Raw genomic sequence first — 56,051 nt, forward strand, 5'->3', positions numbered from 1 at the left:
GGAGGCGCGCCGCGTCGGCGTGGCGGTCGGCAGGCAGGAACAGCACCGAGAACGCGGCGACGCCGGCGGCGACGAGCAGGCCGAGGTAGCCGAGCCAGCGGACCATGCTCAGCGGCAGGGGTGCGTCCGTGTCCGCGTCCGTGCTGCTGGTCGGCACGTCCACCACGTCGCTGGGGGCGCCGACGGAGAAGCTCAGCGAGCCACCGATCGGGTGCCCGTCGGCAGACACCAGGCGCCAGACGACGACGAGCGTGCCCTCGCCCACCTCCTCGTCCAGGTGGACCACGAGCTCGGCGTCGCGCACCGACGCGGAGGAGGCCACGACGTCCCCAGTCGCGTCGAAGACCTGGATCCCGGCGGGGACGCCGATCACCGGCTCGTTGAAGGTGAAGGTCACCTCCTGGGGCGCGACGTCGAGGACCGCGCCCTCGGCGGGGTCGGTCGCGACGAGGGTCGCGTGGGCCGAGGCCGGAGCGGCCGAGCCCAGCAGCAGGAGGACGGACAGGCAGGCGAGCAGCACCCAGCCTGCGGCGCGCCGGCCCGCGGGGCGATCGGTCATGCGCGTCGGCGGCGCACGACGAGCACGGCACCGGCCGCGAGGCTGCCGGCGGCGAGCGCCCCGACGGCGCCGTAGGTCAAGAGGTGGTTGCCGCCGGGGACGGACGCGGCCGGCGAGGCGCCCGCCGACGTCACGACGACCACGGGCGCGGGCATGTCGAGCTCCTCCCGGCTGGCCGCGTCCTCGGCGACCTCGGTCCAGGCCGCCTCGCCCTGCTGGCAGCGCTGGACGACCGGGAACACGAGCTCGGCCCCCACCTCGTCGGGCAGCCGCACGGAGAAGGCCACCTCGTCGCGCAGCGCGTCGGGCAGCGGGGCGTCCGTGCGATAGGTGATGCCCTCCTCCGTCCGCTCGACGGCCCAGCGGTCGGTGCTCTGCGCCGCCACCTCGCTGACCGCGTCGGGCATCCGCACCGAGACCTCGGTCGTCGCCGAGCCCGCGCACCCGTGCGGCACGACGAGCCGTACGACGGCCGTGGCGCCGGCCGCGGTCGTGGACGGGGTGAGGGTCACGTGGGCGGAGGCCGGAGCCGCCAGGGCGAGCAGACCCACGGCCGCGAGACCGGGCAGCAGCGCACGCCGGAACGTGCGGGTGGGGATCATGGCTGGCTCCTGGACCGACGGGTGACCCCCCTCACACAACCAGCATGATGAACTGTTGTCAAGGATGTGAACTCCCAGTACCGTGATTCAGATCACCGAACCCAGGTCGCACGTGTGAACGGCGGCTCGAGAAGGAAGCAGGGAACATCCATGCCCAACATCACCGTCGAGCTGCTGCGAGGCCGCACCGTGGAGCAGCGTCGTGACTTCGCCCGTGCCGTCGCCGACAGCGCCGTGGAGATCCTCGGCGCCCGCCGCCAGGACGTCCGCATGGTCTTCACCGAGATCACGCCCGACATCGTGGCCAACGGCGGCGTCCTGGCCAGCGAGGACGAGAGCCGGGCCGGCGTGGTCGCCGCGCTGGCCGACTGATCAACGTCGACCGACCAGCGCCGGCTGACATCGCCGACCGGTCGACGCCGGCTTGACCGACACGCAGAGCGGGCCCGGAGGATTGCTCCTCCGGGCCCGCTCTGTGTCTGCGCCTACTTCTTGGCCTACTTCTTGCGGACCTTGATCCGCACCCGGTCGACGACCGGCTCAGCCAGCTCGCTGCCGAGGTAGGTCACGGTCAGCCGGAGCTTCTTCCCCGTGGCCTTGGGCAGCCGGACGACGACCTTGCCGTCCTCCAGCGTGCTGGTGAGCGTCTTACCGCCCTTGATCGCGACCGTCACCTGTCCGGTGACTGCCACGGCGTCGGCGGCCCGCAGGGTCACCGTCACCTTCGCGCGCTTGCCCTTGACCACCGAGTCCGGCGCCTTCACGGTGACCCGCGGGACGACCTTGTCGACAGCCACCTGCACCTGGGAGGACGACGCCTTGTGGGCAGTGTCCCCGAGGTAGCGCAGGGTGAGCCGGTGCGTGCCGGGCTGCAGGCTCTTGGCCGGCAGCGCAAGCGCGGCCTGCCCTGCGGCGAGGGTGCTCGTCGCCAGGACCGTGGTGCCGTCGAGCACCTCGACGGTGCCGGTGGCTGCCGCCGGGGAAACCCCGACCACGACCGTGCCGACCTTGCCGAAGGTGAACGGGGCCGAGGCGCCCGCCACCGCGGAGCTGAGCAGGCCGTCACCGGTGCCGCCACCACCGCCGGTGCCGCCCGCAGGCTTCACCGTGATGGTCACCGTGGCAGGGGCCGACGTGTCGGTCCCGTCGCTCACCTCGTAGGTGAACTGGTCCTTGCCCACGAAGCCCCGCTCGGGCGTGTAGGTGAAGGAGCCGTTGGCAGCCAGGGTGACCGTGCCGTTGACCGGCTGGCTCAGGCGCGTCGCGGTGAGCGTGCCACCGTCTGCGTCCGTGTCATTGCCGATCACGCCCGGTGCCGCCAGGGAGAGGGACTCCCCCGCCACCGTGCTGAACGCGTCGTCCACGGCGACCGGTGCCACGTTCGGCGGGACCACTGCCTCCTCCACGGTCAGGGTGACCGTGGTGGGCGCCGACGACGTGGTGCCGTCGTTGGCCCGGTAGGTGAAGGTGTCGGTGCCGAAGAAGTCCGTGTCGGGCAGGTAGACGAACGAACCGTCCTCCTCGAGCGTCACCACACCGTTGGCGGGCTGGGTGAGCCCGGTGGCGGTGAGGGTGTCGTCCTCGGCGTCCGTGTCGTTGTCCAGGACCCCGGGAGCGTCGACGGTGAGCGTCTCCCCCTCCGGCGTCGTGTAGGCGTCGGCGACACCGGTCGGTGCCGCGTTGCCCTCGTCCTCGAAGAGCTCGACGACGTCGGCGGCGCTGAGCTCGTAGCCGTAGATCCGGAAGTCGTCGACCTGCTCGGTCGGACGCGGGTCGGGGTAGCTGGTGTTGCCGATGAAGTTGGCGGTGGTGCCGCCGTCACCGATGTCTCCGATGTCGATCGGGATGTTGTCCCTGGTCGCACCGGACTGCAGCGCACCGTTGAAGTAGATCTTGCCGGTCGTGCCACCGCCGGTCGGCGACGGCCCCAGCGTCACGACCACGTGGGTCCACTGGTTGAGCGGCAGGTCGGTGTCACCCGGGAGCTGGATCCTCTGGTCCGGGCCGTTGTCCACGCGGAGCGTGGCCGCGAACCCGCGGTCCCCGTTGATCGTCGACGACTGCAGGAGCAGGTACTCCTGGGTCCCCTTGCCGATCTGGACGTGGGTGGTCCAGTTGGGCAGCGCGGTCGGGCGGATCCACGTGGAGATGGTGATCTCCTGGTCCATGCCGGCCGTGATGTTGTTGGGCAGGTTGACGTGTCCCGCACCGGGCAGGTTGACGCCTGCTCCGTACTTCGCGGTCGGCGTCCATCCGGCGTTGCCCTGGAGCGTGGCCGCGCCGATCGACGGGTCGGTGCCCGAGTTCGCCGCCGTCGTGCCGGATCCCTCGTCGAAGCGGTAGTGCACCGGCACGCCCTCACCGACCGGAGGACGGTCGACCGTGTGGGTCACGGTCGTGGCGGAGCTCCGCCAGCCCTCGGCGGCGATGAAGCGGACCTCGATGTCGTGCGTGCGGGGTGCCAGCGTGACCGGCGGGAAGGAGACCGCGCCGTCGACGACGTCGACCGCCGTGCCCTCGCGTGCTCCGTCGATCCACAGCTCGGCGACACCCGTCGGGTTCGCGTTGGCGGAGTCCTTGACCGTGGCCGACACCGTGAGGGGTGCCTCGAACTCCGAGGGCGACTCCGGGGAGACGGAGATCGTCGTGGTCGTGGCAAGCGCGCTGCCGTCGGCGTACATCGCTGCGACGTCGTCGCCGGTGAGCGACGAGGTGTAGAGACGTACGTCGTCCATCAGGCCGTCGAACGAGGGGTCCGGGAAGCCGTTGCGACCCAACCAGTTGTTGGTCGTGGGACCGATGTCGGTCATGGTGAGCGTCAGGTTGGTGCGCTGGGCGATCTGCACGCCGTTGAGGTAGAGCGTCCCGGTGGCACCGGCTCGCGTGAACACGATGTGGTTCCACTGGTTGGCCACGACGTCCTTCGTCGGCGTCGCGTAGATCCGCTCCTGGAGCGCGTTGCCCTTCTTCTTGAAGGTGGCAGCCAGACCGGTGTTGCCGGCGGCCTGCGTCTGCATCTGGATCTGGAAGAAGCTGCCCGTGTCGCCGAGGCCGTCACCGATGTGGAACAGGTTGATCCAGTTCGCCTTCGTGTCCGGGCGGACCCAGAACGACGTGGTGAAGTCGGCCTCGTTCTGGAGCAGGTTGTCGGGCAGGTCGACCGTGTTGGCGTTGGAGCCGCCGACGAGGTCGAGCGCCTTGCCGGAGATCCCGTTCGGGCTCCAGCCAGTGGTGCCGACGAGCGTGGCCTCACCGACCGTCGTGTCCGACCCGGTGTTGGCAGCGACCGTGCCGGTGCCCTCCTCGAACTGGTACTGGATCGGGACGTCGGCGACACCGAGCCCGGTTCCCACGACCACCAGGTCGTCGAGCACCACGCCCGCACCGGAACCGGTGCCGGAGATCGTCAGGTCCTGCTGCCGCGCGGTGGCGACGAAGGTCCCGACAAAGGTGTCGAAGGAGCTGTTGGAGGATTTCGCAGTCTCGGCCGACAACGTGGTGGAGAGGTTGGCGACCGAGAGCTCAGCCGTGCCCGGCGTGGTGCCGGAGGTGCGGCTGTCACGGGCGTAGCGCACCGACAGGCGGTACTCCTTGCCCACGTCGAGTCCCTTGAGCGTGCGGGTCAGGTCACCGGTCGTGCCCACGGCGAGGTGGTAGCCGGTCAGGCCCAACGCACCCATCCCGGCCGCGCTCGCGCGGATCAGCTGCACCTGGCCGTCGACGGCCCACGGCGACATCCGGCCGTTGCCGGCAGCCACCTGGACGCTCTCCGGGTAGGTGCCCGACTGCCACGTGGCGGGCAGGCGGGGGTACTCGAACTGGTCGACGACCTTGGGGGCCGGCGACTGCATCTTCACCGTGGGGTCGATCTGCACGATGTTGGCCACGGACGGAGTGCCGTTGCTCCACACGAACACCATGTACGCACCGGGCGGGGCGTAGTTGGCGTCCTGCGGGGACGTCACCGTGATCGAGCTGCCGTTCTGGGTGAAGGCCAGGTCCTGGAAGTTCTGGTCGTTGTTGAAGCCGTGCGTGACCGAGCCGTTGCGGACCAGGGTGACCCGGTCGACCGGGCTGGCCGACGTCACGCCGAGGTTGAACGTGCCGGTGTAGCCGATCTTCTTCGGGGCGTTGGCCACGACCGGACGCGTCGCCGGCTGGTTGCCGTCGAAGAGGTACGCCGGGGAGTAGTACTCCACGTCGGTGTAGTCGTGCGGGCCGGGAGCACCGCCGCCACCGATCATGATCCGGCCGTCGGGCAGGAGCAGGGCGATCGAGTGGTAGAGGCGCGCGTGCTCGTAGGGCACCTTGACCTCGGTCCACTGCGAGCCGCTCGGCGCGTCCGGGTTCCAGATCTCCGGGTTGGTGACGTAGCCGCCCTGACCGTTGTTGTCACTCGATCCACCGGTCACCAGGACCTTGCCGTCGGGCATGACGGTCGAGGTCGCCCAGTGGCGGCCGTACTTCATCGGGTCGGTCGCGGCGACCACCGGGTTGGCCGTGCCGCCGGAGATGTCGACGGTGAAGCCGGCGCGGGCGCCGGCGGGGCCGCCGCCGTTGGCCCACCAGCCGCCACCGACCTGCAGGATCTTGCCGGGGCGGTACATCGTCGCGGTGGACGTGGCGCCGACCGGGTTGCCGAGGTTGCCCTGGTTGCCCGTGCCGTTGCCCAGGGTCCCGCGCATCGTGACCGCGCCGTCACCGGACGGGTCGAGCTCGAACATCTGGGTGCCGGTGATGTTGAAGACGTTGCCGTTGGTCGGTGCCACGAAGGCGCGCGGGTACCACCACCGGTTCTCGTCGGGCTGGCCGTTCTGGCCGTCGCCGTACGCCGCCGAGCTGGTGGCGCCGTTGAGCAGCTTCCACGAGTTGCCCTGCGCGGGGTCGTAGACCTCGGGCGTGAGGACTCCGGGTCCACCGGGGCCGCCGCGGAGCGAACCACCCTGGACGACGATGGAGCCGTTGGGCAGCGTGGTGCCCGTCGGGTACCAGCGCGGGAAGTTCATCGGGGCCTCGTCCTTGAGGCCGGCGCTGGTGGAGTAGCTCGTGACGCCGATGGCGGCGTCGTTGGGCGCGTTGCCACCGAGGCTGTCGTCACCGCCGACGGTGAAGGTCGAGCGCCGGTGCGGCATCTGCACCTGCATCGAGCAGAAGAGGTCGGTGTAGGTCGCGTTGGGGATCACACCGGAGACCAGGTTGGCCACGGTGCGCACCACCTTCGGGTCCCAGACGTCGATCTCGGTCTGGCCGCCCTGCGTGACGCAGTCGTTGCCGCTGTAGTCGTAGCGCGTGTTGTCGGTGCAGCCCGAGCCGACCGAGCCGAAGGACTGGACCTTGCCGTCGGTGGTCAGGGCGGCGTTGATCGGCATCACCGGCCACGGCGTCACGTCGCCCCACGAGCCCTCGGCGTCCTTGGCCGGCGGGGAGCAGTCCGCGGCGAGCAGCCCTGCCGAGTAGGCCATGCCGTTGCGCAGCTGCGCACGGACGAAGTCGTCAGCCTGGTTGTCGTTTGCGTTGCCGCCGTCGTCGGCCGCGGTCCAGGCCGAGGGGTGGTGACCCAGCGAGGAGTACCACGAGCGACCCTGGTCGATCGTCTGGCACCACGTGACCGGGTGGGAGGTGCCTTCCTCGCCGATGCGGGCGCCGGCGGCGTAGGTGGACTCGTCCACCGACACCAGCGTGCGCACGTTCTGGGTCGGGTTGACGTCCCACTCGTACCACTCGTCGGTGTAGGCGAGCGGCGACTGGAGGCCGGCGGTGAGCGGGCTCGGAGCGCCGCTGACGCTGATGGTGCCGCGCTGGCCTCCCGCAGGCTCGGGGTGGCCGGTGGCGGCCGCGCCCACGAGGCGACGGTAGAAGGGGTTCACGTCGTGCTCGGTCTGGTCGGGGGACCAGGCCGCGTAGTGGATGCCGACGAAGCCGCCGCCACCACGGATGTAGGCCTCGAGCGCGGCGCGCTGCTCGGTGTTGAACAGCACGCCCGCGGTGTGGGCGAAGACGAGGAGGTCCTTGGTGGCCAGGTTCTCCGGGGTGAACGCAGCGGCGCTGGTCGTCTCCTGGATGTCGGCGACGGCCTGCGTCGCGTCGTCGGTGTTGTTGTCCAGTCCGTACTGGGCAGCGAGGGAGTTGGACTGCTCCCGGACGGCGGCTCGCGTGTTGGCCACCGAGCCGTGCACCTGGTCGCCGCTGGAGAACAGCAGGACGCGCAGCACGTCGTCGTCTGCGGCGGCCGCGGCCGCGGGGGCGGAGGCGGCCCGGACGGTGGGGCCGGCCGCCTGGGCGGTGCCGGCGAGTGGGAGTGCGACGGCCATCGCCGCCGTCATGGCCACGAGGTGGGCGGAGGCGCGGCGCAGGCGCCGGACCTTGTGCCGATGGGCGGATCTGCGGAGCACGTTCATCTTGTTCCCTTGGCTCGACTGAGAGGAGCTCGGCGGCGGCGGGTGCGGTCAGCGCTCACGAGACGCCTGACCGTATGACGGGCATCACAACAGAGTCAAGAACTCTGTCCATAATTGTGAACGACGATCTAAAACTGTTCATGTACATGAAAACAGGCCTGGGTGGCCGATCCCCCGCACGGGGCCGACCACCCAGACCTGGCTCTGGGTGCCGCTGACGCGTCGTGGCGATCAGGTCAGCGGCGGACGCGCGCGCTGCCTCCACCGGCGAGCGCGCGCACCTCCTCGCGGGTCGCCATCGAGGTGTCGCCCGGGGTCGTCATCGCCAGCGCCCCGTGGGCGGCGCCGAGCTCGAGGCACTGCTGCAGCGGCTCGCCCTCGAGCAGGCCGTAGACCAGCCCGGACGCGAAGCCGTCTCCCCCGCCGACCCGGTCGAAGATGCCGAGGTGGTCGCGGGGCTTCGACGCGAGCACGCCGGTCTCCGGCGACCACGCGATCGCCTGCCAGTCGTTGTCGCTGGCCGAGTGGACCGTGCGCAGGGTCGTCGCGATCACCTTGAACCACGGCATCTTCTCCGCGACCGTGCCGACCATCGCCTCGAAGCTGTCCATCGGGAGGGCGCTGAGGTGCTCGTCGACGTGGGCGACCTCGAAGCCGAGGGCGGCGGTGAAGTCCTCCTCGTTGCCGATCATCACGTCGACGTGGCCGGCGAGCCGGGTGTTGACGTCGCGGGCGAACTCGGTGCCGCCGATCCCGGCCCAGAGGCTGGGACGGTAGTTGAGGTCGAAGGACACGACCGTCCCGTGCTTCTGGGCGGCCGCCATGGCCTCCTCGGCGACGGCGGCGGCGTGCTCCGACAGGGCGGCGTAGATGCCGCCGGTGTGGAGCCAGCGCACCCCGCGGCGGCCGAAGAGGTCGTCCCAGTCCACCGTCCCGGGACGCATCTGTGCGATGGCGGTGTTGGCCCGGTCGGAGACCCCGACCGCACCGCGTACGCCGTAGCCGCGCTCGGTGAAGTTGAGGCCGTTGCGCACGCTGCGCCCGATGCCGTCGTACGACTCCCACCGGATCAGCGAGGTGTCGACGCCTCCCTGCATGACGAGGTTCTCGACCAGGTGGCCGATCTCGTTGTCGGCGAGGGCGGTGACGACGCCGGCCCTCAGGCCGAAGACCTTGCGCATGCCGCGGGCGACGTTGTACTCACCGCCGCCCTCCCACGCCTCGAAGCGTCGCGCGGTGCGGATGCGGCCCTCCCCCGGGTCGAGGCGCAGCATCACCTCCCCCAGCGCGACGATGTCGAGCTCGCACTCGGCGGCCGGACGGGTCTCGATCATGCGGGTGCTCCTTCGCGACGGGGGGCGGACAGTGCGGACGTGGCGGCGCACCGGGCGGCCACCTCGTCCCACCGGCCTGCGGCCAGCAGGTCGGCGGCCACCATCCAGCTGCCGCCGACGGCGGCGACGGACGGGTGGGCCAGATAGGCCGGAGCGCTCTCGACGGTGATCCCGCCGGTGGGCATGAAGCGCACCTGCGGGAAGGCCGCGGCCAGCGCCTTGATCGTCGGCAGTCCCCCGTTGGCCTCGGCCGGGAAGAACTTCACGGTGTCGAGGCCCAGGTCGAGCGCCTGCATGATCTCGCTGGGGGTGCTGATGCCCGGGATGACCGGCACGTTGGCCTCCTGGCAGCGCCGTACGACGACCGCGCTGAGGCCGGGCGACACGACGAACCTGGCGCCCGCGTCGAGCGCCTCGTCGACCTGGCGCGCGGTCAGGACGGTGCCGGCGCCGACGACGAGGTCGTGGCGCGCGGCGAGACGGCGCAGCACGGCCGCGGCCTCCGGGGTCCGGAAGGTCGCCTCGGCCACGGGCAGCCCACCCTCGACGAGGGCGGCGCCCAGCGCGTCAGCCTTGCGGGGGTCGTCCAGGACGACGACCGGCACGACCCGGTGGTCGCCGAGGACGTCCGTGGCGCTCGGCCGGGGGCCCAGGGGCGCGATCACCGGAGCTCGGCGATCACGGTCTTGAGCTCGGTGTAGTCGTCGAGGCCGAACGACCCGAGCTCGCGGCCCCACCCGGACTGCTTGAAGCCACCGCGCGGCAGCGTGACGTCGTCGGCGTGCCAGGTGTTCAGCCAGACCGTGCCGGCCCGCAGCTTGCTGCCGACGCGGTGGGCGGTGCTGAGGTCACGCGACCAGACACCGGCGGCGAGGCCGTAGACGGTGTTGTTGGCGGCGGCGACGACCTCGTCCTCGGTGTCGAACGGGATCGCGGTGATGACCGGGCCGAAGATCTCGTCGGTCTGGACGGCCATCTGCTCGGTGACGCCGGTGATGAGCGTCGGGGCGAAGAAGTAGCCGTTGTCTGCGGCCGGGTCGGCGCTGCCCGCCGCGAGCGTGGCGCCGTCGGCGACCGCGCCCCGGACGTAGCCCATGACCTTCTCGTGCTGCTCCTGCGAGACCAGCGGACCCATCGTGGTCGCCGGGTCGAAGGCGTCGCCGACCCGGATCGCCTTCGCGGCCTTGGCCACGCCCTCGACCACCTGGTCGAAGACCTCGCGCTGGACGTAGAGGCGGGAGCCGTTGACGCAGCACTGGCCCTCGTTGAAGAAGCCGGCCAGGGCGGCGCCCGCGATCGCGGCGTCGAGGTCGGCGTCCGCGAAGATGATGTTGGGGGCCTTGCCACCGAGCTCGAGCGAGACCTTCTTGAGGTTCTTCGAGGCGCCGGCCGCGATCTTCTTGCCGACCTCGGTGCTGCCGGTGAAGGCGACCTTGTCGACGTCCGGGTGGTCGACCAGCGCTGCGCCCGCGTCGCCGAACCCGGACAGCACGTTGACGACGCCCGCGGGCAGGCCCGCGTCGAGGAGCAGCTGGCCCAGGCGCAGCGCGGTGAGCGGGGTCTGCTCGGCCGGCTTGAGGATGACGGTGTTGCCGGCGGTGATGGCGGGGACGATCTTGAAGGCGGCCATGGTGAGCGGGAAGTTCCACGGCACGATGCCGGCCACGACGCCGAGGGGCTCGCGCCGCGTGTAGGCGTGGAACTCGCGCCCGGGCACCGACATCGGGATGGTCGTGCCCTCCATCTTGGTGGCCCAGCCGGCGAAGTAGCGGAACAGCTCGGCGGCCACGCCCACGTCGCCGCGGGCGGACGCGAGGCTCTTGCCGTTGTCGAGCGACTCGAGCTGGGCGAAATCCTCGGCCTGCTCGTCGATCAGGTCGCCGATGCGCCACAGCAGGTGCGAGCGCTCGCGCGGGGTGAACTTCGACCACGGCGAGCCGCCCTCGAAGGCGTTGCGGGCCGCCACGACGGCGCGGTCGACGTCGACGGCGGAGGCGCGCGCGACCTGGACCAGGACCTCCTCGGTGGCGGGGTTGACCGTGTCGAAGGTCGCGCCGTCCTTGGCGTCGACCCACTCGCCGTCGATCAGCAGCTGCAGGGGCTTGGACAAGAACTCGGAGACGGCGGGCAGGAGCTGGGGGTTCTCGGACATGGGAAACCTCTTCGTGAATGCGGGTTCGGGGTCTGTCGTGCAGGAGTCGGGGGTGGCCGGGCAGCTACTTGATGATCAGCACCTTCGATCGGTCGAGCGTGAGCGCGACGGCGGCGACGATGATGGCGCCGTAGAGGATCTGCTCCCACGCCGACGGGACGCCGACGATGGGGAGCCCGACGCGCAGCAGCGTGACCACGAGCGCGCCGGTCAGGCTGCGCCACAGGGAGCCGTGGCCGCCGGTGATCGCCGTGCCGCCGACCACGATGGCCGCCACGGCCGGCAGCAGCAGGTTGTCGGCCATGGTCGGGCTGCCGCTGAAGTTGCGCGAGACCAGCATGACCGCGGCCAGGCCGGCGCAGGCACCGGAGATGGTGAAGGCGGCCACCTTGACGAGGTCGACGGGCGCGCCCGCCAGCCGGGCGGCCGACTCGGAGTAGCCGGTGGCCCGGACGAAGCTCTCGAGCGGCGTGAGCTTGAGGACCAGCGAGATCGCGGCCACCACGATCACGGCGATGAAGAACGACATCGGGACCACGCCACCGACATAGAGGGTGAGCCACTTGGTGGCGTCGCGGTCGACGATGCGGATCGGGCCGGCGTCGGAGATGACCAGCGCGACGGCCGAGAAGATGCTCATCCCGCCGAGCGTGACGATGAAGGACGGGATCCTCAGCAGCACGTGGGCGATGCCCTGCACCGCACCGATCGCGGCGGCGATGCCGATCGCGGCGAGGGTGGTGAGCCCACCGAGGTCGGGCAGCCACATCGCGAAGAGGACGGTCGTCAGCGAGCACAGCGCGGCGATCGAGAGGTCGATCCCTCCGCACAGCACCACGAGCGTGGCGCCCGCGGCGAGCACGGCCAGCGGTGCCGACGTACGCACGGCCGCGGTGAGGCTGCGCTGCGTCAGGAAGTCGGGGTCGGCGATCGTCAGGGCGGCCAGCAGGCCGACGAGGGCGATGAGCGGCATGAACGACGTGAGTCGCTGGCCGACGGTGGGACCGCCCTTCACCGGCGCGGTGTCGGCTGCTGGGCCGGAGTCCGGGCTCGAGTCCGGGGTGGCGATGACGGGGGTGGTCATACCATTTCCTTCACGAGGTCGAGGGGTGTCGGCTTGGCGCCGGAGGGGCACCCGACCTCCGCGGTCGCCCGGCCGTCGCTCATCACGATGATCCGGTCGGACATGCCGATGGCCTCCTCGAGGCTGTCGGCGAGCAGCACGGTCGCGACGCCGCTGTTGGCGAGCTCGCGCATCAGCCGGTAGACCTCCGAGCGGGCACCGATGTCGAGGCCGCGGGTCGGGTGGTCGAGGAGCAGGAGGCGTACGTCGCCGGCGACCAGCCAGCGCGCCAGCACGACCTTCTGCTGGTTGCCGCCCGAGAGCCGCTGGATCGCGGTGCCGCGGTGCGGCGTGCGGATCGAGAGCCGCTCGATCCACGTGTCGACCAGCGTGGCCTGCTTCTGCGGCACCACCAGGGGGCCGGAGCAGCGGGACTTCTGCTTGGTGAGGGTCATGTTGTCGGCGACCGACATCGGCCCGACCATGCCTTCGATCTTGCGCTCGGCCGGGACGTAGCCGACGCCGGCCGCGCAGGCCGCGCGGGTGCCGGACAGGTCGAGCTCCTGACCGTCGAGGGTGACCTCGCCGGCCTCGATCGGCTCGGCGCCGAACAGCGCCCGGCACACGTCCTCGCGGCCGGAGCCGTGGACGCCGACGATGCCGACGATCTCCCCCGCGTGGACGTCGAGGTCCACGTCGCGGAAGGTCTTGCCGGAGAGGCCACGCACGACCAGGCGGGGCTCCAGCGGCAGGTCGGACCGCACGGCGGTGGTGTCGTGGTAGTGGTCGTCGGAGCCGGTGGACCCGATCATCATCCGGTGCAGCTCGGCCGGGGCCGCGCCCGCGGTGGGCACCTCGCCCACCGACCGGCCGCCGCGCAGCACGAGCACGCGGTCGCACACGTCGAGCACCTCGTCGAGGCGGTGCGAGACGAAGATGACCGACGCGAACTCGCGGAGCCGTCGCACCTGCGTGAAGAGGGTCTCGATCTCCTTCGACTCCAGCACCGAGGTGGGCTCGTCGAGGATGATGACGGGCGGGTGGGAGGTGCGCTCCTCGATCCGCAGGACCTTGGCGATCTCCACCATCTGCCGCTCGGCGAAGGTCAGCGTGTCGGTGCGCGCCAGCGGGTCGATGTGGGACCCGATCTTGTCGAGCTGCTCCTGGGCGAGCGCGCGCATCGTGTCCCAGCGGTAGATGCCGCGACGTACGCCGCGCCCCTCGCTGCCGAGCACGATGTTCTCGGCCGCGGTGAGGTTGGGGACGAGCGACTGCTCCTGGAAGACCATGCCGATGCCGTGGTCGGCGGCCTCGACGACGCTGCGCAGCCGCACCTTCTCGCCGCGCACCCAGATCTCCCCGGCGTCGGGACGGACCAGGCCGACCAGCGCCTTGAGGAGGGTGGACTTTCCGGCACCGTTCTCGCCGGCGAGGCCGAGGACCTCGTTCTGGTGGACGACCAGGTCGACGCCGTCGAGCGCCTTGACGCCCGGGTAGTGCTTGACCAGGCCCCGCACCTCGAGGGCGTGGACCGGCGCCGGCGCCTGCGCACCGGTCTCCGTCTGGAGGTGGGTCGTCACTTGGTCACCTGGTTCCTACGACGCTGGGGAAGGACGGCGGCAGCCACGGCCGCCACGACGATGAGGCCCTGGACGCCGCCCTGCCAGTAGGGGCTCACGCCGACCTGGACGAGTCCGTTGGTCAGCACGGTGACCAGCAGGACGCCGACGGCGGAGTGGAGGATGCCCCCGCGACCGCCGGTGAGCAGGGTGCCGCCGACGACGGCGGCGGTGATGGCCGCGAAGTCGTAGCCCTTGCCCGCCTGCACGAGGCCGGCGCTGAGCTGGCTGGTGACCATGACGCCGGCGAGGCCGTAGAACGCCCCGGCCAGGGTGAAGACCGCGACCTTGTAGGGGGCGACCTTGACCCCCGAGAGGGACAGCACCTCCTCGGCACCGCCGATCGCGAAGGCGTAGCGGCCCAGCCGGGAGTAGCGCTGGATGAGCCAGCCGAGGAGCACGCAGGCGAGCGCGATCCAGGTCAGGTGGGCGAGGCCGAGGAATCGGCTGACCGCCCAGCTGTGGAGCATCTCGTCGGAGATGTTGGGCTGCACACCCGAGAACATCAGGGTCGCCACGCCGAGCCCGATGGCGGAGACGCCGAGCGTGGTCATGAAGGACGGGACCTTCAAGGTGACCAGTGCGAACCCGCTCAGACAGCCGAGCGCGGCCCCGATGAGGACAGCGAGCAGGACCCCGAGAAGTCCCCAGTCGTTGCTGTTGCGGTTGTTGGCGACCAGGAGGGCCACCGCGATCGCGGAGGCCCCCATGACGCCCGGGGCGGAGAGGTCGATCGACCCCATCATCAGCACGAAGCTGATGCCGCAGGTCACGACGGCGAGGACCGCCGCCGCGTCCATGATGTTCTGCACGTTGCCGACCGTGCGGAAGTCAGAGCTCAGCACCGCGAAGATGCCGAAGATGACCACGAGTGCGATCGGGGGACCTGCGTCCCGGAGCGACACCCCCCGCCGAGGCTGGGGGCGTGGCGGGAGCACGACCTCTGTGTCGGCGCCGGCGGGGGATGTCATGGTCACGAAATCGCGCCCTGCGAGCGGCTGAAGACGTTGTCGCACTCGAAGTCGGCGGCGTCGACCTCCGGGGAGGTGAAGTCGCCGACGTTGTCGCTGGTGATCAGGAACTGCTCGGCGAACCAGGCGCGGTCCTCGTCGGCGATGTCCTCGGCGGCGAGCTCACCGGTGGCCACGCAGTAGCCGATGGCGAGGCCGATGCCACCCTGCCACGGGCCGTCGCTCGAGACGGTCGCGGTCATGGTGCCGTCCTCGATGGCGGTCAGTGCGTCCGGGACGGCGTCGATGCCGACCACGGCCACGTCCGTGCGACCGGCCTGCTCGAGCGCTGCGAGCGCGCCGAGCGCCATGTCGTCGTTGGCGGCCCAGATGCCCTTGAGCTCGTCACCGTGCTTGGTGAGGAGCGTCTTGGTGACCGCGAGGGCCTCGTCACGGGAGAAGTTGGCGGTCTGGTCGTCGAGCAGCTCGACGTCCGGGTTGGCGGCCAGCGACTCCTCGAGACCGGCGAAGCGGTCCTTGGCGGCGCCGGTGTCCAGGATGCCCTGCAGGGCGACGATCCCGCCCGAGCCACCGATGGCCTCGGCGAGCGCGTCACCGATCTGCTTGCCCGACTCGACACCGTTGTAGGTGATGTGGCTCAGCCACTGGTCGTAGTCGGCGACGTTGAGGTCGGCCGGCTTGTTCCACTGGGTGACGAGGTAGGCGCCGGCCTCCTGCGCACCCTCGACGATCGGCGGGGTGTCGGAGTCGCCGTTGGGCAGGATGTTCATGACGAGGCACTCGGTGTCGCCGGCGAGCAGCTGGCTGATCTGCTCCTGCTGGCGCGTCGAGTCACCGTCGTAGGTGAGCCGGTCCTGGGTGAGGCCGACCTGCTCGGCGAACGCGTCGCCACCGTCGAGCCACGCGGCCTCGTAGGGGTTGGACTCGTTGCGCACCTGGCCCACCAGGACGACGTCCTCGGGGGCGCAGGCACCGGCCTCGGAGCCGCTGGCGCTGCCCCCGCCTGCCTCTTCGCTGCAGCCCGCGAGAGCGGCTGCCGCCAGGGTCAGGCCGAGCACGACTGCGGTCGGACGAGAGGTGAACTTCATGGTCGATCCTCATTCTCTTCAAGTGCCGGTGACCGGCGGGTGGGACTGACTGGGTCAGGTACTGCCCCGAGGAGTGGGTGCTGTTCTTATCCGGTGGTGCGTGTGCGGTTCTGGGTGTGGTCAGCGGGCCATCCAGCCGCCGTCGACGACCAGGACGTGGCCGTTGACGTAGTCGGCTGCGGACGAGCTCAAGAAGACGGCGGCCCCGGCGATGTCGTCGGCGGAGCCCCACCGACCGGCGGGGATCCGCTCGAGGATCGAGCGGGACCGGTCGGGGTCCTCCCGGAGCGCTGTGGTGTTGTCGGTGGAGATGTAGCCCGGCGCGATCGCGTTGACCTGGACGCCGTGGGGACCCCACTCGTTGGCGAGTGCCTTGGTCACGCCGGCGACGCCGTGCTTGCTGGCGGCGTACGACACCACCCGCACGCCGCCCTGGAAGGACAGGAGGCTGGCGATGCTGACGATCTTGCCGTGGCCGCGCTCGACCATGGGTCGGCCGAGCTGCTGGCAGAGGAAGAACATGCCGTGGAGGTTGACGTCGAGCACCCGGTGCCAGGCGTCGCGGCCCACCGCGACGGAGTCCTCGCGGTCGATGATGCCGGCGTTGTTGACGACGATGTCGACCTGGCGCGAGCCGGTGAGCTCGGCGCCGACACGCTCGACGGCGTCGAGGTCGCTCACGTCGAGGTCCACGACGTCGACGGTGCCGCCGAGGTCGCGCACGGCGTCGCGGGTGGCGTCCTGGGCCCCCGGCCGGCCGAGCAGGACGACGTCGGCGCCGGCCCGTGCGAGACCGAGGGCGACCGCGCGGCCGATCCCTCGACCGGCACCGGTCACCACCGCGCACCTGCCCTGCAGGTCGAAGGGCGAGGTCACAGGTCCTCCACCGCCACGGGGGTCAGGTCGGTGTAGCAGTTGTTCTCGCCGGCCATCGCCCAGATGAACGCGTACGAGCCGGTGCCGGCGCCGGCATGGATGGACCACGGCGGCGAGATGACGGCCTCGCGGTTGCGCATGACAAGGTGGCGGGTGGAGCCGGGTTGTCCCATGAAGTGGAAGACGCGGTCCTCCTCGTCCAGGTCGACGTAGCAGTAGATCTCGGTGCGACGCGCGTGCAGGTGCGGCGGGAAGGTGTTCCACACCGAGCCGTTGGAGATCACCGTGACGCCGAACTGCAGGACCGAGGTTCGCAGGTCCTGGCCCCAGGCGTAGCGGAACAGGTGGCGCTCGTTGGCGGAGTCCGCCGAGCCGAGGGCCACGGGCTCCACCTCGGAGTGGGTGAGCTGCTGCGCGGGGTAGGTCGCGTGGGCGCCAGCGGAGACGAAGTAGAAGGCGGCGTCGGCGCCGGCGAAGGAGACCTCGCTGCCCCGGCCGACGAACAGGCCGTCGAGGTGCTCGAGCTCGAACTTCTCGCCGTCCACCAGGACGTGGCCGGCACCGCCGACGTTGATGATGCCGAGCTCGCGGGCCTCGAGGTGGGTCTCGGTGCCGAGCACCTCGGTCCAGGCGGGCAGGTCGAGCTGGCCGGTGCTGGGAACGGCGCCACCGATGACCATGCGGTCCTCGTGGGTGTAGGTGCCGTGCACCTCACCGGCGACGAAGAGGTCCTGGACCAGGAAGGTGTCGCGCAGGGCGGCCGTGGTGGCAGTCTCCGCACTGGTCGGAGCTGTCGAATATCGGACCTGGATCACGCGGTACCCCTCGGTGTCATGAACTGTGTTCGTCTATGTGAACTGAGTTCGACCCTATACGTGACCGCCATCACTGGTCAAGGGGGCGAAACTGGTCCATGTATGCGAACCCGCGCTACGCTTCCCTCAGCGAGACGGGGGTCTCGTTCCTCACCAGGAGACCGGAGACGCCAATGCAGGTTCAGACAGAGATCCAGAAGGACATCAGCGCCAGCGGGACGGCCGGACCGGTCAAGTCCGCTGCCCGGGCACTCGACCTGCTCGACGAGATCGCGGCCAACGGGCCCGGCACCCAGCTCCAGCTCTCCCAGCGACTGAGCATCCCCAAGAGCAGCCTGCACGCGCTGCTGCGCACGATGGTGGACCGCGGCTGGCTGCAGACCGACCCGACCGGAAGCGTCTACCAGCTCGGCATCCACTCGCTCGTGGTGAGCTCGGCCTACCTCGACGGCGACCCGGTCCTGGCACGCGCGGCATCGGTGCTCGACGAGGTCGCGGGTGCGACCGGTGAGACCGTCCACCTCGGCCGCCTCGACGGCGCCGACGTGATCTACACGGGCAAGCGCGAGTCGATCCACCCGCTGCGCATGCACTCCGCCGTCGGCCGCCGGCTGCCGGCGTACGCCACGTCGCTGGGGCGCGCCCTCCTTGCCGAGATGCCGGCCGAGGCGCGCCGCGACATGGTGCCGGAGTCGATCGCGGCGATCACCCCCAACACCACCACCGACAAGGACGCGGTGCTCGAGATCATCGACCGCGCGGCCTACCAGGGCTATGCGACCGAGAGCGAGGAGTCCTGCATGGGCGTGCGCTGCTTCGGGGTCGCGCTCCCCTTCAGCCACCACGCCGTCGACGCCCTCAGCGTCGCCGTGCCGATCAGCCGGCTCGACAACGGTCGCGAGGACCTCATCATCGAGACGCTGCTCAGCGTCAGGGCACGGCTCGCGGCCGTGCACGGCAACAGCCTGGTGCGCTGACCCTCACGCCGTCGCGAGCCGCTCCGTGACCGCCCGCAGGGGCGGCCAGCTGTCGCGCCCACGCCGCGTGACGGCGAAGGCGCGCAGCACCACGCCGGGGTCGCGCAGCCGCATCACGCTGACCCCGCGACGTGAGGCCCTCCCCCGCGGCAGCAGCCCCACTCCCCTGCCGGCGACGACCAGGTCGTCGACGAGCTCCAGCGCATCGATCCGGTGCACGACCCGCGGCAGGAAGCCGGCGCGCGAGGCGAGGGTGCGCAGCGCGTCCTCGTCGGCGGTGTTGCGCGAGTTGACGATCCAGTCGCGGTCGGCGAGGTCGGCGAGGGCCAGGTGGCGGTCGCGGGTCGGCACGCCGACGCCCCACTCGACCTCCCACAGCGGGGTCACCTGGTGGTCGTCGCGCCAGTCCGCGGGCGCCAGGTCGTAGTCGTAGACGAGCGCGAGGTCGACCTCGTCGCGCGCGAGCAGGTCGAAGGCCTCCAGCGGCTCGTGCTCGAGGATGCGCACCTCGACCCCCGGGTGCGTGGTGCGCAGGTCGTCGATCACCGGCAGCAGCGTGCGTCGCACGGCCGAGGCGAAGCCGGCCACCCGCAGCACGCCGACCGGCTCTGCCGACGGGTCGAGGTCGAGGCGTGCGGACTCCACCGCGGCCAGGATGGTGACCGCGTGGTCGGCGAGCCGGCGACCCGCGGGCGTCAACCGGACCCGGCGGCCGTCCCGCTCCAGGAGGGGGCTGCCGACGTCGCGCGCGAGCGCCGCGATCCCCTGCGAGACGCTGGAGGTGGTGGTGCCGAGCGCGTCCGCGACCTCGTGCATCGAGCCGAGGCGGGAGAGCTCGAGCAGCATCCGGAGGCGACGTACGTCCATGCGCCCATTGTGTGGAGCTTGCGAATGGTCTGTCCAGCAAAGTCACGTGGACGCGAACGATGCTCATGACCTTCACTGGGGACATGAGCCGCTCCCCCGCCCGCACCGGCGCCTCGATGGCCGTCGCCTCCATGCTCTGCGTCCAGCTCGGCCTCGCGGCCTCCGTCGGCCTGATCGACGACATCGGCGCCTCGGGCGCCGCCTGGCTCCGGCTGTTCTGGGCCGGCATCCTGCTCCTGGTCATCGTCCGGCCGCGGCTGCGCGACTACAGCCGCGAGGCCTTGTGGGCCGGTACGGCGCTCGGCGTCGCCACCGGCGGCGTCACCCTGCTCTTCATGGCCGCCGTCGCCCGGCTGCCGCTCGGCACGGCGAGTGCCCTGGAGTTCCTCGGCCCCCTGAGCATCGCGGTGGTGCGCAGCCGCGGGACCGGGCGGGCCTGGGCGCTCCTCGCGGCCGTCGGCGTCGTGTGCCTCACCCAGCCGTGGACCGGCGGCGCCGACCCGGTCGGTGTGGCCTTCGCCCTCGCCGCGGCCGTGTGCTGGGCGGCGTACATCCTGCTGACGCAGCGCGTCGGTGACGCGGTGAGCGGGCTCGGGGGCCTCGCGATCTCCATGCCCGTCGCCGCCCTGGTCGCGAGCGTCGTCGCGGGGCCTGACGTCATCGGCCGGTTGACGCCCGAGCTGCTGCTGGTCGGCCTCGGCCTGGCCGTCCTGCTCCCCGTCGTCCCGTTCGCGCTCGAGCTGCTCGCGCTGCGCCGGCTCACCACCGGTGCCTTCGGGACGCTGATGGCGCTGGAGCCGGCCTTCGCGCTCATCATCGGGTTCGTCGCGCTCAGCCAGGTGCCCAACGGCCTGGCCGTCGGCGGCATCGCCCTCGTGGTGGCGTCCGGCATCGGCGCCGAGCGGAGCGGGGCGCGGGCCGAGGTCGACGCCCCCGCCGAGATCGAGCGACTGCCGGTCTAGGGGCCGGCCACCACCACCCACCGGGAAGACTGGCCGCCATGACACGCGGAGAGCTCATCGACATCACCACCCCGGACGGCGTGGCGGAGGCCTACCTGACGACGCCGACGACCCAGAGCGACCCGGTGCCCGGCGTGCTCTTCTTCATGGACGCCATCGGGCTGCGTCCGCGCATCGAGGAGATGGCCGACCGCATCGCCGACTGGGGCTACGTCGTGCTCGCGCCCAACGTCTTCCACCGGCACGGCACGGTCGCCGACATCGCCCCGACCACCGACCTGCGGCTGCCCGGCGAGCGGGAGAAGTTCTTCCCCACGGTGATGCCGCTCGTCGCCGGACACACCGCGGACGAGGCGGCCCGCGACCTGCCCGCCTACGTCGCCGCGCTCGCTGACCACCCGGGCGTCGACCCGCGCACCCTGGGCGTGACGGGCTACTGCATGGGCGCCCGCCTGGCCCTGAGGGCAGCGGGCCAGCTCCCCGACCTCGTCGCCGCGGTCGGCATGTTCCACGGCGGGGGCATCGTCACCGATGCGGACGACAGCCCCCACCTGGTCGTCCCACGCGTGCGCGCCGAGGTCGTCGCCGGGTTCGCCGACAACGACGGGTCCATGCCGCCCGAGGCCGTCGCCGCGTTCGACGCCGCCCTCGACCGGGCCGGCGTCACCGCGTCCACCGCCGTCTATCCCGGGGCGCCCCACGGCTACACGATGTCGGACACGTCGATGTACGACGAGGCCGCGGCCGAGCGGCACTTCACCGAGCTGCACGACCTGTTGGCCCGCACCCTTCGCTGATCCGCCGGAGGCGCCCCTCGGCAGCGCGTGGCAGGCCGGCGACGATGTCTCCCGCCCCTGCGGCCGGGGGCACGGTGCGCGCTGGCTACGCCATCATCCAGTCGAGGACGTCCTGGATCTGGGCGTCCCACAGGCCCCACTCGTGCACTCCCGGCCGGAAGTCGGTCGTGACGTCGAGGCCCCGCGCACGCGCCTCCTCGACGAACCGCTCGTTCGCCGGCATCAACCGGTCCTCCTCGGTGCCGCAGCCGACGTAGAGCCGGGGGGCCGTGGCCGGGTCCACCGTCGCGAGCAGCCCGAACAGGTCGTCACCCGGGGCGAAGTCACCGCCGAAGACACGCTCCACGATCTCGGTGCGGTCGAGCCGCGTGGCGAGCTGCCGGATGTCGACGACCCCCGAGAGCGAGGCCACGCCGGCGTAGCGCTCGGGGAAGGTGACTGCATGCTTCAGCGCCCCGTAGCCGCCCATCGACAGTCCGGCCACGAACGTGTCGGCGGGGTCGTGCGACACGTTGAGGAATCGGCCGACGACCTGTGGGAGCTCCTCGGAGACGAAGTCCCAGTAGGCGTGGCCGCGCGCCTCGTTGGCGTAGAAGGAGCGGTCCACCGCCGGCATCACGACCGCCAGCCCGCGCGCCGTGGCATACCGCTCGATGGAGGTGTAGCGCACCCACGCGGTGTGGTCGTCGGAGAGGCCGTGCAGCAGGTAGAGCACCCGGGGCGGACCCTGCACCACCGCACCGCTGACGCCGATCTGCTCCTCCGTGGGCTGCGGGAGCACCACGGTCATCGACGTGCCTCGTTGCAGGGCCTCGGAGAAGAAGTCGCAGGTGAGCAGTGCCATCGGGCCACTGTAGGGAACGAATCATGATCGCCCCCACCCACTGCGCCTGCTGGAGGCGGCCGGTCGGACGTGCCACGACCCCGGGCGACGACGCGGTTGCGTCGCCGACCGGGGTCGAGGGACTCACGAGGTGGTGAAGCGGGACTCCTTCGACGTGCGCAGCGTGTTGCCGGCGAGGTCCTTGGCGGACTTCTTCACGACGACGGCGTACGTCGAGTGGTCGTCGAGCGCCTTCTTCGGGTCGATGACCAGGAGGTTCTTGCCCGCCTTGAAGCGGAGCTTGGCCTTGACCTTCTTGCCGGTCTCGGTGTTGACGAGCTTGACCGAGCGCTTGAGCGATGCGGGATCCATCGCCTCGTTGAACTTCACCTGGGGCGAGACGGAGGTCTTGACGCCGGTGTCGTTCTTCTTGGGCTTGATCTTGCCGACCTTCGGGGCGACGGTGTCGACCACGACGGTGACGGTGGCGGGCGCCGAGATGTTGCCCGAGGCGTCGGTCGCGGTGGCGGAGAAGGTGCGGGTGCCTTCGGCGACGTCGCCGAAGGTGACGCTCCAGGTGCCGTCCTCGGCGACGGTGTTGCGGCCGTGGGTGCCCTCGGTGACCCTGACCAGCGAGCCGGCCGGGGCGGTGCCGGTGACCGTCACGGTCCCGTCGGCGTCACGCGATCCGTTGGTCGGCGAGGTGATGACGGGCGCGCCGGTCTGGTCGGCGGTGGTGATCTGCAGCGCCCAGCCGCCGGAGATGGCGCCCTCGTTGCAGCAGTACTCCTGCTCGACGTACAGCTTCCAGGCGCCGTTGGGGTCCGCGCCGTCGAAGGTGGAGAGCGCCGAGCTCAGGTTCTTGGTGTCCAGGCCGCCGACGAACTCGCTCGTGTCGCCGTCGTCGTGGTTCACGGGCTGGTAGCTGCCGCTGACAGGGATGCGGCCCCGGCGCATCGGCTCCGCGGCCTCGTCGTCGAGGGTCAGGGTGAGGTTCTCGATCGTGTCGTAGCCGCCGGCGTCGCTCAGGACGTGGGCACGGCGACCGTCGGGACTCTCGAGCACGAGCTCGGTGTCACCGAGGTAGTCCAGGTCGAGGTCGTTGAGCACCAGGTTGACGTCGGTCACGCTCTTCGGCAGACCGCTCACCGCGACCGTGGACGGGCTGGGGGCGGCGGACTGGGTGTAGTCGACCGAGATGTCCCAGCTGTGGATGGTGCCAACCGCACCGGTGGTGTCGTCCCTGGTGTAGAGCTGCCAGGCCCCGCTCACGGCCGAGCCGTAGAGGCCGTCGAAGCTGTCCGGAGCCGAGGCCGGGACGGGAGCCGGGAAGGCGTCGGAGTCGCCTGCCGTCGTGTCCCAGTCGGTGGGGGCGGAGTAGTAGTAGGCCAGGTCTTCGTCCGGGCTGGCCGAACCCCACGCGTAGAAGTACAGCGAGCTGTCGTACGGGTTGTCCCCGCCGGCGTCGCTCAACAGCGTCACGGCCTTGCCGGACGGGCTCACCAGCACGAGGTCGAGGTCGTCCATGCGCTCGTGGGTGAGGCTCATCCCAACGCTGACTTCCTGGACGCGTGCGTTGGCGGGTGCCTCCAGGTCGATCGTCGACGGGTATACCGAGCCGGCCCCCTCGCCGAGCTCGATGGCGGTGTCGTTGTAGCCGGAGACGTCGTCGTCGTCCGCAGCATCGATCGCGATGGGACTCGGGTTGGTGAAGGAGCCGGTCGCTGCCGACACGGGCGCCATCACGGCCATGCCCGCGAGGAGGCCGGTGATCGCCACGGCCGGGAGGACCGCTCGGCGAAGGGGACTCTGGGTCATCTGATTCCTAGTCGAGTTGTGGGGACCGCCCTGCGCGGACCCCTGCCCCGGACCGTAGGGGCGCCTTCCTCACCGCGGGGACAGAACGCCGACACCTGCGCGGGTCGCCGAGTACTTGTCTAGACCGGCGGACCGGGGAAGTACAAATTTCACCTATCCCGGTCTGCCGGACGCACCGGCTGTGCTAGCCCGCTCGGCTGACAGGTTCATGTCAGCCGGCTGATCGGCGCAAGGCCCGGGCGAGGTTCAGTTCTCGTCCAGGTCGTCTTCGAGGCCAGGCACCTCCATCCGCTGTTCCGCGACGTCGGCCTCGTCGGCCTCCCATGGGGGCTCGTCCGGCTCGACATCCAGCTCTTCGTCGTCGGGGGAAGGCTCCACGTCCTCGTGCTGCTCAGCGACGTCGGCCGGGTCGGCCTCCGGTGAGCCCGGGTCGGTGTTCATGCACTCTGTCGTACTCCGGCCGCCCGACCCAGGCAACCCTCCGCGTTGGGTCGCACGCGATGTGCCCGGTCGCGCTGAACCGGGGGCGGTTCGCGTGACTACCTGATTCACGGGATGCACGCCCCCCGGTACCGGACAAGCATGCTTCGAGAAGGTGTGCCTCATCCCGAGACCGAGAAGGGATCCTCCTGATGGCCCTGCGAGATGCATTCTCCCGATTCCTACGAGGCAAGACTGAGTCACGGCCCAGCACTGGTGACGAGAGCGACAACAGCCGGGCGACGGCGCTGGACAACGTCGCCGACGACATCGACGCGGGCGACGACGCGGAGCTCGTCGTCCTCGTCGAACGTCTGCAGGGTTACTACGTGCCGGAGACGGACGAGTTCGTGCCCACCGCCGCTGCGATCGAGATCATCGAGGGTTTCGAGGGCGACGATGCCAAGGAGCTGGTGCGAACACTCGGGGACGCCGCGCCGGCGAGCGAGGGGCAGGGCAGCAGTCAGGGGTGGCCAGGCGACGTGACCAGGTCGGCGCGCGCGTACTGGTCGGGGCCCGAGGGCGGAGCTCTGAGCGACCGCCCGCACACTCACCGAGGGTGGTGCGATGAAGTACGACGAGTTCATGACGAAGGTGGGAGGACGTGCCGACGTCAGCCTCGAGACCGCCGACGCGCTCACCGCAGCCACGTTGCAGACGTTGGCGGAGCGGATCAGCGGGGGCGAGGCGACGCAGCTGGCGAAGTACCTTCCCGAAGAGCTCAGGCCGCATCTGACCGGGGCGGAGGAGCTCGCGCAGCGCTTCGACTCCCAGGCGTTCGTCCGTCGGGTCGCCGAGCGCGCAGGAACCGAGCCGGAGCGAGCGGCAACCGGCATTCGAGCGGTGTTCGCCACCCTGCGCGAGGAAACGCCACGGGAGGAGCTCAAAGACGTCCTCACCCAGCTTCCCAAGGACTACTCGAGTCTCGTTGGCGCGAAGCCCTGACGAGCGCCGGATCGCCACGTCCGCGTCAGACGCTGTCGTCACCCATTGCCTCGGCGGTCAACGTGACCGAACGCAGCCGGCCCTCCTTGGTGGGCGCCTGATGGGCGGTGATCAACTCGTCTGCGTCGGCCTCGATGCGGAATGCCTCGAGGTAGTCGGCGACCTCGCGCGCGGTTCCGACGGCGGCGTAGGTGAGCATCTGGTCGATGTGCTGGCCGGCGCCCCGCCGCAGCAGGAGGTCGGCTTCCTCGTCGGTGAAGCTCTGGCCGCGCCCGTACAGGCCGACGGCCATCGTCCGGCGCACAGCGTCCAGGTTCTCCTGCGCCTGGCGCACCGTGTCGGCCGCGATGATGTTGACCCCGGCGATGACGTACGGCGCGCCCAGCTGCGCAGAGGGCTTGAACTCGCGGCGGTAGGTGGCGACAGCGGCTCCGAGCGCCTGCGGCGCGAAGTGGCTGGCGAAGGCGTAGGGCAGGCCCAGCGCCGCGGCGAGCTGGGCGCCGAAGAGCGACGAGCCGAGGATGTACAGCGGGACCCGCGCGCCCTTGCCGGGGACCGCGTCGATGCCGGGCACCCGGGACTCACCCGCCAGGTAGGCCTGCAGCTCCAGGACGTCCTGGGGAAACGTGTCGGCCGACGTCGGCTCCCGTCGCAACGCGTACATCGTGTTCTGGTCCGAGCCGGGTGCGCGGCCCAGCCCCAGGTCGATCCGGCCCGGGTACATCGCCTCGAGCGTGCCGAACTGCTCGGCGATGACCAGCGGTGAGTGGTTGGGCAGCATGACCCCTCCAGCGCCGAGCCGGATGGAGGTCGTCTGCGCGCCGATGTGCGCGATCAACACACTGGTCGCGGAGGAGGCGATGTGCTGCATGTTGTGGTGCTCGGCGTACCAGACGCGGAGGAAGCCGTGCTCCTCCGCGCGCTGGGCGAGGGCGACGCTGGCCGCGATGCTGCTGCTGGCGGTCTCCCCGCGGGCGATGGGAGCAAGGTCGAGGACGGACAGCGGGATGCGCATGGCAGCACCCTCCAGTTGGTTGTCAGCGGCTGGGCCGGACGCATCCGGCGCCTACCCGGGCGGCCATCGAGACACCGGCCCGGCTAGTCCGACGGGGTGTCGTCCGCGCCCGCATGGCGCGCCTCGCCCTGCTCGGCCGCGGCATCCGCCTCGCCCGCCGGGTGCACGAAGCCCGGCAGCGCCCGGACCACCTCGGGCGGGATGGCCAGCCCGTCCGGGCTGGCGGGGTTGACGGCGAGCCACAGGTGCTCGCTCGGCCACGTCGCAGCCAGCTGCGCGATGGGCAGCTGGAGGGCGGTCGAGGGGTCTGCCCCCGCGGCTCGCAGCGCCTCCTCAGAGGTGAACACGGGGACGTACTGCGTGCCGTCCTGCTCGATCACCGGCAGCGCGATCGCGCCCTCGGGCGGCTCCTCACCCTCGGGCACCGCCTCCTGCGGCAGGAGCGCCGTGCTGTTCGCGAGGTCATGGAGCAGGACCTGGGGATCGACACCGCCCGGGCCTGTACCGCTCCCCGCCTGGCCGGCAGCCTGGTCGTCCGGGGCCGAAGTGCTCATGATCGTTCCTCCCACGAGACATCCACCGACGCACCACGCTAGGTCGGCCGCAACGCCGGCACATCCCGTGTTCGGGGGCCGTGTCCTCCCACGTGCGAGAGGCCCTCACAGTCAGACTGTGAGGGCCTCTCGGATGTGTAGCGGGGGCAGGATTTGAACCTGCGACCTCTGGGTTATGAGCCCAGCGAGCTACCGAGCTGCTCCACCCCGCGTCGGTGAACAGAACATTACAGCCGCGGTGCGGAGTCCCCAAATCGGGGTCAGCCGGCGAGGCCGACGGCCTCCTCGATGAGCGCGCGGCCCTCCTCCATCAGGCGGGCCCACTTCACCGTGTTGCCCGCCGCCTGGGCGGCGTCGGCCTCGGCGAACTTCGCCTCGGCCCGGCGCAGCAGGTCGCGGATCTGCGCCTGGGTGCCACCGGGTGGCGGTGTGGTCGGAGACGCGCTGGGTGACTCCGAGGGCGACGCGCTGGGCGACTCCGACGGCGTCTCGGTCGGCTCGCCGTCGGTCCCTCCCTGGTCCGCGGGCTCCGACAGCAGGGCGTCCTCGATGGCGCCGCGCAGCGTCGTACCGATGCCCACCCGACCCTCGTAGGAGACGAGCACGAAGCGCAGGATCGGGAAGTTCGACGCACCGTCGCGACGCGTGTAGACCGGCTGGACGTACATGAAGGTGTCGCCGATCGGCAGCGTCAGCAGGTTGCCGGGCACCCGGTCCGCGTCGCCCGTCGTGTAGGGCAGCAGCGCCTGGCTGACGTCCTCGTTGGTGGCGAACGTGTTGGCGATCTGCAGCGGGCCACCCGTGGGCTCGTTGGGGAGCTCGAGGACCGAGACCTTGCCGTAGTCCGCGCTCGTGGCGTCGCTGTTGACCGCCATGTAGGCCGCCAGGTTGTTCTCCTTGCGCCGCGGCACGTAGACCGACGTCAGCGACCAGGTCTCGCCGCTCCCGGTGTCGGAGAAGAGGCGGTAGGGCGGCTGCAGGCGGCTGGTGAGCTGCGGGTCGCTGGGCACCTCCCACCGGCTCGATCCCTCGAACCAGGCGGACGCGGACGTCTCGTGGTAACGCTGGAACTGGTAGCGCTGCGCCTTGAAGAAGTCCTCCGGGTAGCGCAGGTGCTCCAGCAGCGCGTCGGGGATCGAGTCCTTGTCCTGGACGACGTCGGGGAAGACCTCCTCCCACGCCTTGAGGATCGGGTCCTCCTCGTCCCACTCGTAGAGCGTCACGGTGCCGTCGTAGGCGTCCACGGTCGCCTTGACGGAGTTGCGGAGGTAGTTGATCTCGTCGGTGGGGAGGGTCTGGAAGCCGTTGTCGTTGCCCTGGAGGGCGTCGTCGGTCATCGTCTCCAGCGACTCGCGCTGCGAGAGCGGGTACTTGTCGGTGACGGTGTAGCCGTCGAGGATCCACTGGATCCGACCGTCGACGACCGCGGGATAGGGGTCGGAGTCGACGGTCAGCCACGGGGCGACCTTCTCCACCATCTGGCGCGGGTTGCGGTCGTAGAGGATCTTGGAGTTGTCGTGGACCCGGCTCGACAGCAGCAGGTTGGGCTCGCTGAAGCGCACGGCGTAGAGCAGCTGGTTGACGATGCCACCGATCGGCACCCCGGCCTTGCCCGTGTACGTCGTCGCGACGTCGTCGTCCCCGCGGTCCCCCTTGGGCAGGTCGAACTCGACCGGCTCGCCGCCGGGGCGCTGCCCGACGATGCTGTAGCTGGGGCTCTGCTCGCCGAAGTAGACGCGCGTCTCGTAGCCATCGGGTCCGGCGAGCTCCGTGAGGGCGCTCTCGTCCTCCTCCTGGCCCTCGGCCCACTGGATGCTGGTCTGCTGGACCGAGTCGTCCTCGGGGCGCTGGTTGGCGTACGCCGCGATCACGCCGTTGCCGTGGGTGTAGGCGGTGTGGAGGTTGGACCAGTTCTGGTCGCCCTCGGCGAGTCCGCTCTGGTCGAGCTCGCGCACGCCCAGCACCACCGCGCGGTCCTTGCCGTCGATCTCGTAGCGGTCCACGTCGAGCACGTCGGGCACGGAGTAGTAGGCCCGCACCTGCTGCTGCTGCTCGAAGATCTCGCTGACGATCTGTGGGTCGACCAGCGGGATGCCGCCGGTGATGCCGTCGAGCGCCTCGAGTCGGCCGTCGTCCACCACGGGAGCGCCCGCCACGGGGCGCACGTCGATCTGGTCGAGCTGGTAGGCCGCCCGCGTCGCGTCGATGTTGGCCTTGATGTAGGGGCCTTCGCGGTCCGGCACGTTGGGGTTGACCCGGATGGCCTGGACGACGGTCGGCACGATCAGGCCGAGGATGATGGCGGAGAGCGCGAACAGCGCCACCCCCACCGAGGGCAGCAGCCACGTGCGGCGCCAGATGTTGGCGAGGAAGAGCAGCGCGCAGACCACGGCGATCCCCGCGAGGATCTCCTTGGCCGGCAGCACGGCCTTGTCGTCGGTGTATCCCATGCCGGTGAAGATCGAGCCGGAGTTGGTGACGAGGTCGAAGCGGTCGAGCCAGTAGTCGACCGCCTTGGCCAGCACGAACACCGCCAGCAGCGCCGACACCTGGATCTGGGCGGCGCTGCTGAGACGCTCGCCGGGACGGGCCGAGAGCCTGATGCCGCCGAAGAGGTAGTTGACCAGCAGCGTCGCCATCAGGCCCACGACGGCGAGCGCCATGACGTAGTCGACGATGTAGTGCCAGAACGGCAGCTCGAAGATGTAGAAGCCGACGTCCTTGTTGAAGTAGGGGTCGGTGGTCCCGAAGGACTGGCTGTGCCGCCACATCGAGAAGTTGCGCCACTGCCCGGTCGCGGAGGCGCCGGCGAACAGGCCCATGACCAGCGACGCGCCGCCGATCACCCAGCCCATGCGCGGGCTGAGCAGCTCGCGGTAGCGGTCCATGCCGTCGTCCGACATGCCGGGCATGCCGGGCCACAGCAGAGGCCGGAACCGGTAGGCCATGGCGATGGTCGCGGCCACGGTCGCCGCCATCAGCCCCGCGAAGACGAGGAAGAGCCCGATCCGGGTGAGCAGGAGGGTGGTGAAGACCCCGCTGTAGCCGACGGAGCGGAACCACAGGCGCTCGGTCCAGAACGACGCGAAGCCGCTGAGGAGCATGAATCCCACGACCAGGATGATCGCGGTGATCACCAGCGCCCCCGGGCGTCGCGAGGACGGCGCGGGCTTCTGCGCAGCAGGTCCACCCGGTCCGGTGGGTCCACTGGGTCGGTCAAAGGGTGTGCTCATGCGGGCCCCTGCTCGGGTGTGTCGTTCGCGGTGTCGGTCAGCGTGTCGGTCGCGGGTTCGGCCAAGGTGGCGTGGAGGAGCTCGAGGAGGCCGGGCACCAGCTCGGTGCCGTTGACGACGGACTGCTCGTCGTCGTGGGCCCGCAGGCGCAGGGCGCAGTACGACGCTCCGGCGCGGGTTACGCCCGCCACCATCCGGACCTCCTGACGGTCGGGGTGCTCGCGGGCGAAGAGCTCGGCCGCGGTCGGGTCGTCCGGGATGTCGTCGTCGGTGCCCGGGGGCAGCACGAGCCGCTCGATCACGGCGGCGCAGCCGGACACGCTCCCCGGCCAGACGATGGTGTGCAGCGCCTCCTCGAGCGCCTGGCCCGGCGGGAGGCCCTCCTGCTCGATGGAGGTGAAGGAGCCGTCGTCACCGGGGCCGTCGATGGCCATAGCGGCTGCCAGCGCCGGCTCCTGGGCGACGAGCTGGGCGGTCTCGACGAGGGCGTAGAGCCGGGCCGGTTGGTCCCAGCCCGCCTGGGCGACGTGCGCCTCGATCTCCAGCACGGCGGCGGCCAGGGCCGGGTCCTCGGGGAGGTCCGGGGTGACAGGGGTGTCGGTGGTCATGAAGAGGTGTCCTCGCAGCTCGGGAGCGGGGCGTCGGGGTCGGCGACCCAGTCGGAGAGGGACTCGACGGCACCGTGCATCGTGGTGGCCTTCGCCAGCCGCATGCCGCCGGGGTCCACGCCTCCGATGCCGTCGCAGTTGTCGGCCGGCACGAGGAAGAGCTCGGCGCCGGCATCGCGCGCGGCGGCGATCTTCTGCTGGATGCCGCCGATCGGGCCGACCTCGCCGGTCGGGGTGATCGTGCCGGTCCCGGCGATGTCGGCGCCGTCGGTCATCGAGCCGGGCGTCAGGGTGTCGAAGATCGCGAGCGACATCATCAGACCGGCGGAGGGGCCACCGATGTTCTCGGAGATGTTGACGCTGACCCGGTAGGGGAAGTCGAAGCCGACCCCGGGCGTGATCCCGACGCGCAGGTCGCCGTTGCTGTCCTTGCGCGGGGTGACCTCGACGCTCACCCGCTCGCCCCCCCGTCGTACGACGAACGGGATCGGCTCACCGGTCTCGGCCCGGTCGACCGCGTCGACGACGTCCTGGGCGTCGGTGACCTCGGTGCCACCGACCTCGAGCAGGACGTCGCGCACCTCGAGCTCCCCCTCGGCGGGGAGCCCCGGCGTGACGTTGAGGACCTCGACGACGGGATCGAACTTCTCGCCGAGCTCGGTCAGCGCCGCGGCGATCGCGGTGTCCTGGGAGGACAGCATCGCCACCGAGGACTCGACGTCGCTGGACTCGTCGGTCTCGTCGGGGGCGTAGATCGACGAGCGCGGCCAGACCGCGGCATCGGGGTCGAAGTAGGCCCGGAGCAGCTCGGGCAGCGTGACGTCGTCCTCGGGCTGGCTGACGTAGACCGTGGTCATCCGCAGCTCGCCGTCGTCGTAGTAGGCCTTGTGGCCGGTCACCTGGACGGTCTCGTCGCCGTCGCTCTCGCCGAGGATGTCGACGGTGGGCCCGGGGTAGTAGGTGACGTAGGGCAGCGGGACGAACGCGGCGGTCCCCCACAGCACGGCCAGCAGGCACAGTGCCAGCAACCCCGCCCTGGTCCGCTGACTCATGGACGCAACTCTCTCAAACGCGCGCAACTACGACGCGCGACGGGTGCCGTCGCTCGTCGCCGCGGACCCGTGGCTGGGACGCACGGCGATGCCGGTGCTGCGATCGCGTGCGGGGGCCGCGGTGCGACGGGTGCCGGCGGGGAGCTCCTTGGCGAGGGCCTTGCCGAGGCGTTCGACGGCGACGTCGCGGTCGACCTCGCCACGACCGTCGCGACCCACCCACGACACCCACGCCATGGCGGCGACCGTCACGACGACGGCCGGCACGAGCCACAGCAGGATCTCCACGGGGCGAGCCTAGGTGCGCGGGCAGGCGGCGCGGGGCAGGCGCTACGGCGTGCCGACCCACTCCTCGCTCTGGTCGTCGAAGACCTGGTGCTTCCAGATGGGCACCTCGGCCTTGAGGGTGTCGATGAGGTCGCGCGACGCGGCGAAGGCGTCGCCCCGGTGGGCGGCCGTGGTCGCGACGACGACGGCGAGGTCGCCGATCTGCAGCGGGCCGACGCGGTGCACCGCGGCCACACCGCGTACGTCGTGCTCGGCGGCCACCCGGCGGCACACGTCCTCGAGCCGGGCCAGGGCCGACGGGTGGGCGGAGTAGTCGAGCGCGGTGACGCCCTTGCCGCCGTCGTGGTCGCGCACCTGGCCGATGAAGAGGGTCAGCCCGCCGGCCCCGTCGTCGCCGAGCGCGTCGACGACCTCGGTCACGTCGAGCGGGGTGTCACGGATGGCGACGAGGCGCACGGGGTCACTCACGGGCCCGAGTGTAGGCGCGGGCGCCGTCGCAGGGGTGTCGGAGGGAGCGTGCCGGGTCTGGGGAGGGTGGGTACGGTTGAGGGCATGAGTGACACCCCCGGAGGCCCCGGATCGTCCGATCAGGGCCCCGACGACAACAACCCCTTCAAGGGCACGCCCTTCGAGCAGATCTTCTCCCAGATGGGCGGGTTCGGTGCCGGTGGCGGCATGCCCGACCTCAACGCGCTGATGTCGCAGATGCAGTCGCTGTTCGCCCCGCACGACGGCCCCGTCAACTGGGACACGGTCCTCGACCTGGCGCGCCGCGCCGCCGCGCAGGAGCCAGACCCGACCGTCAGCACCGCGCAGTCGGGTGCCGTCGCCGACGCCGTACGCCTCGCCGACCACTGGCTCGACACCACCACCGGGTTCCCCTCCGGCGTGACCACCACCGCCGCCTGGTCCCGCGCGGAGTGGATCGTGGAGACCATCGATGTCTGGAAGGTCCTCGTGGAGCCGATCGCCGGGTCCGCGACCGCGGCGCTCGGCCAGGCCATGCCCGAGGAGATGCGCCAGCTCGCCGGGCCGCTGATCGCCATGCTCGGCAAGGCCAGCGGCGCGATGGTGGCCTCGCAGGTCGGCAGCGGGCTGGGTGCCCTCGCCGGCGACGTGCTGAGCGCCTCCGACATCGGCCTGCCCCTCGGTCCGATCGGCAAGGCGGCGCTGCTGCCGACCAACGTGGAGGCGTTCTCCGCCGAGCTGCCCGACGTCACCACCGACGACGTGCTGCTCTACCTCGCCCTGCGCGAGGCCGCCCACCAACGGCTGTTCGCCGGTGTCCCCTGGCTGCGCGACCACCTGATCAGCGCGGTGTCGGAGTACGGCGCGGGCATGGACTTCGACACCTCCGCCATGGAGGAGAAGATGCGCGACATCGACCTCGGCAACCCGAGCGCGATGCAGGACGCGCTGTCCGGCGGCTTGTTCGACCCCGAGCCGTCGCCGGCGCAGAAGGCGGCGCTGGAGAAGCTCGAGGTCACCCTCGCGCTCGTGGAGGGCTGGGTCGACGAGGTGGTCAGCCAGGCCACCGCCGACCGGATGCCGGCCGCCGCCAAGCTGCAGGAGACCGTACGCCGTCGGCGTGCCGCCGGCGGACCGGCCGAGCAGACCTTCGCCACGCTGGTCGGCCTCGAGCTGCGGCCGCGCCGGCTGCGCGACGCCTCGACGCTGTGGGGCTCGCTGCGCACCCGCCAGGGCACCGAGGCCCGCGACGGCGTCTGGATGTCGCCGCACCTGCTGCCCACGGCCGCCGACCTCGACGACCCGCTGGGCTTCCGTGAGGACTCGGTCGCGCCCGGCGAGCTCTCCGACGAGGACTTCGACGCCGGCCTGCGCGACCTGCTCGACGGCGGCGACGGATCCGACGGCCGACCCGCCGAGTGAGCCTCCACTGCGACGCCCGGGCCCTGCTGTCCGGGTGGACACCGCCGAGCGCCCGCGACGCCGAGCTGCGGGAACGGTTCCTGGCCCACCTCGACACGCATCCCACTGGGATGACGCGCGACTGCCTCCCGGACCACCTGACCGCCGGGACCATCGTGCTGACGCCCGCCGCCGACGCCGTCCTGCTCAACCACCACCGCAAGGCCGGGGGCTGGTTCGCGTTCGGCGGGCACTGCGAGCCCGGCGACACCACCGTCGCCGGCGTGGCGCTCCGTGAGGCGCACGAGGAGTCCGGGCTGACCGCGCTCGACTTCGACCCGGTGCCGCTCGACCTCGACGAGCACGCGGTGGAGTTCTGCTCCCCCGGCACGACCGTGCACCACCTGGACGTGCGCTTCGTCGCCACCGCCGAGCGCGACGCCGCGCACGCGGTCAGCGAGGAGTCGCTCGACGTGCGGTGGTGGCCGGTCGACGCGCTGCCCGAGGTCTACCCCGACATGCGGCGGTTGATCGGCGACGCGGTGGCGCGGCTCACGCAGTGAGCCGCGACGGCTAGAGACCGACCTCGGGGGTCAGGGTCGCTCCGACGCCCCCGCCTGCGGGGGTGACCACAACGGTCACGGAGTCGCCGGCGAAGGCGTACGAACGGCGCAGGACGAAGACCACCGTCTCGTTCGCGCCGGCGGCCAGCTGGGTGTTCCTGGTGAACGTGGCCGCGTCGCCGGCGGTGTCGAGCGTCGTCAGGGTCCACCCCGCAGGAGCCAATGGCTGAAGGCCCGCCGCGGACAGCTCCTCGGCGATCGAGATCGTGACCGACAGTGCGGTGGTCGGCCCACTGCCGGCGTTGCGCAGCACGACCGTGGTCTCGATCCGCTGCGCGAGGCTCCAGAAGCCGAGGATCCTGGTCGTCGCGGTGCTCGTCGACAGGTTCGACCCCGACGTCGCATAGGCGGGGGCCGCGGTCGCCATGGCGACCACCGGGACGGTCCAGGCAAGGGCGCCGGCCTTGAGCACCTGACGTCGTTCGGGTTGCGGCAGTGACACGTGTTCCCCCTGAGCTCACCCCGAGACCATCCACTCGCGGGGAAGACCCCCGTCAAGTCCCGCCTGACACTACGTCCGGCGGGACGCGCTCACAGCAGAACGCCCGGATCCGCCTCGCCACCCGGGGGTGGCTCGAGGCGCGCGGCCGCCGAGTAGCCCTCGAGGTAGCCCTTGGCCTTGTCCGCCTTGGGGTAGCGGTCCACCCACGCCCAGAACTCCGGCGTGTGACCCGCCTCCAGCAGGTGCGCGAGCTCGTGGACCATGACGTAGTCGACCACCCAGTCGGGCATCTTCTGGAGGCGGTCGCTCAGCCGGATGGTGCGATCGCCCGGGGTGCAGGAACCCCACCGGGCGCTCTGGTTGGTCACCCACCGCACCGACGCCGGCACGGCGAGGCCGCCGAGGTAGAGGTCGTTGAGCCGGGCCGCGCGAGCGACGAGGTCGTCGTCGGAGCGCGGCTTGCGCCGCTCCTGGCGCTCGATCCGCGCCACCATGTCGGCGACCCAGGTCGCCTCGTCGCGCTTGCTCATCGTCGCCGGGATGAGCACCACGATGCACTCGCCGTCGCGATAGGCCGAGACCGTGCGCCGGCGACGGCGCGAGCGGCGCACCTCCACGGCGGGGGTCCCGGTCGACGAGCTCATGCGCCGAATTTAGCCCTCACCCCCGACACCGACCCGTCAACGCGCGGATCAGAGGCGGGCGGCCGCCCACTCCAGCAGCCGGTCGCGCTCCCAGGTGTTGACGATCCGGTCCGGGTCGATGCCGGCGTCGGTCGCCCGCGCGGCGCCGTAGTCGAGCATGTCGAGCTGGCCGGGCGCATGGGCGTCGGAGTCGATGGAGAAGAGGCAGCCCAGGTCGCGGGCCAGCTCCAGCAGCGCCGTCGGCGGGTCGCGACGCTCGGGTCGCGAGTTGATCTCCACCGCGACGCCCTCCTCCGCGCAGGCGGTGAAGACGGCCTTCGCGTCGAACTGGCTCTGCGCCCGGGTGCCGCGGTTGCCCGTGACCAGCCGACCGGTGCAGTGGCCGAGCACGTTGGTGTGCGGGTTGCGGACGGCGCCGACCATCCGGCGCGTCATCGGCGCCGGCTCCATCTTGAGCTTGGAGTGCACCGACGCGACGCGGACGTCGAGCCGGTCGAGCATCTCCGGGGTCTGGTCGAGCGACCCGTCGTCGAGGATGTCCACCTCGATCCCTTTCAGCAGGGTGAACGCGCCCCCCAGGTGCTGGTTGACCGCCTCCACCACGCCGAGCTGGCGGGTGAGCCGCTCGGCGCTGAGGCCGTTGGCCACCCGGAGCCGGGGGCTGTGGTCGGTGAGCACGAGGTAGTCGTGGCCGAGCTCCATCGCGGTCATGGCCATCTCCTCCAGCGGCGAGCCGCCGTCGGACCAGTCGGAGTGCGCGTGCAGGTCGCCGCGCAACCGCGCCCGCAGCGCTTCGCCGCCCGTCGCGAGCGGGCCGGCCGTCTTCTCCAGCGCGACCAGCCGCTCCGGTACGACGCCGCGGCAGGCGTCGGTGATCACGGCCGCGGTGCTGGGCCCGATGCCGGCCAGCTCGGTGAGCGTGCCGGCCTCCGCGCGGCGGCGTACGTCCTGCTCGTCGAGCGGCAGGATCGTGCGCGCCGCGTTGCGGAAGGCCTCGATGCGGCGGCTCTCCTCGCGCTGGCGCTCCATCAGGAAGGCGATCCGCCGCAGCGTCGCGACCGGGCCGGGTGCCTCCGTCGTCATGGTCGTCTCCTCCGCTGTCGCGTCACGTCACTCGCCGCGGAACTCCGGGGCCCGCTTCTCCCTCGCCGCGGCGATGCCCTCCTGCAGGTCCGCGGTCGCCAGCGTCAACGGCTGGGCCAGGGCCTCCCACTGGAGGGCCGACTCGAAGTCGGCATGGCCGCCGTCGGCCAGCGCGATCTTGGTGAGCCGGCTCGCGATGGGCGCCGTGGCGGCGATGCCGGCCGCGGTCGCGAGCACCTCGTCGAGGAACCCGTCGGGCTCGACCACGCGCGACACCATGCCGAGCCGGAGCGCCTCGTCGGCGTCCACGATCCGGCCGGTGAGCAGCAGGTCGCGCGCGTGCGCGGGCCCGACCACGTTGGGCAGGAGCCAGGTGCCGGCCATCCCCGCGTGCATGCCGAGCGTGTTGAAGGGCAGGCCGAGCCTGGCGCCGTCGGCGGCGTAGCGGATGTCGCAGGCCAGCGCGAGGCACAGCCCGGCGCCGATCGCGTGGCCGTTGACGGCGGCGATGGTCGGCACCTCGAGCCTCCGGATGGAGAGCCATGCGCGGTAGAACGGCATCATCCGCGAGCGCAGCTGGTCGACGCTCGCGTCGGGCTCGCTGGCGATCCACGAGGTGTTGCCGCCGGAGCAGAAGGCGCTGCCCTCCCCGGTGACGACCACCGCCCGGACCGACGGGTCGGCGGCCAGCTCGTCGATCGCGGCGACCCACGACGAGGTCATCTCGTCGCTCATCGCGTTGCGCATGCCGGGGTTGTCGAGGGTCAGCAGGGCGACCCCTGCGGAGGGGCGCTCGAGGCGCAGGTGGGTGAGGTCAGCCATGCGCTGAGAGTACTGATCGGGCCGCACGGCACATCATCCGGTTTCACGCTCAGCGCGTGTGGTGCGTGAGCGTGGGCCACGCGTGGCGTAGGGTCGTCGACGGAGCGCTGGCAGACGCCGGCTTCCCCGGCGGGCTTCCCCTTAGACAACCCCGTCGCGACGACCAAGAAGAAACAAGCAAGGAGGCCGTCATGGCGGAGACCTGGAGCGGTGAGTTCTACTGCGTCAAGTGCAAGGAGAAGCGCGAGGCGGAGGGCGAGATCAAGGTCAACGACAAGGGCACCAAGATGGCCAAGGGCGTCTGCCCGGTCTGCGGTACCAACCTGAACCGCATCCTCGGCAAGGCGTGAGCCTCAGCCCTTGAGCTGATGGCTGGCGGCGTCACCCACGGGTGGCGCCGCCGCTTGCATTTCCCCTGTGGACGGCCGCCCGCCGCGCCGTCCCGCGTGGCAGCGTCGGGCCCATGCCCGAGACCGCCTCCTCGCCGCGGGTGCAGCTCGACTGCCCCGCCGCGTGGCACGAGCCCGTCGGCGCCGCCCTGGCGGCCGCGGGGGTCGTCGTCGATCCGCACGCGGCCGTCGGTGTCAGCGTGGCCCCGGGCCGGCTGGTCTCGGCCACCGTCGACGACTGGAGCGTCTCCTCGCTCCCCCACCTGCTGGTCGGGGTCTGGCCCCACGCCGTGGAGATCGGCCCGTGGGCGGCACCCGGCATCGGGCCGTGCGCCCGCTGCGTGGCGGCATCCGTCCTCGACGACGGCAGCACGCTGCGCCACGTCACGGTGCCCCGGGCGCTGATGACGATGGCCGCGGGCGTCGCCGCCCGTGACCTGGGCATGTGGGCCCACGGCGAGACGCCGCACACCTGGCTCACGTCGTGGCGCGTCGACCACGAGCCGCTCCCCCGTGCCCGCCGCTGGCAGCGGCACCCCTACTGCGGCTGCGCGTGGTTCGACACGGCGTGATCCGCGATCCGGTGGGTGGGCGGATCGATCACCACCACTCGCTGTCGAGCTTGCCCTCCATGGCCCGCAGGTGGGTGCGCGAGCAGGTGTCGCAGTAAGTGCGGCGCCGGCCGTTCTCGACCGATGTCGTCCAGGTCAGGGTCTCGCCCTCCGGGGCCTGGGTGCCGCAGAAGTCGCAGGTGACGGTGTCGCTCACGGAGCCGAGGCTACTCCGGCGAAATGACCACGAGCCGGTACGTCGTCACCGTGACGACGTACCGGCTCGTGATTTCCTTGCTCACCCGCGATCAGGGCGAGAGCCCCCGTGGATCAGGCTCGTCACATCGCGCGAGCGAGGGCGAGACGCGCCTGCTGCGCGGCCTGCTCGGCCTTGCGGCTCATCCGACGGGCCATCATCAGGTGGTGGCCGCGTCGCAGCTCGTGCGCCTCTCCCAGGCGCGCGGACATTTGCGCGCGTGCGAGTTCTTCATGCATGAGATTCATGGCAGTGCTTCCGTTTCGGTAGGTCTTCATGGAGGTGTTGGTTCCTGTACTTCTTCGGAGGGATGAGTGCGGTGCGCCTACGCGGCTGCCCCGTCCTTCTGGATCTGCTCGGCCTGAGCTGCGACCTGCTCGGACTTGCGGGGCCGGCCTCGCGGCCGCTTGCGCGGGATCACCACGCCCTGGAGGAAGAGCTCGCCTCCCCAGACGCCCCACGGCTCGCGCCGCTCGAGGGCTCCGTCGAGGCAGAGCGCCCGCACGGGGCATTCCGTGCACAGGGCCTTGGCGTGCTCGACGTCCGCGGGGGACTCGGCGAACCACAGCTCTGCGTCGTTGACGCGGCAGGGCAGGAACTCTTCATCCACTCCGGCGGCTGCGTCGTGCAGGGCTCCCAGAGGAGCGTGGAGCTCCGGCTGGATCCTGACATCGGCAACGCAGGGGCGAACGAGTTCAGTGATGGTCATGTGTTTTCACCTCCTCCTCGTTGACCTGATCGCGGGTGTTGGACAAGACGCTGATGGACAAACAGAAAGGCCGCGGATCCCGGTGAGGGTTCCGCGGCCTGGAGGCTGCCGATGCGAGGTGTGACCTAGCTCGACGGACTCCAGGCAGGAGAACCCGGGAAATCGCCCTTGACGCGAACGATGGCGGCGGCGTCGCCCTGGACAGCCACCACACCGGCGCCGAGGACGCGCGCGTGCGCGCAGGGGCGGCCGAGGGTGGACATGCCGAAGGACGGCGTCCAAGCCGTCATCGTCATCGTGTAGTTCTCCATGCTGGCCACCTCCTTCGGGGCATCGGGCGCGAATCGTTGTCAGCGATCCCATGCGCGTGGGGTTGTTGTGAGAGGAACGCTAAGCCCTGACCATCGTCAGGGGCAAACCATTTTGTGGGTATTACGAGAAATTCTTCCCGGATTCATCCTGAAGGCCCATCCCACGGCCTTCGTCATGCTCCTGTGGGCGTCTCTTCGCCGGCCGGTCCAGACCCCTCAGCGACCAGCGCGAGCACCTCGTCGCCGTACTTGGTGAGCTTGCTCGGCCCCACCCCGCTGATCGCGCGGAGCCCCTTCGCGTCGGCCGGCGCGTGCTCGGCGATGAGCTGGAGCGTGGCGTCGGTGAAGATCACGAACGCGGGCACGCTGTCGTCCGCGGCGCGCGAGAGCCGCCACTCGCGCAGCTTCTCGAAGAGGGCCTCGTCGTAGGAGGCGGGACAGTCGGCGCACCGGCCGGTCTTCTTCTCGCGGGCGTTGGACAGCGCCCGACCGCACTCGCGGCAGTGCAGGGCGGCGCGGTTGCGCTTGGGACGCTCGCGTCGCTGTGCCGACACACCGGGTACGCCGTCGAGCAGGCCCGCGAGGAAGGGTGAGCTCCCCCGGTTGGACCGCCCGCCGGGCTCGCGTGCGGTCGCCCAGGACACCGTGAGCTCGTCGCGGGCACGGGTCATCGCGACGTAGAGGAGGCGGCGCTCCTCCTCGATCTCCGCCGGGGTCGTCGCCTGGTTGATCGGCATCATCTTCTCGTGCATGCCAGCGACGAAGACCGCGTCCCACTCCAGGCCCTTGGCGGAGTGGATGGTCGCGATGGTGACCGCGTCGGCGACCGGGGCGTGCTGCTCACTCGCCCGGCGGTCGAGGTCGTCGACGAAGTCACCGAGGCCGGCGTCGGGGCGCTCGCGGGCGAAGTCGGCCGCCACGTCGACCAGTGCCTGCAGGGACTCCCAGCGGTTGCGGACCTCTCCGCGGCCCTCCGGCGGCTCGGTGGAGTGGCCCATCCGTGACAGCACCGCCACGACGGCATCGGCCACGGGGCCGGACTCCTCGCCTCCTCTCGCCGCACCGCGCACGAGGGTGATCGCCTGCTTGACCTCACCCCGGTCGAAGAAGCGGGCGGCGCCGCGGACGACGTAGGGCACTCCACGGGCGGCCAGGGCCTCCTCGAAGCGCTCGGACTGGGCGTTGATCCGGATCAGCACCGCCATCTTGCTGGCGGGGGTGCCCTGGGCGCGCAGCGCAGCGATCCGGTCGGCGACGGCGTTGGCCTCGGCCACCTCGTCGGTGGCCTCGCGGAACGTGATCGCCGCGCCTGTCGGTCGCTGGGCGACCAGGTCGACGCCCTTGCTGGGCGTGCCGGCGAGGAGCCGGTTGGCGCCCGCCACGACCTCCGGGGTGGAGCGGTAGTTGCGGACCAGCTCGACGCTGGCGGCGGACGGGAACCGCTGGGTGAACTCGCGGAGGTAGCGGGCGTCGGCTCCGGCGAAGGAGTAGATCGTCTGGGCCGGGTCGCCGACCACGCAGAGCTCGTCGCGGCCGCCGAGCCACAGGTCGAGGAGCGCGTGCTGGAGGGGCGAGACGTCCTGGAACTCGTCGACGACGAACCACTTGTACTGACGACGCACCTGTGCGGCGACCGCCTCGTTGTCGGCCAGCAGCCCCGCCCCGAAGAGCAGGACGTCCTCCATGTCCATCCGCCCCTGGCCGCGCTTGACCTCCTCGTAGGCGTCGAAGGCGCGGGCGACCACCTCCGGCTCGAGCCCGGAGACGGCGCGACCCCGCGAACGCGCGATCGCGGCATAGGTGTCGGGGCCGACGTTGGACACCTTGGCCCACTCGATCTCGCTGGCGAGGTCGCGCAGCGTGGCCTGGTCGACGCCGAGCCGCTGGCGGCGCGCGGCCAGCGCGAGCATGCCGAGCTTGGACTCGGTCAGCTCGGGCAGCTCACGCTGGTGCACCCGCGGCCAGAAGAACCGGAGCTGGCGCAGCGCGGCCGAGTGGAAGGTGCGCGCCTGGACGCCCGGCGCGCCCAGGGCGCGCAGCCGCTCGCGCATCTCGCCCGCGGCACGGGTCGTGAAGGAGAGGGCGAGCACCTCGGTGGGGGCGTAGAGCCCCGTGGAGACACCGTGGGCGATCCGGTGCGTGACTGCGCGCGTCTTGCCGGTGCCGGCGCCTGCCAGCACCCGGACCGGGCCGCGAAGCGCCTCCGCGACCTGTCGCTGCTCGGGATCGAGCGCTTCGAGCACCGTCGGACTCCTGGGCTGGGCGGGGGGCTGGCTGGACCTGCGCCACCCTAGACGCCGGCGCCGACACCCCGGCCGGCAGCGGGATCAGAACGACTGGGGCCCGAACCGCATGATCGCGACGAAGAGGGCGAGGCCGCCGAGGACGACGTTGACCCCGATCATCGGGAACTCCTTGCGGCGGGCGTGCGTGATCGCCGCGAGCAGCATGGTCAACGCGAGCCCGCTCGCGGCGAGCGGGGTGAGCACCGGGGCGATGTCGAGAGCGGCGGGCAGGACGAGACCCACGGCGCCGAGGATCTCGACCACGCCGATGAACCTGACGGTGCCGGCGGAGAAGTCCTCCACCCACCCCATGCTCTCGGCGAGCTTCTCCTTCGGCGTGGTGGCCTTCATGAAGCCGGCCATGGCGAAGGCGGCGGCGAGGACGGCGGCGATGACCCACAGGACGATATTCATGGTGTCTCCTTGCGAGAACTTGAGGCGTCAATAACTACACCCCGAAGAACTTGATGCGTCAAGTTATTCCGCTAGCCTCGAGCGCGTGCCTGCCGACGCCTCTCCCGACCTCCCGCCCGGTGCGACCGGGCCGCGCTGGCTCGGCGAGGACGAGCTCGAGGCCTGGATGGCAGCGGCCGCCCTGGTCATGCGGCTGCCCGGTGCGCTCGACGCCCAGTTGCAGGCGGAGCAGGGCCTGACCTTTTTCGAGTACATGGTGCTCGCCGTGCTGTCGGAGCAGCCCGACCGCACGCTGCAGATGAGCGACATCGCCGCGGCGGCCTCCTCGTCCCTCTCACGGCTCTCCCACGTGGCGAAGCGGCTCGAGGCACAGGGCTTCCTGCGCCGCGAGCGCGTACCGGGCGCGGGGCGGCGTACGAACGCGGTGCTGACCGATGCGGGACTCGACAAGGTGGTCGCGGCAGCGCCCGGCCACGTGGCGCGCGTGCGGCACCTGCTCGTCGACGCCGTGCCGGCCGAGGACCTCGCCGCGCTCCGCCGGATCGGTGAGACCGTGCTGGCGCGGATCGACCCCGACCGCGGCTGCTGAGCGCCGGGAATGCCCGCGCACCGATCGTCGTTGGGGCAGGCATGTCCGAGAGCCAGTTCACGATGTTCACCACGCCCTGGTGTGGTTACTGCCACCGCCTGAAGAGCCAGCTCGCCCGCGAGGGCATCGAGTTCTCGATCGTCGACATCGAGCAGGAGCCCGACGCGGCGTTCACCGTCGAGCAGGCCAACGGCGGCAACCAGACCGTGCCGACCCTGCTGTTCGCCGACGGCAGCACGCTCACCAACCCGTCGGTGGCGCAGATCAAGGAGAGGCTGGCCTCGCTCTCGTGAGGCTGCCCGGAGGCTCGCGTCCCTGCGGGGTTAGCCTGCTGTCGTGTCCCTGCTGAACTCGATCGATCGTGACCACGTCCTCACCGCCATCGAGACCTGGGACACGGCGGGTGGTGGCAACTACATGCTCGTGCGCGGAGGCGTCTCCACCCACGTCCTCCTGCACCACGGACGTGAGTACGACGCCGCGGCCATCGCCGGCATCGCGCACGGCCTGGCGACCGGTCGCACGCTCACGGCCGCGGACATCCCGGGCGGCTCCGAGGGTGCGAGCAAGGCACTGACCCGCCTCGGCTTCGACATCCGTGACGACTCCCCTCCCGGCGCCAGCAAGACGCGCGCGCCCGCGACCCGAGCCAGCGCGCCGCGGGCGAGTGCCCGCGCGTCCCGCCCCTCGACGCCCCGTCCCCGCGTCGCCGCCAGCGACCGGCCCGACGTCCTGTGCCCCCGCTGCTACATCGCCCTCCCGGCGACGGGCATCTGCGACCAGTGCGACTGACCGGCGACTGACCGGCGTCTGACGCTCAGCCCCATCCCGGCCCGTCGAGCGGACGGCCGAACCACGTCTGGATGAGTGACGACGAGATCGAGACACCCCGCGGCACCACGAGCTCGCCCGAGCGGGCAGCGGCCTCGAACTCGGCGCGGGTCCACCACCGCGCCTCCTCGATCTCGGCACCGTCGACGTCGATGTCGGTGCTGAGGGCCCGTCCGGTGAAGCCCAGCATCAGGCTCGCCGGCAACGGCCACGGCTGGCTCCCGAAGTAGCTGACCTCGCCCACGCGCACGCCGACCTCCTCGTCGACCTCGCGGCGTACAGCGTCCTCCAGTGTCTCCCCCGGCTCGCAGAAGCCCGCCAGGGTCGACCAGCGACCGGGGGGCCAGGACGGGTTGCGGCCGAGCAGGATCGCCTCGTCCTCGCCCTCGCCGGTGGTGATCGCCATGATCACGGCCGGGTCCGTGCGGGGGAACTGCGCACGGTGGCACTGCGTGCAGCGCAGCTCGTGCCCGGCGGCGCCGCTCACCAGCGTCCCGCCGCAGCGCGGGCAGAACCGGGTGGCGTGGTGCCACTCGGCCAGGCCGATGGCGTGCATCAGCAGCGGCGCCTGGTCGGGCGCGTTGTCGGCCAGCAGCGTCAGCACGTCGCGCAGCGGCACCCACTCCTCGGGCCGGCCCGGGGTGTCCTCGGCCGGCACGATCACCGCGAGGTGCACGACGTCGTCGCGGTCACCGAGCAGGACCAGGGTGCCGTCGGGCGCCTGGTCCGGCGAGACCCACTCGATGGCGCCGGCCACCGGTCGCAGCCGGTTGCCGGCCACGACGAGCACCCGGGTCGACGGGTCGGCCAGGTGCGTGGCGAGCCACGCCTCGTCGGTGCGCTGGAGGCCCATCCGGTTGTGGGCGTGGGCCGAGAGGGCCACGTGCGGAAGGGACTCGGGAGGGGTGCGGTCGCTCACGCTTTCCCACGCTAGCGGCTAGCGTCGTGCCGTGAGCACGCACATCGGCGCCCAGCCGGGCGACATCGCCCCCACCGTCCTGCTTCCAGGCGACCCGCTGCGGGCCAAGTGGATCGCGGAGACCTTCCTCGACGACGCCCGCTGCTACAGCGAGGTCCGCGGGATGTACGGCTTCACCGGCACCTGGCGCGGCCGGCCGGTCTCGGTCCAGGGCTCGGGGATGGGCCAGCCGTCGATGTCGATCTACGTCAACGAGCTCTTCACGGAGTACGACGTCGCCTCGATCGTGCGCGTCGGCTCCTGCGGTGGGGTCACCGAGTCCGTGGGCGTGCGCGACGTGATCATCGCGTCCGGCGCCTGCACGGACTCGTCGATGAACCGGATCGCCTTCCACGGGCTCGACTACGCCCCCGTCGCCGACTTCGGGCTGCTGCGCGGTGCGGTCGAGGCGGCCGAGGCCCGCGAGGGCGGCTCGCCCTTCCACGTGGGCCTGATCTTCTCCAGCGACTCGTTCTACGCCGCCCGGCCCGAGCTGCTCGGCGAGATGGTGAAGTACGGCGTGCTGGCGGTCGAGATGGAGGCGAGCGCGCTCTACACCCTTGCCGCCAAGCACGGCCGGCGCGCGCTGGCGATCTGCACCGTCTCCGACCACATCGTCACCGGCGAGGAGACCACCTCGCAGGAGCGCGAGCAGACCTTCGGCGAGATGGTGGAGATCGCGCTCACCGCCGCCCTGGCCTGAGCTCCGTGCCCGGCGGTGCGTGAGGCAGGTTCTCGCGCCGCGGAACACGCCTCACCCACCAGTCGAGCGGTGGTCCAGCCACAGTCGGGCAGCCGGGAATGTGGCTCGACCACCGCTGGCCAGGGAGTCGTACGTCGGCGCGCCGACGGCCGGTGGTCCAGCCACACTCGGACAGCCGGGAATGTGGCTCGACCACCGCTGGCGATGGACCCCCGGTCAGAGGGCGAGCAGCTCTTCGAGGCCGGCGCGACCGGGCAGGTCGTCCGGCTCGATCGTGCGGCCCGACCGGACGTAGTGGAACGCGGCCCGCACCTTCTCGAGGGGCACGCCGGTGAGCTCGGACCACGCCAGGCGGTAGAGGGCGAGCTGGAGCGGGTCGGCGGCCTCGTGGCGGCTGGTCTTCCAGTCCACGACGAGGTAGCCGCCGTCGGGCTCCGCGTAGACCGCGTCGATGCGGCCGCGGACCACCTGGCCGGCGAGGACGAGCGCGAAGGGAGCCTCGACGGCATGGGGCGCGCGGTCGCCGAACGGGCCGTCCTCGAAGCGCTTGACCACCTCCCCGAGGTCGGCCTCGTCGTCGATGCCGGCGTCGGCGCGCCCCGGCAGCTCGTCGGGCTCGATCAGCGCCTGCTGGCCGAACCGGTGCTCGACCCAGGCGTGGAAGGCCGTGCCGAACCGCGCGGCGGGCGCGGGTGGGCGCGGCATCGGCCGGGCCAGCTCGCGGGCGAAGGCCTCGGGGTCGTCGCGCAGTCGGGCCACCGAGGTCGCCGACAGGCTGGGCGGCAGCGGCAGGTCGACCGACGTGGCGCGCTGGGCGCGCGCCTCGGTGAGCAGCTGGACCAGGTCGTCGTCCCAGTCGGCGACCCGCGCCGCCTCGACCATGTCGAGGCCCTCGTCGGGGGCGGTGCGGTCGACGGTGCGCACCAGCTCGGCGGCCGCGAGCCGGCGTCGCGCCTCCTCGCCGGGTCCGGGCACCGGCCAGGGTCGCGACGGGTCCACGTCGTCGTTGGGGTTGGGCGTCTTGCCCACGGGCTTGTCGAGCCAGCGCTCGACCGGCCGACCCCACTCCTCGAGCTGGTCGCGCACGACGCGCTGGTAGTCGGACGGACCGAAGGGGGTCGCGCGCTGGCCCCAGACGTACGACGTGACGCTGAGGTGGTGGGCGGCGCGGGTGTAGGCGACGTAGCCCAGGCGCAGCTCCTCCTCGGCGTCGTGGGCGCGCGTCTCGGCGCGGTAGGCGTCGAGCGCGGCCTTGTCGTGGCCGGCGAGCTGCGGCTGGTCGACGCGGTCCCCGCGGAGGGGCGCGGGCAGCACCGCCGGTGAGGAGGTCCAGAGCGTGCGCGAGCGGTTGCTGGGGAAGCGGGTCTCCCCCACCCCCACGCAGAACACCGACGACCACTCGAGGCCCTTGGCGCGGTGGACGGTGAGCAGCTTGACGGAGTCGGCGGCGGTCGGGGTGGCGACGTCGAGGCCGTTGCCCTGGTCGTCCTCGGCCGTGAGGTAGGCCAGCAGCGCCGGCAGGGTCACGTCGCCGTCGACGGACTGGAACTCCGCCACCGCCTTGACGAAGAGGTCGAGGTTGTCGCGCCGCGCGGCCGCGGCCGCCGAGGTCGCCGACGCGAGCTCCACGTCGACGCCGGTGGTGTCGATGATCCGCCGGACCACGTCGAGCAGCGGGTCGCCGACGTGGGTGCGCATCCGGCGCAGCTCGGCGGCCAGGAGGGCACAGCGGTCGATGGCCTCGGGCGAGTAGGCCCCCTCCCCCGGCGACTCCACGGCGTCGCTCAGGGCCGGCAGCTCGGAGGCATCGATCCCGTCGGCGATCTGCAGGAGCTGGTCGGCGACGGACGAGGCCTCCTTGCGGCTGCGTACGCCGGCGATCTCAGCGGCCCTCAGAGCGAGGAGGCGGAGGTCGCGCGGGCCGATCGCCCAGCGCGGCCCGGTGAGCAGGGTGAGCATCGAGGAGTTGGCCGTGACGTCGTGGAGGAGGGTGAGCGTCGCGACCACCTCGGCGACCTCGGGCAGCCGGATCAGGCCCGACAGCCCGACGATCTCGACCGGGATCCCGGCGGTGGTGAGGGCGTCGTAGACCTCCTCCGCCTGGGCGTTGTCGCGGCTCAGCACACCGACCTCCGACCACGGGGTCCCCGCGTCGTGCACCTGCTGCACCTCGGCGGCGAGCCAGGCGAGCTCGTCGGCGGCGCGCTCGAAGACGTGGGTCTCGACGCGACCCTCGCCGGCGATCTCCGCGGCGCGCAGCCGGGCCACCTTGTCGCCGTAGGCGGCGAGCAGGGGCTCGGCGAGCCGGTTGGCGACGTCGAGGATACGCCGGTCGGAGCGCCGGTTGACCGTCAGCGGCAGCCGTCCCGGCTCGCCGTCGGCCGCGGGGAAGGTGTCGGCGAAGTTGAGGATGTTGGACACCGAGGCGCCCCGCCAGCCGTAGATCGCCTGGTTGGGGTCGCCGACGGCCATCACCGGATGGCCCAGGCCGTGCTCGGGGTCGGGCCCGGAGAAGAGTCGCGACAGCATGGTCGCCTGCGCGACCGAGGTGTCCTGGTACTCGTCGAGGAGCACGACCTTGAAGCGCGCCCGCTCGAGCTCCCCCACCTCCGCCTGGTCGTCCACGAGGCGGGCGGCCAGCGCGATCTGGTCGCCGAAGTCCATCAGTCCCAGATCGGACTTCAGCCGCCGGTAGCCGGTGACCAGCTGGAGCAGCTCGGTCCTGCGGTCGATCGCGTGGATCGCCTTGGCGGGTGGCTCGAGGTAGGTCTTGCGGGCCTTGCCGGCCTGCTCCTCGGCGATCGCGCGCTCGAAGCCGACGCGGGCCTCGGCGTCGATGCGGCGTACGTCGTCGGCGTCGACGAGGTGCTCGCTCATCGCACCGTCGAGGGCGAGGAGGTTCTGGATGGCGGTCGCGGGGTGGTCGGTGAGCAGCTCGATGTGGCCGGTGAACCGCTCGATGACGCGGGCACCGAGCTGGTAGCGGGAGGCGTCGGAGACGACCCGGGTGTCGGGCTCGTGACCGATGCGCAGGCCGTGGTCGGTCAGCAGGGTGGCGGCGTAGGCGTGGTAGGTCGCGACCGTCGGCTCGAGGACGTCCTCCCCCTCCACGACGACCGACCGGTCGAGCAGGCCCGCCGCGCCCAGGGCCGCGGTCACGCGCTGGCGCAGCTCGGCGGCGGCCTTGGTGGTGAACGTCAGGCCGAGGACCTCCTCGGGCCGCACCTTGCCGGTCGCCACCAGCCACACGACGCGCTGCGCCATCAGCGTGGTCTTGCCGCTGCCGGCGCCCGCCACCACGACCGTGGGACGCAGGGGCGAGGTGATCGCGGCCCACTGCTCGTCGCTGGGCGCGTGACCGCCCATCAGGGCCCGCAGGTCCTCGGGGGTGTCGAGCCGGACCGGCTCGCGGGTCGGCTCGCTCACTGGACCGTCACGCTCCCGGCGCCCTTGGCGGGGCAGATGGCGACGAACGGGCAGTCGCGGCAGTGCGGGCCGGCCGTGGCCGGGAAGGTCTCGGCGCGCACCAGCTCGGCGGCGCGGGCCAGCCCGGCGCGGAGGACGGCACGCTCGGGTCCGGCGTCGTCGTGGGCCGGCTGTCCCTGCACCTTGGCCGTCGCGTCGTCGTCGTCGATGCCGAGCTGCACCAGCTCGGCGCCTCCGGAGGCGACCGGCCGGCCGGCCGCCTCGTCGACCGCGCCGGCGTCGACGGCGTACTGGTAGAGCGCGAGCTGGAGGTTGGCCGCGACGGCGGGGCCCGACGGCGGCGTGCGGGCGCTCTTGAAGTCGACGACGACCACGCGTCCGGTGTCGTCGATCTCGAGCCGGTCGGCGAAACCGGTGAGCAGGACCGGGCGGCCGTCGACGTCGACCACGCTCTGGAAGCGCTCCTCCGCCCCGAGGAACTGGCGCGGGTTGTCGCGGTGCCACTGCACGAAGCGCCCGACCGCCTTGCGGATCCGGGCCAGCTCGCGCTGCCGGGACCACGGCGTGCGGAACGCGAGCCGGTCCCAGATCGCCTCGACCTCGGCCATCAGCGGCTCGACCTCGGCCGGCAGCTCGTCGGTGGCCACCCGCTCGGCGAGGGCGTGGAGCACCTGGCCGAGGTTGGCCGACTGGTGCACCGCCGAGACGCCGCCCGCCTCCCGCTCGAAGAACCACTGGGCGGGGCAGACCAGGATCGACTCGAGCATGCTGGCCGAGATCGGCACCGGCCGCTCCGGGTCGCGGATCGGCAGCACCGACCGGGTCGCGCTGCGGGTGCCCCACCACGTGGACGGATCGGCCGCGGGCACCAGCTGGCGCCCGTCCACCTCCTCGACCGCGAGGGCCGCCAGCCGGCGCGCCGCCGCCTCGCGCAGGGGCACGGAGACGTCGGGATCGGCCGCTGTGCGGCGCAGCTCGGCGACCAGCCCGCCCAGCGAGAGGGGGCGCGGCGGGCGACCGTCCTGGTGCTCGATGGTGACCCCGAGCTCCTCGAGGAAGCGGGACGGCTGCTCGCCCTCGTCGTCCGGCGAGCGCACGGCGCTCACCACGAGGCGGCGGCGCGCGCGGGTGCACGCGACGTAGAAGAGTCGGCGCTCCTCCATCAGGAGCGCCCGGGTGGTGACGGGCGGCACGAGGTCGGGATGACCGGTGCCGTCGACACCGATCCGGTCGGCGCCCAGCAGGGTCGTACGGCGGCGCAGGTCGGGCCAGCCCTCCTGCTGGACGTGGGCCACGACGACGAGGTCCCACTCGAGCCCCTTGGAGCGGTGGGCGGTGAGCAGCCGGACGGCCGAGCCGCGGACGCCGCGCTCGGCCAGGGTGTCGGCGGGCAGCTGCTGGGCGACGAGGCTGGCGAAGAACGCCCCGACGCCGACGTGGTCGCGCTGGTCGACCGCGCGGGAGGCGAGCTCGAAGAGCGCCACGATCGCGTCGAGGTCGCGGTGGGCGCGACGGGCGCCGGCCCCGCCCCCGTCGACCTGGCGGCGCAGGCGCTCGGGCCAGGTCGTGCTCGCCCACAGGTGCCACAGGACGTCCTCGACGCCGGCCCGCTCGGCGAGCTTGTGGACTCCCTCGCGCAGCAGCGTGGCGAGGACCGCAGCGCGTTCGACGTCGGGGCCGTCGAGCCCCTCGAGGAACCCGGGCTCGACCACGGCGAGCCGGAGCAGCTCGCGGGAGGTGCGCCGGGCCTGCGCGTCGGGCTGCTCCTTCTCACGGGCACGGAGGCGGCGAGTGAGGGCGCGCAGGTCGGAGGCGTCGAGTCCGCCCAGGGGCGACAGGAGCAGCGACTCGACCCGGCCGGGGTCGAGGTAGTCGGGCGAGTCGGGGTCGTCGTTGTCGAGGTTGACCACGGCGCGCAGGCCGTCGAGGAGGGGCAGCACGGCCGGGTCCTGCACCAGGGGCAGGTCGTCGGAGGCCACCTCCACGGGCACCCCGGAGGCGGCGAGGGCGCGACGCAGCGGCGGGATGCTGGTGCGGCCGGAGCGGACGAGCACGGCCATCCGGTCCCAGGCGATGCCGTCCTCGAGGTGTGCGCGGCGCAGCAGGTCGGCGAGCCGCTCGGCCTCGGCCCGCTCGGTGTCGTAGGTGAGGACCTCCACGCGACCGTCACCCTGCGGCCCCGGCACCGCCTCCGGGGCGAGGAACGCCTCCCGTGCCTCGGCATCGATGCTGCCCGTGAGGGTCAGCCTGTGGGCGACCCGGTTGGCCGCCAGCAGGATCCGGGGGCCGAAGCGCCGGGTGCGCCGCAGCACCACCGTCGGCGCCGGCTGGCCGGCGGCGGTCGGGAAGCTCGCAGGGAAGTCGAGGATGCCGCGGACGTCGGCCCCGCGGAAGCCGTAGATGGACTGGTGCGGGTCACCGACGACGGTGAGGTTGCGGCCGTCGCCGGCGAGCGCGCGCAGGAGGGCGACCTGGCCGGGATCGGTGTCCTGGTATTCGTCGACGAAGACGTGCGTCCACCGGGCCCGCAGCTCGTCGCGGTGGGCCTCGGCCTCGATGACCGCGCGCCGGATCAGGTCGGAGTAGTCGGTGGCACCGAGGTTGTCGAGGATCGTGAGGTACTGCTCCATGAACAGGCCCGCCGACACCAGCTCGGGCAGGTCGTGCTCCTCCCCCAGGCTGCGCAGCCCGGAGGGGTCCAGGCCCTTCTCGCGGGCGCGGGCGAGCACCGCCTGCACCTCGCGGACGAAGCCGAAGGTGCCGACGGCCCGGCGCAGCTGGTCGGGCCAGACCACGGACTCCGGATTGTCGCGGAGCAGCTCGCGCAGCACCACGTCGGCCTCCGGTGCCGACAGCAGGCGGATCGCGCCCTCGTAGAGCTCGGCCGGGGCATATCTGCGGACGAGCGCATAGGCGAAGGAGTGGAACGTCGAGCAGGAGGCGGCCGACGTCGTGCGGGCGACGCGGGCCGTCACCCGGTCGCGCAGCTGCTCGGCGGCCTTGCGGGAGAAGGTGAGCGCGAGGACGGCGTCGGGCGAGGCGCCACGGACCTCGATCCGGTCGACGATCGCCTCGACCAGGGTGGTCGTCTTGCCCGTCCCGGGCCCCGCCAGCACGACCAGCGGCCCGCCCTCGTGGTCGACCACCCGCTGCTGGTGCTCGTCGAGCTCGGGCACCACGACCTCGCGGTCGGGGCGCACCAGCCGGTAGCGGGTCGACGTACTCACGGACCACACCCCATCACGCGGGACCGACAGTGTCCTGCCGGCCCCGCCGTGAGGGACGGGTGGAACGGTGGAAGCGGTCAGCCGAGGTCGACGATCGCGGCGACCGGGCCGCCACCCTCGGGACCCTGGTGGGCCGCGGAGACCGACACGAAGACCGCGGGGTCCCCGGTCACGGCCGCGGTGACACCACCGACGCACGCCTTGATCTGGCGGTGCCAGTGCACGTCGGAGTCGTCGAGCATCGCGTTGCGGCGGCCGCGGACCGTGCCGTCCTGGCTGGCCTCGCACTTGAGGAACACGTTGACCAGCCTGCCGTCGAGGTCGCTGGTGCGCGGGCGCTCGGGCAGGTCGAGGCCGGCCGTGCGGATGGCCTCCCAGATGCCGTCGGCGTCCAGCGCGTCCTTCATCACCGAGTGGCCGATGCGGTAGCGGCCGCCGACTCCCAACGCGTTGCCGACGACGACGATCTGCGCCTGGTCGAGCTCGACGCCCGAGGAGCAGGAGGCCACCGAGGAGTAGAGCTCGCGGTTGTGCATCACGTCGGCGTCGGTGGGCATCTCGATCTCCCCCAGCGCGACGGCGATGCCGAGGCCGGTGGTGCCGTTGGAGAGGTCCATCGACTCGTGGGTGTGCTCGGTCCACACCGTCTTGCCGCGCGACTTGGCGTCGCGGATCGTGTGGATGGTGAGCAGCGGGGTCTTGGTCTGGACGTAGTGCACGTCGGCGGGGTCGGTGATCCCGGCGCGCTCCATGGCGACCTTCACGCCGGCCGCGACCTTCTCGATCATCGCGGTGTAGCCGATCTCCTCGGGCAGGAGCGGCTCGCTCATCGCGAAGCCGGCGGTCAGCCGCATCTCCTCGCGCGACGGGTCGTCCTCCGCGACGTCGGTGGTCGCGAAGATGGTGGCGTGCGGGCTGATGACACCGTCGGTGCCGCCGGACCACACGATCGGCACGCCCTTGACCTGCTCGGGGTCGGCCCCCTTGGCGACGAGCGCCTCGCGGAAGGCCCGGTCGGCGATGATCCGGGTGTAGTCGTTGACGCCGCCGTTGCCCTCGGTCTTGCCGATGATCGCGAAGACGCGGTCGGCCGCGATGACGCCGTCGTCGATGAGCTTGGTGAGCTCGGAGGCGTCGGCCACCGAGTGGATCGGCACCTTGCGGACCTCGATGGCGGAGGGAGTGGCGGTCATGGCAGTGGTTCCTTTCAGTTCTGAGGACTGGGAAGTACGACGGTGCCGGCCTCGCCGGCGACCGCTGCGGTGATCTGGTCGAGGCTGGTGATGACGCCGGTGCTGCCGGTGGCCTGGACGAAGCGGCAGACCGCGTCGACCTTGGGGCCCATCGAGCCCGAGGCGAAGTGTCCGTCCGCGGCGTGGCGGCGCAGCTCGTCGACCGTCAGCCGGCCGAGCGGCTCGGCGTCGGGCTGTCCCCAGCGGATGACGGCGTTCGGGACGTCGGTGGCGATGACGAGGACGTCGGCCTCGGTCGTCTGCGCGAGCAGGGCCGCGCCCAGGTCCTTGTCGATGACCGCCTCGACGCCGGCCAGCGACCCGTCGGGACGGCGTACGTGCGGGATGCCGCCACCGCCGTTGGCGACCACGACGAAGCCGGCGCGGATCAGCGCGAGCACCGCGGGCGCGTCGAGGATCTCCAGCGGCTCGGGCGAGGCGACGACGCGACGCCAGCCCTTCTCGCCGCGGTCCTCCCAGGTCTCGCCGTGGCCCATCAGCAGCCTGGCCTCGGCCTCCGGCAGGTGTCGTCCGATGGGCTTGGTCGGCGTCGTGAAGCCCTCGTCGTCCGGGTCGACGAGGGTGCGGGTCACCAGCGCAGCGCTGCGCCGGTCGACGTGGCGGACGGCGAGCTCCTGGTCGAGCGCGTCCATCAGGACGAACCCGAGGGTGGCCTGGGTCTGCGCGCCGCACCAGTCCAGCGGGACGGGCGGTACGACGCCCGCGGCCAGCTCGTTCTTGACGAGGAGGTTGCCGACCTGGGGGCCGTTGCCGTGCGTGATGACGACCTCGTGGTCGTGCTCGAGCAGGCCGGCGACGGCGGCCATCGCCGTCCGGGCGGCGGTGATCTGGTCCTCCGGACGCGCCCGCCCCTCGGCGTTCGTCATGGCGTTGCCACCGAGTGCGAGCAGGACCCTCATGCGCTCGACCCTAGTGTCGGCGTTCACACCGACCCCACGGCACTTTCGGCCAACAACGCGGCCCTTCACTGGCAATGTTTGATACTGGTGGCATGGGTGAGCGCACCTACCTCGTCGAGGGCGTCTCCTGCACGGGCAAGACCTCGGTCGCCACAGAGCTGGAGCGCCGGGGCCGCCACGTGGTCCACGGCGACCGCCGGCTGGCCTACCAGGGAGACCCGCTCACCGGCGAGCCGCTCCCCGGCGCGCGGCACGAGCACCACGTCTGGGACGTCGCGCTGGTCCGTGAGCTCGTCGCCGACCGCTCCCGTCCGCTGACCTTCTTCTGCGGCGGCTCGAGGAACTTCCCCGCCTTCGTCGACCTCTTCGACGACGTGTTCGTCCTCGAGGTGGATGCCGCGACGCTGGTAGAGCGGCTGGACCGCCGACCTGCGGACGAGTGGGGTGCGCGTCCCGAGGAGCGGGACCTGGTGCTGCGGCTGCACCGGACCGCGGAGGACGTCCCCCGCTCGGGGGTCGGCATCGACGCGACCCGTCCGCTGACCGAGGTGGTCGACGACATCCTCCGGCGGGTGGGCCACACGCCAGGGCGACGTACCTGAGGTAGACGAAGGACCACGCCACGAGCAGGGTCGCAACGGTCACCACCACGCCGTACTTGGTGAAGCCCCAGAAGCTGATCGGCTCCCCCGCCCTGGCCGCGATGCCGAGCACGACCGCGTGGGCTCCCGCAGCGACGGCCGTGGCGTTGCCACCGAGGTCGGCGCCTGCCGGGCGGCGATGCGCGGTGAGACATTCCTCTACCCCGGCGCGGAGAGCACGCTGGTGCGCGACTACCTCGACCGCCTGCGCCGCGGTGAGCGGGTGCCGGCCTCGGTGCTGACCGCGCGCGAGGACCATGTGATCAAGCTGATCGCGGAGGGCCGGTCGTCGCGGGAGATCGCCCGCGACCTCACCATCGCGCTCAAGACCGTCGAGAGCCATCTCGCCAACATCCTCGCCAAGCTGGGGATGCGCGACCGGGTGGAGCTGATCCGTTGTGCGATCCGGGCGGGGCTCATCGAGCCCTGACGCTCACTCCACCGACTCGAGGACCGAGGTCACCTCCACCACGTCCGGGCCGTACTCCTCGTCGACCCAGGCCTGGACCGAGCCGTCGTCGTGGACGACCGGCAGGTCGACGCGGTTGCTGATCGTGCCGAACTGCGGACCGAGGGCGCCGGGCAGGTCACTCAGCTCCTCGGCGACCTCGCGCAGGCGCTCGATGGTGTTGGCGAGCTCGTAGACGCAGAGCGGACCGCCCCAGACCTCCCTGACCGCCGCCTCCGCGCGAGCGAGGTCGTCGGTGACGCCGACGTTGAGGATCATGTGGGTTGGGTCGTTCATCGCCTGCTCCAGCTCGAGCGAGGAGCCGGTCCACTGGCCGGCCACCAGCTGCTGCCAGTCCTCCCAGCGCGGGTTGATCGACTGGTCGATCCAGGTCAGCCCGTAGTCAGGCAGGGCCTCCGCCACCCGTGTGGCCCGGCCTCGAGCGGTGGTGTTGGTGGTCGCCGGGTCGACCACCGTCCACCCACCGTCCGGCTCCTCGCACGGAGTTGTGGGCGGGTCCGTCTCCGGCGGATCGAGCCCCCCGACGTTCTGCAGTCCGTCGAGCGGCTCGACCGGCTCGACCTCGGTCGCCGTGAAGGTCCTTCCGTCCCACGCGCCGACGAGCGTGAACTCGCCCCACCGGGCGCCGTCCGCCGACTCGTGCTCGGGGTGGTCGTCCCAGTCCCAGCCGGCGACGTCCGGGCCGTCGCACTGCGGAGGGAGGGAGTCGGCGATGCCGCCGAGGCACATCACCGGCCCGTCACCTTGGTCGAGGACGGTGG

General features: G+C 71.7%; 54 protein-coding genes and 1 tRNA gene (1 of these 55 running past the window's edge). 15 read left to right on the plus strand and 40 right to left on the minus strand.

Annotated elements, in window-relative coordinates:
* Both JWN97_RS19670 and JWN97_RS19675 read right to left on the minus strand, forming a co-directional pair.
* On the minus strand, window positions 1–559 hold a 559-nt coding region (locus JWN97_RS19670; protein ID WP_297626998.1), incomplete at its 3' end, for a copper resistance protein CopC.
* Window positions 556–1,161, minus strand: a complete 606-nt coding sequence (locus JWN97_RS19675) for a YcnI family protein (protein WP_297627001.1) — start codon at window positions 1,159–1,161, stop codon at window positions 556–558. The genes JWN97_RS19670 and JWN97_RS19675, both read right to left, overlap by 4 nt.
* A 150-nt stretch (window positions 1,162–1,311) precedes the next feature.
* On the opposite strand from JWN97_RS19675, the gene JWN97_RS19680 reads away from it, so the two are divergent.
* The gene (locus JWN97_RS19680; protein WP_297627004.1) at window positions 1,312–1,533 is read left to right on the plus strand and encodes a tautomerase family protein; all 222 of its coding nucleotides are present in this window, start codon (window positions 1,312–1,314) and stop codon (window positions 1,531–1,533) included.
* Between the two features lie 125 nt (window positions 1,534–1,658).
* Here the strand turns inward: JWN97_RS19680 and JWN97_RS19685 are convergent, their stop codons facing one another.
* The 10 genes from JWN97_RS19685 to kduI form a co-directional block, all read right to left on the minus strand.
* Window positions 1,659–7,559 carry a LamG-like jellyroll fold domain-containing protein gene (locus JWN97_RS19685; protein ID WP_297627007.1) on the minus strand — a complete coding sequence of 1,967 codons (5,901 nt, stop codon included), beginning with the start codon at window positions 7,557–7,559 and terminating at the stop codon, window positions 1,659–1,661.
* A gap of 236 nt (window positions 7,560–7,795) precedes the next feature.
* The gene (locus JWN97_RS19690) at window positions 7,796–8,893 is read right to left on the minus strand and encodes a sugar kinase (RefSeq protein ID WP_297627010.1); all 1,098 of its coding nucleotides are present in this window, start codon (window positions 8,891–8,893) and stop codon (window positions 7,796–7,798) included.
* Entirely contained in the window at window positions 8,890–9,558 is a 669-nt protein-coding gene (gene eda / locus JWN97_RS19695) for a bifunctional 4-hydroxy-2-oxoglutarate aldolase/2-dehydro-3-deoxy-phosphogluconate aldolase (protein ID WP_297627013.1), read from the minus strand. The genes JWN97_RS19690 and eda overlap by 4 nt, the downstream gene beginning before the upstream one ends.
* Entirely contained in the window at window positions 9,555–11,045 is a 1,491-nt protein-coding gene (locus tag JWN97_RS19700) for an aldehyde dehydrogenase family protein (RefSeq protein WP_297627016.1), read from the minus strand. The genes eda and JWN97_RS19700 overlap by 4 nt, the downstream gene beginning before the upstream one ends.
* Window positions 11,046–11,109: 64 nt before the next feature.
* The gene (locus tag JWN97_RS19705; RefSeq protein WP_297627020.1) at window positions 11,110–12,129 is read right to left on the minus strand and encodes an ABC transporter permease; all 1,020 of its coding nucleotides are present in this window, start codon (window positions 12,127–12,129) and stop codon (window positions 11,110–11,112) included.
* Window positions 12,126–13,688: a sugar ABC transporter ATP-binding protein gene (locus tag JWN97_RS19710; protein WP_297627023.1), complete on the minus strand. Its 1,563-nt coding sequence runs from the start codon at window positions 13,686–13,688 to the stop codon at window positions 12,126–12,128. The genes JWN97_RS19705 and JWN97_RS19710 overlap by 4 nt, the downstream gene beginning before the upstream one ends.
* Entirely contained in the window at window positions 13,685–14,632 is a 948-nt protein-coding gene (locus JWN97_RS19715; protein ID WP_297627026.1) for an ABC transporter permease, read from the minus strand. The genes JWN97_RS19710 and JWN97_RS19715 overlap by 4 nt, the downstream gene beginning before the upstream one ends.
* 68 nt (window positions 14,633–14,700) lie before the next feature.
* Window positions 14,701–15,786: a sugar ABC transporter substrate-binding protein gene (locus JWN97_RS19720; RefSeq protein WP_297627029.1), complete on the minus strand. Its 1,086-nt coding sequence runs from the start codon at window positions 15,784–15,786 to the stop codon at window positions 14,701–14,703.
* Window positions 15,787–15,906: 120 nt separating this feature from the next.
* Window positions 15,907–16,662 carry an SDR family oxidoreductase gene (locus tag JWN97_RS19725; protein WP_297627032.1) on the minus strand — a complete coding sequence of 252 codons (756 nt, stop codon included), beginning with the start codon at window positions 16,660–16,662 and terminating at the stop codon, window positions 15,907–15,909.
* On the minus strand, window positions 16,659–17,477 hold the full coding sequence (kduI, locus tag JWN97_RS19730; RefSeq protein ID WP_297627034.1) for a 5-dehydro-4-deoxy-D-glucuronate isomerase: 819 nt from the start codon (window positions 17,475–17,477) through the stop codon (window positions 16,659–16,661). Before kduI ends, JWN97_RS19725 begins: the two co-directional genes overlap by 4 nt.
* Window positions 17,478–17,650: 173 nt before the next feature.
* On the opposite strand from kduI, the gene JWN97_RS19735 reads away from it, so the two are divergent.
* Window positions 17,651–18,454 carry an IclR family transcriptional regulator gene (locus tag JWN97_RS19735; protein WP_297627037.1) on the plus strand — a complete coding sequence of 268 codons (804 nt, stop codon included), beginning with the start codon at window positions 17,651–17,653 and terminating at the stop codon, window positions 18,452–18,454.
* Window positions 18,455–18,457: 3 nt separating this feature from the next.
* Here JWN97_RS19735 and JWN97_RS19740 read toward each other — a convergent pair whose 3' ends face one another.
* Window positions 18,458–19,321 (minus strand): LysR substrate-binding domain-containing protein, encoded by an 864-nt coding sequence (locus tag JWN97_RS19740; protein WP_297627040.1) that lies wholly within the window; start codon window positions 19,319–19,321, stop codon window positions 18,458–18,460.
* An 83-nt stretch (window positions 19,322–19,404) separates the two neighbouring features.
* On the opposite strand from JWN97_RS19740, the gene JWN97_RS19745 reads away from it, so the two are divergent.
* The gene (locus JWN97_RS19745) at window positions 19,405–20,283 is read left to right on the plus strand and encodes an EamA family transporter (protein WP_297627043.1); all 879 of its coding nucleotides are present in this window, start codon (window positions 19,405–19,407) and stop codon (window positions 20,281–20,283) included.
* Window positions 20,284–20,321: 38 nt separating this feature from the next.
* On the plus strand, window positions 20,322–21,080 hold the full coding sequence (locus tag JWN97_RS19750; RefSeq protein ID WP_297627046.1) for a dienelactone hydrolase family protein: 759 nt from the start codon (window positions 20,322–20,324) through the stop codon (window positions 21,078–21,080).
* A gap of 85 nt (window positions 21,081–21,165) precedes the next feature.
* Here JWN97_RS19750 and JWN97_RS19755 read toward each other — a convergent pair whose 3' ends face one another.
* From JWN97_RS19755 to JWN97_RS19765, 3 genes are all read right to left on the minus strand, one after another.
* A complete protein-coding gene (locus JWN97_RS19755) occupies window positions 21,166–21,924 on the minus strand; it encodes an alpha/beta hydrolase family protein (RefSeq protein WP_297627049.1) in 759 nt (252 codons plus the stop codon).
* A 123-nt stretch (window positions 21,925–22,047) separates the two neighbouring features.
* Complete coding sequence (locus JWN97_RS19760; protein ID WP_297627052.1) at window positions 22,048–23,721, minus strand: Ig-like domain-containing protein; 1,674 nt, start codon at window positions 23,719–23,721, stop codon at window positions 22,048–22,050.
* A gap of 246 nt (window positions 23,722–23,967) precedes the next feature.
* Complete coding sequence (locus tag JWN97_RS19765) at window positions 23,968–24,162, minus strand: hypothetical protein (protein WP_297627055.1); 195 nt, start codon at window positions 24,160–24,162, stop codon at window positions 23,968–23,970.
* A 606-nt stretch (window positions 24,163–24,768) separates the two neighbouring features.
* Here JWN97_RS19765 and JWN97_RS19770 point away from each other — a divergent pair.
* Window positions 24,769–25,146 (plus strand): DUF2267 domain-containing protein, encoded by a 378-nt coding sequence (locus JWN97_RS19770; protein ID WP_297627058.1) that lies wholly within the window; start codon window positions 24,769–24,771, stop codon window positions 25,144–25,146.
* A gap of 25 nt (window positions 25,147–25,171) precedes the next feature.
* Here JWN97_RS19770 and JWN97_RS19775 read toward each other — a convergent pair whose 3' ends face one another.
* From JWN97_RS19775 to JWN97_RS19810, 8 genes are all read right to left on the minus strand, one after another.
* Window positions 25,172–26,161: an LLM class flavin-dependent oxidoreductase gene (locus JWN97_RS19775; RefSeq protein ID WP_297627060.1), complete on the minus strand. Its 990-nt coding sequence runs from the start codon at window positions 26,159–26,161 to the stop codon at window positions 25,172–25,174.
* An 83-nt stretch (window positions 26,162–26,244) separates the two neighbouring features.
* Window positions 26,245–26,715, minus strand: a complete 471-nt coding sequence (locus JWN97_RS19780; protein ID WP_297627063.1) for an SseB family protein — start codon at window positions 26,713–26,715, stop codon at window positions 26,245–26,247.
* A gap of 138 nt (window positions 26,716–26,853) precedes the next feature.
* Window positions 26,854–26,927, minus strand: a tRNA-Met gene (locus tag JWN97_RS19785).
* 48 nt (window positions 26,928–26,975) lie between these two features.
* Window positions 26,976–29,948: a UPF0182 family protein gene (locus JWN97_RS19790; protein ID WP_297627066.1), complete on the minus strand. Its 2,973-nt coding sequence runs from the start codon at window positions 29,946–29,948 to the stop codon at window positions 26,976–26,978.
* Window positions 29,945–30,556: a PPA1309 family protein gene (locus JWN97_RS19795; protein WP_297627070.1), complete on the minus strand. Its 612-nt coding sequence runs from the start codon at window positions 30,554–30,556 to the stop codon at window positions 29,945–29,947. Before JWN97_RS19795 ends, JWN97_RS19790 begins: the two co-directional genes overlap by 4 nt.
* Complete coding sequence (locus tag JWN97_RS19800; protein ID WP_297627073.1) at window positions 30,553–31,608, minus strand: S16 family serine protease; 1,056 nt, start codon at window positions 31,606–31,608, stop codon at window positions 30,553–30,555. Before JWN97_RS19800 ends, JWN97_RS19795 begins: the two co-directional genes overlap by 4 nt.
* Before the next feature lie 27 nt (window positions 31,609–31,635).
* Window positions 31,636–31,896: a hypothetical protein gene (locus JWN97_RS19805; protein ID WP_297627076.1), complete on the minus strand. Its 261-nt coding sequence runs from the start codon at window positions 31,894–31,896 to the stop codon at window positions 31,636–31,638.
* 42 nt (window positions 31,897–31,938) lie between these two features.
* Window positions 31,939–32,364 carry a molybdenum cofactor biosynthesis protein MoaE gene (locus JWN97_RS19810; protein WP_297627079.1) on the minus strand — a complete coding sequence of 142 codons (426 nt, stop codon included), beginning with the start codon at window positions 32,362–32,364 and terminating at the stop codon, window positions 31,939–31,941.
* A gap of 84 nt (window positions 32,365–32,448) precedes the next feature.
* On the opposite strand from JWN97_RS19810, the gene JWN97_RS19815 reads away from it, so the two are divergent.
* A complete protein-coding gene (locus tag JWN97_RS19815) occupies window positions 32,449–33,786 on the plus strand; it encodes a zinc-dependent metalloprotease (RefSeq protein ID WP_297627082.1) in 1,338 nt (445 codons plus the stop codon).
* Entirely contained in the window at window positions 33,783–34,328 is a 546-nt protein-coding gene (locus JWN97_RS19820) for an NUDIX domain-containing protein (RefSeq protein ID WP_297627085.1), read from the plus strand. The genes JWN97_RS19815 and JWN97_RS19820 overlap by 4 nt, the downstream gene beginning before the upstream one ends.
* Window positions 34,329–34,338: 10 nt before the next feature.
* Here the strand turns inward: JWN97_RS19820 and JWN97_RS19825 are convergent, their stop codons facing one another.
* From JWN97_RS19825 to JWN97_RS19840, 4 genes are all read right to left on the minus strand, one after another.
* Complete coding sequence (locus JWN97_RS19825) at window positions 34,339–34,830, minus strand: hypothetical protein (protein ID WP_297627087.1); 492 nt, start codon at window positions 34,828–34,830, stop codon at window positions 34,339–34,341.
* Between the two features lie 89 nt (window positions 34,831–34,919).
* A complete protein-coding gene (locus JWN97_RS19830) occupies window positions 34,920–35,474 on the minus strand; it encodes a M48 family metallopeptidase (RefSeq protein ID WP_297627090.1) in 555 nt (184 codons plus the stop codon).
* 48 nt (window positions 35,475–35,522) lie between these two features.
* A complete protein-coding gene (locus JWN97_RS19835; RefSeq protein WP_297627093.1) occupies window positions 35,523–36,557 on the minus strand; it encodes a PHP domain-containing protein in 1,035 nt (344 codons plus the stop codon).
* Between the two features lie 27 nt (window positions 36,558–36,584).
* A complete protein-coding gene (locus tag JWN97_RS19840) occupies window positions 36,585–37,379 on the minus strand; it encodes an enoyl-CoA hydratase/isomerase family protein (protein WP_297627095.1) in 795 nt (264 codons plus the stop codon).
* Between the two features lie 191 nt (window positions 37,380–37,570).
* Between JWN97_RS19840 and JWN97_RS19845 the strand changes: the two genes are divergently transcribed.
* Both JWN97_RS19845 and JWN97_RS19850 read left to right on the plus strand, forming a co-directional pair.
* Window positions 37,571–37,729: a DUF5679 domain-containing protein gene (locus tag JWN97_RS19845; RefSeq protein ID WP_090969683.1), complete on the plus strand. Its 159-nt coding sequence runs from the start codon at window positions 37,571–37,573 to the stop codon at window positions 37,727–37,729.
* A gap of 113 nt (window positions 37,730–37,842) precedes the next feature.
* Window positions 37,843–38,340, plus strand: a complete 498-nt coding sequence (locus tag JWN97_RS19850) for a hypothetical protein (RefSeq protein WP_297627098.1) — start codon at window positions 37,843–37,845, stop codon at window positions 38,338–38,340.
* 28 nt (window positions 38,341–38,368) lie between these two features.
* On the opposite strand, the gene JWN97_RS19855 is transcribed toward JWN97_RS19850, so the two are convergent.
* The 6 genes from JWN97_RS19855 to JWN97_RS19880 form a co-directional block, all read right to left on the minus strand.
* Window positions 38,369–38,536, minus strand: a complete 168-nt coding sequence (locus tag JWN97_RS19855; RefSeq protein WP_297627101.1) for a hypothetical protein — start codon at window positions 38,534–38,536, stop codon at window positions 38,369–38,371.
* A 122-nt stretch (window positions 38,537–38,658) separates the two neighbouring features.
* Window positions 38,659–38,853 (minus strand): hypothetical protein, encoded by a 195-nt coding sequence (locus JWN97_RS19860; protein ID WP_297627104.1) that lies wholly within the window; start codon window positions 38,851–38,853, stop codon window positions 38,659–38,661.
* A 47-nt stretch (window positions 38,854–38,900) separates the two neighbouring features.
* On the minus strand, window positions 38,901–39,284 hold the full coding sequence (locus tag JWN97_RS19865) for a WhiB family transcriptional regulator (protein ID WP_297627107.1): 384 nt from the start codon (window positions 39,282–39,284) through the stop codon (window positions 38,901–38,903).
* 125 nt (window positions 39,285–39,409) lie between these two features.
* Window positions 39,410–39,595 carry a hypothetical protein gene (locus tag JWN97_RS19870; protein WP_297627110.1) on the minus strand — a complete coding sequence of 62 codons (186 nt, stop codon included), beginning with the start codon at window positions 39,593–39,595 and terminating at the stop codon, window positions 39,410–39,412.
* Between the two features lie 173 nt (window positions 39,596–39,768).
* A complete protein-coding gene (locus JWN97_RS19875) occupies window positions 39,769–41,838 on the minus strand; it encodes an ATP-dependent DNA helicase UvrD2 (RefSeq protein ID WP_297627113.1) in 2,070 nt (689 codons plus the stop codon).
* Between the two features lie 84 nt (window positions 41,839–41,922).
* Window positions 41,923–42,294, minus strand: a complete 372-nt coding sequence (locus tag JWN97_RS19880; protein ID WP_297627115.1) for a DoxX family protein — start codon at window positions 42,292–42,294, stop codon at window positions 41,923–41,925.
* A gap of 85 nt (window positions 42,295–42,379) precedes the next feature.
* On the opposite strand from JWN97_RS19880, the gene JWN97_RS19885 reads away from it, so the two are divergent.
* The 3 genes from JWN97_RS19885 to JWN97_RS19895 are packed head-to-tail and all read left to right on the plus strand — an operon-like array spanning window position 42,380 to window position 43,675.
* Window positions 42,380–42,883: a MarR family winged helix-turn-helix transcriptional regulator gene (locus JWN97_RS19885; RefSeq protein ID WP_297627117.1), complete on the plus strand. Its 504-nt coding sequence runs from the start codon at window positions 42,380–42,382 to the stop codon at window positions 42,881–42,883.
* Between the two features lie 41 nt (window positions 42,884–42,924).
* A complete protein-coding gene (locus tag JWN97_RS19890) occupies window positions 42,925–43,176 on the plus strand; it encodes a mycoredoxin (protein WP_297627119.1) in 252 nt (83 codons plus the stop codon).
* 43 nt (window positions 43,177–43,219) lie between these two features.
* Window positions 43,220–43,675, plus strand: coding sequence for a hypothetical protein (locus tag JWN97_RS19895; RefSeq protein WP_297627122.1), 456 nt, complete (start codon window positions 43,220–43,222; stop codon window positions 43,673–43,675).
* A 25-nt stretch (window positions 43,676–43,700) separates the two neighbouring features.
* On the opposite strand, the gene nudC is transcribed toward JWN97_RS19895, so the two are convergent.
* On the minus strand, window positions 43,701–44,633 hold the full coding sequence (gene nudC / locus JWN97_RS19900; protein WP_297627125.1) for an NAD(+) diphosphatase: 933 nt from the start codon (window positions 44,631–44,633) through the stop codon (window positions 43,701–43,703).
* A 31-nt stretch (window positions 44,634–44,664) separates the two neighbouring features.
* Here nudC and deoD point away from each other — a divergent pair, with 31 nt between their 5' ends.
* On the plus strand, window positions 44,665–45,375 hold the full coding sequence (gene deoD / locus JWN97_RS19905) for a purine-nucleoside phosphorylase (RefSeq protein WP_297627127.1): 711 nt from the start codon (window positions 44,665–44,667) through the stop codon (window positions 45,373–45,375).
* Between the two features lie 216 nt (window positions 45,376–45,591).
* On the opposite strand, the gene JWN97_RS19910 is transcribed toward deoD, so the two are convergent.
* The 4 genes from JWN97_RS19910 to arcC form a co-directional block, all read right to left on the minus strand.
* Window positions 45,592–48,801, minus strand: a complete 3,210-nt coding sequence (locus tag JWN97_RS19910; protein ID WP_297627130.1) for an ATP-dependent DNA helicase — start codon at window positions 48,799–48,801, stop codon at window positions 45,592–45,594.
* Window positions 48,798–52,028, minus strand: coding sequence for an ATP-dependent DNA helicase (locus tag JWN97_RS19915; protein ID WP_297627133.1), 3,231 nt, complete (start codon window positions 52,026–52,028; stop codon window positions 48,798–48,800). Before JWN97_RS19915 ends, JWN97_RS19910 begins: the two co-directional genes overlap by 4 nt.
* A gap of 77 nt (window positions 52,029–52,105) precedes the next feature.
* Entirely contained in the window at window positions 52,106–53,221 is a 1,116-nt protein-coding gene (locus tag JWN97_RS19920; protein ID WP_297627136.1) for a ring-opening amidohydrolase, read from the minus strand.
* 14 nt (window positions 53,222–53,235) lie between these two features.
* Window positions 53,236–54,180 (minus strand): carbamate kinase, encoded by a 945-nt coding sequence (gene arcC / locus JWN97_RS19925; RefSeq protein ID WP_297627138.1) that lies wholly within the window; start codon window positions 54,178–54,180, stop codon window positions 53,236–53,238.
* Window positions 54,181–54,272: 92 nt separating this feature from the next.
* On the opposite strand from arcC, the gene JWN97_RS19930 reads away from it, so the two are divergent.
* Both JWN97_RS19930 and JWN97_RS19935 read left to right on the plus strand, forming a co-directional pair.
* Window positions 54,273–54,782 carry a nucleoside kinase gene (locus JWN97_RS19930; RefSeq protein ID WP_297627140.1) on the plus strand — a complete coding sequence of 170 codons (510 nt, stop codon included), beginning with the start codon at window positions 54,273–54,275 and terminating at the stop codon, window positions 54,780–54,782.
* A gap of 118 nt (window positions 54,783–54,900) precedes the next feature.
* Window positions 54,901–55,251: a response regulator transcription factor gene (locus JWN97_RS19935; protein WP_297627143.1), complete on the plus strand. Its 351-nt coding sequence runs from the start codon at window positions 54,901–54,903 to the stop codon at window positions 55,249–55,251.
* Between the two features lie 3 nt (window positions 55,252–55,254).
* Here the strand turns inward: JWN97_RS19935 and JWN97_RS19940 are convergent, their stop codons facing one another.
* Window positions 55,255–56,051: the 3' portion of a hypothetical protein gene (locus JWN97_RS19940; RefSeq protein WP_297627145.1), read on the minus strand. It continues 139 nt past the right edge of the window; the window shows 797 of its 936 coding nt (coding positions 140–936); the start codon falls outside the window, past its right edge; its stop codon occupies window positions 55,255–55,257.

Source organism: Nocardioides sp. (assembly GCF_025965415.1).
Lineage (GTDB): Bacteria > Actinomycetota > Actinomycetes > Propionibacteriales > Nocardioidaceae > Nocardioides.

Bases quoted from the DNA above. Each gene is read 5' to 3' on its own strand.
- JWN97_RS19675 (WP_297627001.1), bottom strand. From the start codon at position 1,161: ATGATCCCCACCCGCACGTTCCGGCGTGCGCTGCTGCCCGGTCTCGCG.
- JWN97_RS19680 (WP_297627004.1), top strand. From the start codon at position 1,312: ATGCCCAACATCACCGTCGAGCTGCTGCGAGGCCGCACCGTGGAGCAG.
- JWN97_RS19685 (WP_297627007.1), bottom strand. From the start codon at position 7,559: ATGAACGTGCTCCGCAGATCCGCCCATCGGCACAAGGTCCGGCGCCTG.
- JWN97_RS19690 (WP_297627010.1), bottom strand. From the start codon at position 8,893: ATGATCGAGACCCGTCCGGCCGCCGAGTGCGAGCTCGACATCGTCGCG.
- JWN97_RS19700 (WP_297627016.1), bottom strand. From the start codon at position 11,045: ATGTCCGAGAACCCCCAGCTCCTGCCCGCCGTCTCCGAGTTCTTGTCC.
- JWN97_RS19705 (WP_297627020.1), bottom strand. From the start codon at position 12,129: ATGACCACCCCCGTCATCGCCACCCCGGACTCGAGCCCGGACTCCGGC.
- JWN97_RS19720 (WP_297627029.1), bottom strand. From the start codon at position 15,786: ATGAAGTTCACCTCTCGTCCGACCGCAGTCGTGCTCGGCCTGACCCTG.
- JWN97_RS19735 (WP_297627037.1), top strand. From the start codon at position 17,651: ATGCAGGTTCAGACAGAGATCCAGAAGGACATCAGCGCCAGCGGGACG.
- JWN97_RS19740 (WP_297627040.1), bottom strand. From the start codon at position 19,321: ATGGACGTACGTCGCCTCCGGATGCTGCTCGAGCTCTCCCGCCTCGGC.
- JWN97_RS19745 (WP_297627043.1), top strand. From the start codon at position 19,405: ATGAGCCGCTCCCCCGCCCGCACCGGCGCCTCGATGGCCGTCGCCTCC.
- JWN97_RS19750 (WP_297627046.1), top strand. From the start codon at position 20,322: ATGACACGCGGAGAGCTCATCGACATCACCACCCCGGACGGCGTGGCG.
- JWN97_RS19755 (WP_297627049.1), bottom strand. From the start codon at position 21,924: ATGGCACTGCTCACCTGCGACTTCTTCTCCGAGGCCCTGCAACGAGGC.
- JWN97_RS19760 (WP_297627052.1), bottom strand. From the start codon at position 23,721: ATGACCCAGAGTCCCCTTCGCCGAGCGGTCCTCCCGGCCGTGGCGATC.
- JWN97_RS19765 (WP_297627055.1), bottom strand. From the start codon at position 24,162: ATGAACACCGACCCGGGCTCACCGGAGGCCGACCCGGCCGACGTCGCT.
- JWN97_RS19770 (WP_297627058.1), top strand. From the start codon at position 24,769: ATGAAGTACGACGAGTTCATGACGAAGGTGGGAGGACGTGCCGACGTC.
- JWN97_RS19775 (WP_297627060.1), bottom strand. From the start codon at position 26,161: ATGCGCATCCCGCTGTCCGTCCTCGACCTTGCTCCCATCGCCCGCGGG.
- JWN97_RS19780 (WP_297627063.1), bottom strand. From the start codon at position 26,715: ATGAGCACTTCGGCCCCGGACGACCAGGCTGCCGGCCAGGCGGGGAGC.
- JWN97_RS19790 (WP_297627066.1), bottom strand. From the start codon at position 29,948: ATGAGCACACCCTTTGACCGACCCAGTGGACCCACCGGACCGGGTGGA.
- JWN97_RS19795 (WP_297627070.1), bottom strand. From the start codon at position 30,556: ATGACCACCGACACCCCTGTCACCCCGGACCTCCCCGAGGACCCGGCC.
- JWN97_RS19800 (WP_297627073.1), bottom strand. From the start codon at position 31,608: ATGAGTCAGCGGACCAGGGCGGGGTTGCTGGCACTGTGCCTGCTGGCC.
- JWN97_RS19815 (WP_297627082.1), top strand. From the start codon at position 32,449: ATGAGTGACACCCCCGGAGGCCCCGGATCGTCCGATCAGGGCCCCGAC.
- JWN97_RS19830 (WP_297627090.1), bottom strand. From the start codon at position 35,474: ATGAGCTCGTCGACCGGGACCCCCGCCGTGGAGGTGCGCCGCTCGCGC.
- JWN97_RS19835 (WP_297627093.1), bottom strand. From the start codon at position 36,557: ATGACGACGGAGGCACCCGGCCCGGTCGCGACGCTGCGGCGGATCGCC.
- JWN97_RS19840 (WP_297627095.1), bottom strand. From the start codon at position 37,379: ATGGCTGACCTCACCCACCTGCGCCTCGAGCGCCCCTCCGCAGGGGTC.
- JWN97_RS19845 (WP_090969683.1), top strand. From the start codon at position 37,571: ATGGCGGAGACCTGGAGCGGTGAGTTCTACTGCGTCAAGTGCAAGGAG.
- JWN97_RS19850 (WP_297627098.1), top strand. From the start codon at position 37,843: ATGCCCGAGACCGCCTCCTCGCCGCGGGTGCAGCTCGACTGCCCCGCC.
- JWN97_RS19860 (WP_297627104.1), bottom strand. From the start codon at position 38,853: ATGAAGACCTACCGAAACGGAAGCACTGCCATGAATCTCATGCATGAA.
- JWN97_RS19865 (WP_297627107.1), bottom strand. From the start codon at position 39,284: ATGACCATCACTGAACTCGTTCGCCCCTGCGTTGCCGATGTCAGGATC.
- JWN97_RS19870 (WP_297627110.1), bottom strand. From the start codon at position 39,595: ATGGAGAACTACACGATGACGATGACGGCTTGGACGCCGTCCTTCGGC.
- JWN97_RS19880 (WP_297627115.1), bottom strand. From the start codon at position 42,294: ATGAATATCGTCCTGTGGGTCATCGCCGCCGTCCTCGCCGCCGCCTTC.
- JWN97_RS19890 (WP_297627119.1), top strand. From the start codon at position 42,925: ATGTCCGAGAGCCAGTTCACGATGTTCACCACGCCCTGGTGTGGTTAC.
- JWN97_RS19920 (WP_297627136.1), bottom strand. From the start codon at position 53,221: ATGACCGCCACTCCCTCCGCCATCGAGGTCCGCAAGGTGCCGATCCAC.
- arcC (WP_297627138.1), bottom strand. From the start codon at position 54,180: ATGAGGGTCCTGCTCGCACTCGGTGGCAACGCCATGACGAACGCCGAG.
- JWN97_RS19930 (WP_297627140.1), top strand. From the start codon at position 54,273: ATGGGTGAGCGCACCTACCTCGTCGAGGGCGTCTCCTGCACGGGCAAG.